A 57,671-nucleotide genomic window follows, 5' to 3' on the forward strand; every position below is an offset into this window, starting at 1 on the left:
GGAGCGGGAGACCGGATTCGAACCGGCGACAGCCTGCTTGGAAGGCAGGGACTCTACCGCTGAGCTACTCCCGCTCACTGCATATTAGGATACGTACGCTGACACGCGGGGTCAATCTCGCAAGGCATAGGTGACATATGTATTGCATGAGTTGCGTCGAATGAAGACCGCCCAACCCCATCCTATCAGCAGTCCTGAAGGACTGAAGTAAGAGGAGTTGGGCGGCCCCAGGAGGTGTGCCGCAGACGTTTGGTCTTCAGGTCTACTTGATACGTGCCTCAGACTTCACGCTGCGGCGCTGGCCGAAGATAGTGCCAAAGCCTGCGAGAGCCGTCAGCACTCCAATCAGTCCTACTATGAGGAGCGGCGTGCCGGACGCTGCGAAGTCTCCCGTAGCAGGCGGTTCGGCCATCTCAGGTTCTGGAGTTGGAGTCGGCATTGGTGCAGCCTCCGCCTCTTCCAGAACGGGACCGTGAATGAACAGCAGCGCGGTCGTGTCGCTGGTCCATCCGTGGGTCTCCTGGCTCAGATCAGCTACGCCGGAGATGCCGGGATGGGCAGACCGGATGCCTTCACTCAGTCCCTCGGAATTCGCAGCAGGGCCTCCGCCGAGGCATGGCACTGTCGCAGCCAGTTCTTCATTGAATTCAGCGCCGGAATCGAACACGAGCGCTGTAGCCGGTAGCGCCGGGAACAGGTCACCGCCGATTACCGTCAGAGCCTGTGAGGCTCTTACATAGCCATCGTTGGTGCAGGCAAACATGCCGACGGCAGTTACGTTCGCGCCCTCGATGCCGTGTAGCATCGGCTCAGTGTAGGACGCCCCTGGGAGAATCGGGCCGCCACTGTCCAGCCCGTACGCGCGTACCACTCCCGGTACCACGCTGAGCGTCGCCAACAGGTCGGTCTGAGATCCGCTCTCTGACAGGTCGTCGATACCGTCGAGTTCGGTTGGAACGGTGTAGTCGAATACGTCCACGTTCGGATCATGCACCACAACCACGGGAGGCGTTATCGGCTGACCGGCCGTCAGGTTCTCGAGAGTGAGTCCGAAATCGACCGCATCTGGCGCATCTACTCCCGCCGAGGTCACGAAGATCTCGAAAGCAGGGCCGTACCAGCCGTGATCGTCACTGCTCAGGTTGGCGTTTCCCTCGATACCCTGGTGGAGGACTGCAACTCCCTCACCATCAGCGGCGGATACTCCTTCGCCTCCGAGACATGGCACAGCTGCCTCGGCTTCGTCCTTGAGCTCGGTACCGGCGTCATAGACTGCACCAGAGGACATAAGCGGCGTTCCGCCATGCGTGGGGATGATCGCTGTCCCGAAGGCTAACGCGTCGTTGGTGCAGGCGAGCATTGTGATCACGCTTACGCGGTCTCCAGGCTCGGCGGCAGTGATGGATACAGTATGTTCCTCACCGGGAAGAATCGGAGGTGGATCGAAGGAAACGACCTCCTTCACGCCGGAAATAGCTGCCAGTGAAGCTGCCAGTGCTTCCTGCTGGCCGGCTTCGGCCAGCCCTTCGAGACCGTCGAACTACTCTGAGCTCTGAGGAAGTATTGACGTGCCGGGCTCTAGTACGACCGCAATGGGCGGAGTAAGGGGTTGCCCTCCGGTCACGTTTCGTACCGTCAGGTTCACCGCGGACTCGGCGTGGACCTCCGACGACCCCGAGGGCCAATTGGAAGGCAATCGCCAGAGCCAGGACTAAGGCGGCTGGGAATAAAAGTCTCGGAAACATTGCTGTCCTCCGTAATCTATGTGAGTTCTAATAGTTTACCAGCTCACTATAGAAAGCTTTATATATAAGTGTCACCCACATAAATTACGGACGCAAGGGCTATTCCAAGTCTCCCCAGTTATCTCCGTTCTTCAACTCGACCGCCAGCGGGACGTCCAGGGTCATGGAAGAGGGCATGAGCTCCATGACGATCTCGGACATCTGGTCCAGCTCTTCACGTGGCACCTCGAAGATTAGCTCGTCGTGTACCTGGAGGATCATCTTGGACCTCATGTTGAGATCGTCCATTCTGTCCATAATCTCGATCATGGCGATCTTGATGATGTCGGCGGCAGTGCCCTGGATTGGCATGTTGATCGCTGCGCGCTGGGCGGCCTGCCTCACGGGGAAGCTGCGAGCAATTATGTTTGGCAGGTACCGTCGTCGTCCGAGCGCGGTCTCGACGTATCCGAGACCCTTGCACCTCTCGACGGTTTCGTCTACGTACCCACGGATACCCGGGTAGCGTTCGAAGTAGACGTCGATGAACTCCTGGCCCTGGTGTGGATTCAAGTCGGTCTGTCGGGATATCCCGAAGGCGGTAAGCCCGTAGAGAACGCCGAAGTTGAGAATCTTGGCAATGCGCCGCATCTCTCCGGTAACGTCTTCGATGGCAACGTCGTACACCAGTGAAGAGGTCGCGCTGTGTATGTCTTCACCTCGGTGAAAGGCCTCAAGCAGGGAAGGGTCTTTGGAGAAGTGTGCAAGCACGCGCAGCTCTATCTGAGAGTAGTCGGCGGCTAGCAGCGTCCACTCAGGCGCGTCCTGTGCGACGAAGGCCTTTCTGACGCGGCGCCCAAGCTCTGTACGTACAGGAATGTTCTGCACGTTCGGATCGTTCGAAGACACCCGACCTGTGGCTGACCCCGTCTGGTTGTACTTGGTGTGGATTCTGCCTGTGTCCGGGTTTACCAGACCGGGCAGTGCATCGACGTACGTGGACTTGATCTTCGATAGCTGCCTGAAGTGCAGAATGTCGTCCAGCACGGCGTAAGCGCTGGGATCAACGCTGTCCAGCGCTCCCGTATCCAGTTGCGCCTTCAGTCCCTCCAGAGACGAGGCATCCGTCGAGTATCCCGTCTTGGTCTTGCGGGTTGGCGGCAGCCTCAGTTCGTCGAACAGGACGCCGCCGAGCTGCTGGGAAGAATTCAGGTTGAACTCGTGACCGACAGTCTCGTACATCGTCTGACGGATCTCGTCCAGGTCCGAAGTGAGTTCGACTGACATCTCATTCAGCAGGTCTACATCCACTGCCACACCATCGCGCTGCATCCTGACGAGCACGGGTATCAGTGGCAGCTCGTATCGATCCAGTAGCTCGCCAATCTGCTTCTGTTCGACTTCCCCCTCAAGGTCACGCCTGAGACGTTCAGTGAAGTCGGCGTCAGCGGCTGCGTAATCTGCTGCGCTTGCGATGTCGACCTGGTCCATCGTCTTCTGGTTGCGTCCGCGTCCGATCAGATCGGTGATCGGCGTCATCTCCTCGCCGAGCATGTCCAGCGCGAGGTTCTTGAGCCCGACCGACGAACGCCCTGCCGCATGTGCAGCGAGCATGGTGTCGAAAGCGAGGCCCACCACCTTGATGCCGTGGTTCTCCAGTACCATCATGTCGTAGTTGGCGTTGTGGGCCGTCTTCGGGACTTCTGGGTTGGTGAAGATAGGTCGCATCCTCCCAAGGACATCGTCGATGGGCAATTGAGTGCCTTCCTGGTGTCCGACCGGAACGTACCAGCCTGTTCTTGGCTCAGTGGAGAACGAGAGACCTACGAGCCTGGCGACCATGGGGTCCTGTGAGGTTGTCTCCGTGTCGAACGAGAAACCTTCGGACGTATTGATCTGACCCAGAAGCTCATCGAGCTTCTCTGCCGTGTCCACAATCGTGTAGTCGACAGGCGGCGCTTCAGGCTGGAGATAGAAGGAACCCTGCTCGCCCTCTGCGTCGTTATCGGACGCTGGAATCCTGGACACCATGCTGTAGAACTCCAGCGACGTCAGTAGGTCCACTACATCCGTTCGTTCGAAGTCTCCGAAGCGGGCGAGATCGAGATCGAGGTCCACGTCTACATCTCGTTTGATCGTGGTCAGGAACTTCGCCCTGTCTGCAACGTCGCGGTTTTCGGAGAGACTCTTCTTTACACTGGGCGGCTTCACCTCGTCGAGGTGTTCGTAGATGCCGTCGATGCTGCCGTAGTCCCGCAGCAGCCCAATCGCCCGCTTTCGTCCAACGCGGGGAACTCCCGGTATGTTGTCCGACGAATCTCCCTCCAGCGCCTTGATCTCGGCGACCAACTCCGGTCCGAGACCGTCATACCGCTCCTCCACCCCTGCGACGTCGTACAGAGTCCTCTGTCCGACCGCATGACTGAGCAGAATGCTCACGTGGGGAGAGACTAACTGGAATGTGTCTGTATCTCCGGTGAGGACAATTGTCTCGATGTCCTTCTCTTCTGCCTGTCTGCACAGCGTCCCCAGGACGTCGTCTGCCTCGTATCCGGCCATTTCGAAGATGGGCACCCGGAATGCCCTCATGAGTTCTCTCACGCGGTCGAACTGCGGTCGGAGTTCCGGTGGAGTAGGGGGCCGGTGCGCCTTGTACTCCTCGTACTGCTCGTGCCTGAAAGTCGGGGCTGACACGTCAAAGGCGATCGCGATGTGCGTGGGGTTCCGGTCGTTCAGTGTCTTCAGAAAGATGTTGAGGAATCCAAAGATTGCGCGCACGTCCTCCCCGGTCGCCCGAACGTTTAGGGGTTCACGGATAGCGTGCCAGGCTCTGTGAACGAGCGCGTGGCCGTCCATCAGGATCAGTAGTGGCTTACGATCAGGCAGGTTAGGGAATTCGGAAGTGGTCATCGGGCTTATCCTTTACGTGTCCAGCTTTAAGCTGGCCTCCGGGGACATAGCCCGATTATACAGCCGTATCGTCCCGGACGTTCCAGCTAGAACCCGAGTCGAATGCCGTGGGATTTGCCCTGCCTGCCGGGGAGGCTAGATTCCTGTCAGCGCCCTCGCCTCGCCAAGCATTGCGGCTACGTCACCAGTAGACGGCCCTTCGGCGTAGATCCGCAGCAAAGGTTCAGTGCCCGAGAACCTGATTAGTGCCCAGTAGCCGTCCTCGAGGAGTATCTTTATGCCGTCACGGTTGTCGATCCCCACGACGGACATACCTCCCAGGTCGAAGGGGCGCGAGGTGGTGACCCTCTGCATGATGCCCTCCCGCAGGCGTGGGTCGAACTCGACGTCCCAGCGCTCGTAGACGTGAGTGCCCACCCGCTCGAATAACTGGCCTCTCAGGTCGGCAGGGTTCTCCCCGGTCTTGACCACCATGTCGAGCATCAGCAGGCCGCTCAGTATGCCGTCTCGCTCCGGTATGTTGCCCCTGAATGCGTAACCGCCGCTCTCTTCGCCGGCGGCAAGCGCATTCACAGCCATCATCTGGGGCCCGAGATACTTGAAGCCAACCGGCGTCTCGATAACTTCGACGTCGTGAGATTCAGCCAGCTTGTCGATCATGCTGCTCATGGTGATCGACTTCACCAGCGGCCCCGACTGCTGCAGCACCTCGAGCAGGTGCATGCACAGCAGACTGAACGTCTCGGTCGTGGTCATGAACTGGCCGTCGTCGTCGATGACGCCAAGCCTGTCCGCGTCGCCGTCTGTGGCCAGCCCAATGTCGGCGGTGGTGTCTTCGACCGCATCAACAAGTGGTCCCAGGTTGGGTGCGATTGGCTCGGGCTGGGCCATGCCGGGGAAAGAGGGATTGACCTCGGACCGTACCTCGACGACGCGAGTGCTCCCCCCAGAGATCAGGTCGCTGAAGTAGCCCGCGCCTGCGCCATGCATCGAGTCCACCGCCACGTTCAGCCCGGCGTTCCGAATCCCCTCGACGTCGACGAACTGTGCCACGTGGTTCAGGTAGTCAGGCCTGGGGTCGAAACGCTCGAGCAGCCCGCGCATTTCAGCCTCTCGAATATCCATCCTGCGGACGCTGCCTGTGCGTTCTGCGTTCCCGATGTAGCGTTCGAGTTCGGCCACTATCTCGTTGGACGCGCTTCCGCCGTAGTCGGGCTTGAACTTGAAGCCGTTCCACTCGCCCGGGTTGTGACTCGCGGTGATAACCGCACCTGCCCCTGCGGTCAGCGACACCAGGGAGTGGCTGACGACCGGCGTGGGAGCAGCACGGTCGCACAGGTAGGTGGGCACTCCGTTCGCCGTCATCACCTCGGCGACAGCCTCTGCAAACTGCCCGGAGCCGAATCGGGTGTCATACCCGATCACAAAGCCCCTTGGGGCAACTCCGGCGGCGTTAACGTAATCAGCAGTCCCCTGCGCGCAGATGCGGACGTTTTCGAACGTGAAGTCCTCGGCGATGATCGCCCGCCAGCCGTCCGTACCGAACCGTATGCTTGCCATCCAGACCTCCGCCGCTGCTGTCTAGGACGCGGCGTCTCCCGCGTTCTTCATGAAAGCCTCCCGCCTCAGGACGTTGGCCCTATCCGTTCTCTCCCAGGGGAAGTCCTCTTCCGGCCTTCCGAAGTGACCGTAAGCGGCAGTCTTGGTATAGATCGGCCTGCGCAGGTCGAGGTCGCGAATGATCGCACCTGGCCGCAGGTCGAAGTGCTTGTCGATAAGCTCGTTGATCTTACTGTCGGGGACCTTGTTCGTACCGAATGTCTCAGCCGAAACCGAGATTGGATGCGCGACGCCGATTGCGTAGGAGACCTGGATCTCGGCGCGGTCGGCGAGCCCCGCAGCAACCACGTTCTTCGCCACATAGCGAGCCGCGTATGCTGCTGACCGGTCGACCTTGGTCGGGTCCTTGCCAGAGAACGCTCCGCCACCGTGGCGGGCCATGCCTCCATAGGTGTCGACGAGTATCTTCCTGCCCGTCAATCCCGAGTCTCCAACCGGGCCACCGGTCACAAATCGTCCGGACGGGTTCACAACCCACCGCGTGTTGCGGTCGAGCAGGTCGCCGGGAATTACGTTCTTGCCGACCGCCTCGATGAGGTCTCGCTCGATTACCGACTGGCTGACTTCCGGGTTGTGCTGAGCGCTAAGTACAACCGTGTGTATACGCTTTGGCACTCCGTATTCGTACTCGACGGTCACCTGGGACTTCCCATCCGGCCTGAGGTAAGGAAGAGTGCCCTCCCTGCGGACTTCCGCCATTCGCTGGCAAAGTCGGTGAGACAGGGCTATTGGCATAGGCATAAGCTCGGGCGTGTCGTTGCACGCGTAGCCAACCATCATGCCCTGGTCACCTGCTCCGAGGGTCTCGACGTCCTGGTATTCGTCTGGAAGTTCGTTCCGCGTCTCGAGCGAGTGCGTGACACCGTGGGAGATGTCCGATGACTGCTCGTGCACCGCGACCGCGATCCCGCATGACTGGAAGTCGAACCCGAAGGTTGAGTCCTGGTATCCGGCGTCACGGATCGTGTGCCTGACAATGGTCGGGATGTCCACATAGGTCGATGTCGAAATCTCACCCATCACGAGTACAAGTCCCGTCGTGGTGCAAGTCTCGCACGCTACACGCCCCTGGGGATCGTCCGAGAGTATGGCGTCCAGGACCGCATCGGATATCTGGTCGCATAGCTTGTCCGGGTGCCCTTCCGTAACCGATTCCGACGTGAAAAGGTACGACGGACTTTCCATGAAGCTGTTTGCCATCAAATTCCTCCTGCTGTCTCAGCTCGAGGTTCGGATTCAATTCCAAGTCTTCGTCGCTGCTGAGGGGAGAGTTCAACGAGCGATGCCGTTCCCTCCGCAATTGTTCTATTGACCACTGACAGACGTCCGGCCACCGAAAGCTCGCGTCCGTCCCGATCGTTGAGCCAGGACACCGCTCTGATAGGCTCGCCTATCCTGGCGGGGGCCTTCAGTTCCGTGTCCATGCTTCTCATCATCGATGTGATGCCGTTTAGGTACGCCCAGTTTTCCATGACCTCGTAGAGGATCGCAGCGATAACTCCGCCGTGGACTATCCCCGGCCAGCCTTCGTGCTGGCGCTCAGGAATGAACTCAGTGGTCAGTTGGTCTCCTTCCAACTTCAGCCTGAGGCGCAGCCCAGAATGGTTGTTTGCGCCACAGCCGAAGCAATTCGGATAGTTGCTGCCCTTCGACTGATCCGATTCCCGATCATTGGGGGCCACTTGCGAGCGCTTTCCCTGGTACCGGGTTGGATGAGTGGTGAGAGCTGTGCGGGATGTCGATGTCACTGGACTGGTCTATGTCCCAATGTCCCAGCTCGACAGGTAGTGCTCCTGCTCTGCTGTGAGCGAGTCGATCTCTATTCCCATTGACTGCAGCTTGAGTCTGCCGACCTCTTCGTCGATGTCCCGTGGTACGTCGTGCACCTCTGGCGAAAGAGTGTGAGAAGTCTGGGCGAGGTATTCGAGAGACAGGGCCTGATTCGCAAAGCTCATGTCCATCACTGCCGACGGGTGTCCCTCGGCCGCAGCGAGGTTTATGAGCCTGCCTTCTCCGAGCAGGTAGAGCTTTCGCCCGTCACCCATCAGGTATTCCTCTACGAAGGGTCGTATAGTCTGCTTCCCGTCGGACATGTCCTCCAGGGCCTCTATGTCGATCTCGACGTCGAAGTGCCCGCTGTTGGCGAACATTGCTCCGTCTTTCATGACGGCCAGGTGTGATCGTCCGACTGCGCTCATACCGCCGGTTAGCGTGATGAAGATGTCGCCAACTTCAGCAGCTTTCGACATCGGCAAAACCTGGTGCCCGTCCATGGCCGCTTCAAGTGCGCGAATCGGGTTGACCTCGGTAACTATCGTGTGTGCGCCCATGCCGCGAGCTCGGAGTGCGACGCCACGACCGCACCAGCCGTATCCGCAAATGACGACATTCTTGCCCGCCCAGAGTACGTTCGTTGCCCGGGTAATCCCGTCCAGTGTGCTCTGACCTGTGCCGTACCTGTTGTCGAAGAAGTGCTTGGTGTCGGCGTCGTTTATCGCGATGACCGGGTACTTGAGGTCGCCTGCCGCTGCCAGGCTGTTTAGGCGGATCACGCCGGTCGTCGTCTCCTCGGTACCCCCGACTACGTCGCCCAGCTTGTCGGTCCTGGCGGTGTGCAGGACTGCTACCAGGTCGGCGCCGTCGTCCATCGTGATATTCGGCCCGTGGTCCAGCGCCGACTGGATGTGGCCGTAGTAAGTGTCCCTGTCTTCGCCCTTGATGGCAAAGGTCGGGATGCCATACTCGGCGACCAGCGCAGCCGCGACGTCATCCTGTGTGCTCAGCGGATTGCTCGCGCACAGGGCTACGTCGGCGCCACCGTCTTTCAGCGTCAGCATCAGGTTGGCAGTCTCGGTTGTCACGTGTAGGCAGGCTGACACTCGCAGACCGTTCAGCGGCTTCTCTTCACCGAAGCGCTCCCTGATCTGCCGGACGACCGGCATCTCCCTGGCGGCCCACTCGATCCTGCGCACGCCCGCTGACGCCAGCGAACTGTCCAGGATGTGGCCCTGCTGTGTACTGGATGCGGTCACAATGTCCTCCTGTAAATCAAGCTGGGCCTCTGTTGGCTTCCAGCTTCGTAAGTTGTTCAAATTCAGACCAGTCTTCGAAGCCGTCAAATGAGGTCAGGCCCTGGAACTGCTCGAAGCGGTGCTGTATGTCGGAAGTCGTTAGCGACTCCAGCTTCTCTGTGCTGAAGTCTTGGACTGTAAACGAGCCCATGACCGAACCGACCACTGCGGCCCGGCGCAGGCCTCTATTGGTTGTATCTCCGGTGGCGGCGAGCGTGCCCATGAACCCGCCTGCAAACGAGTCTCCAGCCCCCGTAGGATCGACGACGCGCGCTAGCGGGTATGCGGGGGCGCTGAAGACGTCCTCACCGTCTACCATCAGAACTCCGTGCTCGCCTCGCTTGACTACGACGGAACGCGGGCCCTGCTCCTGGATCTTCTTCGCCGCCCTTACGAGGTTGAACTCACCTGACAGGGCCCTCGCCTCTCCCTCGTCAAGAAACAGCAGATCGACCCTTGAGACAACCCGCTCCAGGTCGTCGCGACTTCCGTCTATCCAGAAGTCCATCGAGTCAAGGGCTGCGAACTTGGGACTGGCGTCCAGTTGTTCCAGCACGTCAAGTTGAAGAACGGGATCGATGTTTGCCAGGAAAACGATATCAGCGGCCCTGTGGGCCTCACTGAGGTATGGGCTGAACTCAGCAAACACGTTTAGCTGGGTATCAAGAGTATCCCTCTGGTTTACGTCCTCAGTTGAGTAAACGCCGGACCAGTGGAATGTCCTGCCTTTCACCCTCTCAAGACCGGACAGATCGACATCGTGTGCCTCTAGAAGCTCAACGTCACCGTCGTCAAAGTCCTCACCAACTACGCCGACCAGACTCACGTTAGTCAGATAACTGGCTGCTAGGGAGAAGTACACTGCCGAGCCCCCCAGCGCCCTTTCGCGGCTGCCGGCGGGAGTCTGGACCGAGTCGTACGCGACCGATCCCACTACCAGGAGGGACAACTTACTTGTCCAGCCCGTAGCTGGTGGGATAGTTCTTCTCGATCCAAGGGGGGGTGCCGTCCTCTATGTTGTACAGCTTGTCTGTGTCGTAACCCATCGCCGCTGCCATCTCGCAGGCAAGGCCACTCCTCACGCCTGCGGCGCAAATGAACAGCAGGTTCTTGTCCTGCGGCAGCTCGTCGATTCGACCCAATAGATCGTCCACGGTGATGAAGATCGCGTCCGTGACGTGGCCGTCGACGTACTCGTCCATCCGGCGGACATCTACGAACACGTTGTCCTCTGTACCATGAAGCTCTGCTGCCTCATCGGTCGTTATCCTGGTGTATGGCTCTCCCGGTATCTGCCTGGGCATATGCCCACCTTCCCTTTCCCCTCTCCTGGATTCCGGCCTTCGCCGGAATGACGGTTGGGTAGTGTTTCAACTTCTGCTAGTCAAGGTACTTGTCCACCAGCAGACCGAGTTTCATTCTGGTCGTAGGCGGTATCAAATCTCGACTTGTGATTATTGCGTTTTCGAGTGCCCTGTCGCAACCGCACGAGGTCGTTTCGCTTACCGTCGACGCCATTCGCCTCACGATGGTCTGGGCGGTCTGTACGTTCTGCATCAGGTTCTGGACGACGAGTTCGACTGACACGTCCTCTTCAGCCTCGTGCCACACGTCGTAGTCGGTGACGAACGCGAGCGTGGCGTAGCACATCTCTGCTTCCCGGGCCAGCTTGGCCTCTGGAAGTGCCGTCATCCCTATGACGCTTGCTCCCCATGAGCGGTGCATTTCAGACTCGGCCCTTGTCGAGAATTGAGGACCCTCTATCACGATGTACGTCCCACCGTCATGAACATCCGTGTTTCCCACGGCGGCCTCGACTGCCTGCTGGCGCAGGGCAGGGCAGAAGGGGTCGGCGAACCCTACATGAGCCACCAGTCCGTCACCGAAGAACGTGGACGGACGCTCACGGGTCCGGTCGATGATCTGGTCCGGTACGACTAGGTCGAGAGGCTTTAACTCCTCCTTCAGGCTCCCAACAGCGCTGATGGAAACAAGGCGCTGCACGCCTATCTGTTTCATAGCGTAGATGTTGGCCATCACCGGCAGCTCGCTTGGTGAGATTCGGTGCCCACGGCCATGGCGGGGCAGGAATGCGACTTCGACGCCGTCAAGCTCGCCCGTGATGATCGAGTCACTTGGTTCACCGAAAGGAGTCTCAATCTCGATCTCACGCCTGCTCGAGAGGCCCTCCATGTCGTAGAGACCTGAGCCACCTATAAAGCCGAGCGTGGGTTCAGGCATTGGACTCATCCAAAAGCGCCGGAATGCTTCGCCTGTACGGCGGACGGCCCACGCCTGCCTCACTGACGATTCCGGTTATGTACCTGTTAGGTGTCACGTCGAAAGCGGGATTGAATCCTGAGATTCCTTCAGGTGCGACCTGCGAACCGGCGTAACCGAGTACTTCGCCTTCGTCCCTCTCCTCGATGACGATCTCGTCACCGGTAGAAGTTCCGGGGTCGAACGTGGAAGTTGGCGCCGCTACGTAGAATGGAATCCCGTTCTCCTTGGCGAGAACCGCGAGGTTGTAAGTGCCGATCTTGTTGGCAACGTCGCCGTTGAGGGCAATCCGATCTGCACCAACCACGACGCTCTGCACCATGCCGCGCCGCATCAGGAGTCCGGTTGCCGAGTCGGCCACCAAGCTTGCGTCGATTCCCTCGCGACGAAGCTCCCACGCGGTCAGTCGCGCGCCCTGTAGCAGCGGCCTCGTCTCGCTTGCGTATACATGGTCGAGCCTGCCGTCGGACCAGGCGCTCCGGATGACTCCGAGCGCCGTACCATAGCCTCCGGTTGCGAGGGCCCCCGTATTGCAGTGGGTGAGCACGTTGCTGCCCCACGGCATGAGCTTTGCTCCGATTCGACCGATTGCCAGGTTGCTCTCCACGTCCTCGCGATGGATCCGCGTGGCCTCTTCGACGAGATCGGACACGACCTCTTCCGTCGACTGCGCCGAGGCCGACGCCGACAGGAGCCTGTCGACAGCCCATCCCAGGTTCGCGCCAGTTGGTCGGGCCAGCCTGATCTCGCGTGCCGCTTCGAGCAGCCGGTCGGTGAAGTCGCCGTTCGCCGTCTGGGAAAGCTCCATGGCAGCCAAGGCCAGTGCGTACGCCCCGGCTATCCCGATTGCGGGAGCGCCCCGCACCGACATGTTGGATATGGCAACGACAACGTCCCTGAAGTCTGACGTCTCGATCCAAGTCTCTACAGCAGGCAGCTGACGCTGGTCGAGAATGCTGAGCGAATTGCCTCGCCACTCTACCGGTGTGAATTCAGACAATGTCCCTGTCAATTCGCCACCACCGTTTCACTTCGGCACTATTTCAACAACAAAAAGGCTTCTCGAATGAGAGAAGCCCTACAGGTAGTTGGTCTACCACTCTCATCTCTCGAACGTACATGCGCTCGCCGGAATTGGCACCTTTGCCTGTCGCCGAAGCGCTCAGACCGGTTGCCGGGCATCAAGGGGCCGGTCCCTCCGCCACTCTGGATAAGAGCCACGAGTATTCAACGAGGCCGTCAGGGCTGTCAAATACTGGAACTACCTGGAGACAGTCGACGTAAAAGAGAGAGGGCAGGTCAAACGACCTGCCCTCTAATACTAGCTACTTATTCGACTGTTCGATCGACCTAGTAGTCCATCGGCGGCATTGCCGGAGCGCCCGCTGGCGCGGGGTCCGGAACGTCGGTGATGAGCGACTCGGTCGTGAGCACCATCGCTGCTACCGAAGCAGCATTCTCGATGGCCGCACGGGTGACCTTGGCCGGGTCCATGATGCCCTTCTCGAGCAGGTGGCAGAACTCGCCATCCTCCGCATCGTAGCCCCAGTCGCCTTCGCTCTTGAGGCTGTCAGCCAGGATTACCTCACCGGATACGCCGGTGTTCTCGGAGATCAGCTTGATCGGCCGCTGGAGGGCGGTCTTCAGGATCGAAGCTCCGGTGTCCTCGTCGCCGGAGAGCCCAAGGCCCTCGAGGGCGGTGCTGGCGCGCAGGACTGCGAGTCCTCCACCAGGAACGATGCCCTCTTCTACGGCTGCGCGGGTCGCGGACAGTGCGTCCTCGACGCGGTTCTTCTTCTCCTTGAGCTCGACCTCGGTCGCTGCGCCAACCTTGATGATGGCGACGCCGCCGGACAGCTTGGCCAGGCGCTCCTGGAGCTTCTCGCGGTCGAAGTCGGATGTGGTCTCGTCCACCTGGGCCTTGATCTGGAGCCTGCGCCGTCAACGAACGTGGTCTCTTCCTTGGAAGCGACGATTCGGCGGGCGCGGCCCAGGTCTTCAACTGTGACCGAGTCCAGCTTGCGTCCGACTTCCTCGCTGATGACCTGGCCGCCGGTCAGGATGGCCATGTCTTCGAGCATTGCCTTGCGGCGGTCGCCGAAGCCGGGAGCCTTGACGGCGACGCAGTTGAGCGTGCCGCGCAGCTTGTTGACTACGAGCGTGGCCAGAGCCTCGCCCTCGATGTCCTCGGCTACGACCACGACGTTCTTGCCAACCTGGAGGATCTTCTCAAGGGCGGGAAGCACGTCCGCAACCGCGGAGATCTTCTTGTCGGTGATCAGGATGTAGGGATCGTCGATGGAGGCTTCCATCCGGTCCTGGTCGGTGATGAAGTAGGGGGAGATGTAGCCGCGGTCGATCTGCATTCCCTCTACGAACTCCTGCTCGTAGGAGAGGCCCTTCGACTCTTCGACCGTGATGACTCCGTCCTTGCCGACCTTCTCCATGACGTCGGCGATGAGCTCGCCCATCTCATCGTCATGGGCCGAGAGTGACGCGACCTGCGCGATCTGCGTACGTCCCTCGACAGGGGTGGACATGTCCCCGATGGCGTCGCGCATGGCAACAACGCTGCGCTCGATGCCGCGCTTGAGAGCCATTGGGTTGGCCCCGGCGGCGATGTTCTTGAATCCCTCGTGGATGATCGCCTGTGCGAGAACCGTGGCCGTGGTCGTGCCGTCGCCCGCCACGTCGTTGGTCTTGCTTGCGGCTTCTTTGAGGAGCTGTGCGCCCATGTTCTCGAATGGGTCCTCGAGCTCGATCTCCTTGGCGATCGTGACGCCGTCGGAGCAGACCTGGGGCGGGCCGAACTTCTTGTCAAGGACTACGTTTCGTCCGCGTGGGCCCAGGGTTACGCCGACAGTGTCGGCCATAATGTCAATACCGCGCTTCATCGCGGCTCTTGCTTCTTCGCTGAACTGAAGCTGTTTCGCCATTCTGGTTCAGACCTCCTTAAATGCTCAGGTAAATGGGGCTACTTCTTGAAGAGAATGTCGTCCTCGCGAAGGACCAGGTACTCGACCTCGCCCTCTTTGTACTCGGTGCCCGCGTACTTCGAGTAGATGACGGTGTCGCCGACTTCTACTTCCATGGGGACGCGGGAGCCGTCGTCAGACAGCCGACCGGGTCCGATCGCCACGACGACGCCCTCCTGGGGCTTCTCCTTGGCTGTGTCCGGGATGTAGATGCCGCCGGCGGTCATCTGCTCCTCACCCTCCTGGGGCTCCACGACTACGCGGTTGCCCAGGGGCTTGAAGGTAACCTGTGTTTCAGTCGCCATTCTTGCTTCAACCTCCTGAATTGCTCAGATTCTGTCGTTTGCCGATTTCACTCTTAGCAGTCTCGCAAAGAGACTGCTAACTCGAATGATAGCGAAGAATTTCTGAGAGTGTCAACGCTGGGATTGCCGACGTAGCACCACGTCTAACATCTCGACTCTGTACGTTGACGCCCCTCGACAATCGACCATATCATCGACTTGTGAATGGACTGTCGGACAACAGGCAGCAGGTGGATTTTGTAAGCGTTCTTCGCGCGTTTATCGCGGCGACACGCCCGCTCCAGTGGAGTAAGAACCTGCTGGTATTTCTACCCCTGTTCTTTTCTGCCAACCAGGCGTGGAGTCTGGACGACGTCTCGGGCGCGATGTCGCTTGGACTGCGTGCCGTCGCAGCTTTTGCCATCTTTATCGGCCTGAGCGCGTCCGTCTACCTCCTCAATGACTGCCTGGATGTTGAGCGCGACCGCGCACATCCGCGAAAGAGGCTACGGCCAGTTGCTTCTGGCCGGCTCCCAGTGGGAGTGGCGATAGCCTCAGCGGCGACTCTGACTGTCGTGGGCCTCGGTGCGGCCTTCGTACTGGAGCCATTGTTCGGGGCGATATGCTTGGTCTACGTCCTGGTCCAGGACGCCTATACGGTGCGTCTGAAGAGGATCGTGCTGATCGACGTGTTCTGCGTGGCATCCGGCTTCGTCCTTCGCGTTGTTGCAGGTGCAGCAGTGATCGAGGTGCCCATGTCCGAGTGGCTGTACATCTGCTCCGGACTTGGTGCGCTGTTTATCGCTCTCTCCAAAAGAAGAAGCGAGCTCTCCGCCGCGGGGGAGTCGGCACACCGCCAGCGTGAAGCGCTTGAAGGGTACACTCTGCCGATGCTCGACCAGATGATCGCCGTAGTAGCTGCATCAGCGCTTGTGACCTATGCGCTCTACACCTTCATTGCAGAGAGCCTGCCCGACAATCGCGCCATGCTCTTGACGCTGCCGTTCGTGGCGTTTGGGCTTCTCAGGTATATGTACCTCGTACACACACGCGACTCTGGTGAAAACCCAGAGGAGATGCTCGTCAGGGACATACCCCTGGCGGCTGCGGTGGTCCTGTGGATCGGCGTCTCTGCCGCCATACTGCTGGTGGCCGGATAGCGGCGTGAAGCCTGACGGCGCGATCCACGACACGATATGCTAAACTCCGCCCAGCTTTGACACCCCGCCTGATTACGCGCATCTATAGGAGTGAATGAATGGTCCCACCAGATAGCGTCTTTGGTGTCATCCCGACGTGGATCGCCGTCTACGTCCTTGCCTTGGGCATCTTCGCGGCGGCTGGATTCGTTCTCTATCAGCGTGTCTTCAGGCTGATCCTGCTGGGCAAGGACCCGGGCAGATTCGATCAGCCAGTGCGCCGCCTGGTTGGCGCTCTCCCATACATATTTGGGCAGCGCAAGGTGCTCCAGAGCGTCTCGCTCCGAGACCGCGCGGGCCTGGCACACTTCATCATCTTCTGGGGATTCCTGTCGTTTACGACCAGCTACATCCTGTACATCTTCGGCGACGTGATCTGGCACGACTTTTCCGCGACTATTCTGACAGATACCGGCGTTCGCATTTTCACGGCGTACCTGGACATCCTGGCGCTCGTGTTCTTCGTGGTCCTAGTCTGGGCCGCCGTCCGCAGGTGGGCCGTCAAGCCCAACAGGCTTAGCTTCGATCTAACTCAGAAGCTCGAATCGGCGATCATCCTGCTCCTGATCGCGTCGCTCATGTTATTCACGTTGCTGACCGAGGCGTTCTTCGTGGCCGCAGGCGGTACAGGACCTCACGCCGACGCTCTGATCGGGCGTCCGCTCGGCGAGGCCTTCGCCAACGCCGGCATAGACGGTGACCTCGCCAACGGTCTCCACGGCGTCTTCTGGTGGCTCCATCTTGGAATCATTCTTGGATTCTCCCTGTACATCCCTCTGTCCAAGCACATGCACCTTGTGGCTGCTCCAATCAGCTTCTTCTCCCGCAAGCTGGAGGAGCGTGGCACGCTCCCGACTCCTGACCTGGAGGCGGCGCTCGACAACGAAGAGGCCCTCGGGGCCAGCCGTATCCAGGACTTCACCTGGAAGGAGATTCTGGACGGCTACGCGTGTGCCGTTTGCGGACGATGCACCGACAGCTGCCCGGCCAATCTCACGGGCAAGATCCTGTCACCCATGCACATCGTCGAGAACATGAAGGAGCACGTCATCGAGTTCGGCTCCGGAGTCGCGTCTGGAGAGGACAATCAGGATTCCAAGCCCCTGATCGGCAACTGGATTGAGGAAGAGGCGTTGTGGGACTGCCTGACCTGCGGCGCGTGCATCCAGGAGTGCCCCGTGGGTGTCGAACACGTCGACTCGATCGTCGACATGCGCCGCTTCCTCGTCCTGGAGCAGGCGTCGATGCCTGAGACTGCGATGGGCGCGCTCCTGAGCATGGAGCAGCGCGGACACCCGTGGCGCGGTACTACGTACGCGCGCACCGACTGGGCTGAGGGCCTGGATGTCCCAACACTGGCGGACAACCCAGACGCCGATGTCCTGTTCTGGGTGGGATGCACTGCAGCGCTGGAGCAGCGCAGCCAGAGCATCGCAAGAGCAATGGCATCGATTCTCAAGCGTGCCGGAGTGGACTTCGCGATCCTCGGCGACGAGGAGACCTGCACTGGCGATCCTGCGCGTCGCATGGGCAACGAGTATCTGTACCAGGTGCTCGCACAGCAGAACATCGAGACGATGAAGTCATACAACGTCAAGACCGTGGTGTCGATCTGCCCGCACTGCTTCAACACCATCAAGAACGAGTACCCGCACCTCGGTGGCGACTTCGACGTCATCCACTACACCGAGTTCGTGAATGGACTAATTCAGGATGGACGTATCAGGCCCGTCGCCGAGATCAACGAGACAATTGCCTACCACGACTCCTGCTACCTCGGCCGTCACAACGGGATTTACGATGCGCCCAGGGAGATCGCCTCAGCCATCCCAGGCCTTGAGCTTGTCGAGATGACGCGCTGCCGCGAGAAGGGCTTCTGCTGCGGCGCGGGCGGCGGTCACATGTGGATCGAAGAATCGAGGGGTCAGCGCGTCAACCACGCGCGAACGGAGCAGTTCTTCGAGACCGAAGCTGAAACAGTCGGCGTATCCTGCCCGTTCTGCCTACAGATGTTCGAAGAGGGCATAGGTTCTCTCGATGGGGGCAACGCCAAGCAGGCAAAGGATCTGCTGGAAGTCCTCGACGAGAGCATTTCGGCGGGCGACTAGCCAAGTGGGCAGAACCTACAGCACGCTCGCCTCGCGCAGGCGCGATGTCTCTGCCCCTGTGAAACCAAGCAGTTCGCCGAGGACGCTCTCCGTATGCTGACCCAGCAGTGGGGGAGCTGTAACCTCAACCGGCGAGTCCTCCAACTGCACCGGGCAGCCGGGCATGGTGAACTGGCCACGTTCCGGGTGGTCGTAGCTGACGATCATCCCGCGCTCCTTGAGGTGCGGGTCGTTGTAGATGTCGTCGGCGTTGAAGCATGCGCTGCACGGCACCCCGGCCTCGCCCAGGATGCTCATTGCCTCCTGCTTCGTGTGCTGCATAGTCCAGGACTCGATGTTGTCGTTGATCTCCTCGGCCGCCTCGGGATGGTTGGTCGGGTCCGAATAGATCGGGTCTTCGATCAGGTCTTCCCTGCCGATGGTTGTCAGGAGCGCGTGCCACATCCTCAGGCGACGTACGTTGGCAGTCATGAACACGTAGTCGTCCGGACCACCTGGGGCGCATTTGAACAGCCCGGAACCTGGCCTGCCGACCCAACGCGAACCGCCTCGTCGGGGAGGCGACTCGCCTGTATCGGCGTAAGAGTTCATCCAAATTCGAGCGATGTTCACCACGGCGTCCTGCATGGACACCTCAACCTGCTGGCCCTTGCCCGTTGCCTGTCGCTGCCATAGCGCAGCAAGGATACCGATCACGGCATGCATGCCCGTTCCGGTGTCTCCAATGGTGATACCGGGCCTGACCGGAGGAGTTTCTGGCGATCCTGTGGCCGCAACCGCACCACCTGCTGCCTGCGCAACGGGATCGAAGCTCTTGTACTCGCTGTATGGGCCGTAGGTGCCGAACCCCTTGATGCGAGCCAGGATGATGCGCGGGTTGACCTCTTTGAGCCTGTCCCAGCCGATGCCGAGCCGCTCTATCGCGCCAGGAGCCATGTTCTCCGCGACTATGTCGCCCTGCTTGACCAGCTCGAACAGGATGTTGCGACCCTCTTCGGTCTTCAGGTTGAGCGTCACGCTCCTCTTGTTGGAGTTCAGGTTCATGAAGTATGAGGAGTCGTGGCCAGCGCCATTCGAGCCCATTACGTTCCTACCAGGGTCGCCGCGTGTGGGCTCCTCGACCTTGATGACATCGGCTCCGAGCCATGCCAGCATCTGAGTGCACGACGTTCCAGCCTCGAACTGCGTTAGATCGATCACCCGTACCCCGTTCAGCGCCTTGTCCATCAGCAGCCTCCCTCTAATCCCGGTTCGAGCGCGTCTGTTAGCCACTCGCGCAGTTCTCCTGCTACATCGTCCCGTCGCAGTCCGGCGGCAACCGACGCCTTCAGCATTCCGAGCGGAGTGCCGACGTCGAAGTGCTCCCCGCTGAATTCGTGCCCGTACACGCCGGGGCTGTCCATGTGCGCCGCGATCGCGTCCGTAAGCTGGATCTCATTGAGCGCGCCCGGCGTGACATTCTCCAGCGTATCGAATATCTCGGGTCCCAACACGTACCGGCCAATAATCGCAAGGTTTGACGGCGCCTCCTCCAGCGGAGGCTTCTCCACCATCCCGGCCACCTTGTGGTTGGTCTCCGATTCTCCCTCGGGCGACACGATTCCGAGGTTCGGAATTGCCTCGTCTGGCACGCGTTTCACGGCGATCACAAATGATCCTGTGGAGTCCCTCAGATCGATCATCTCGCCAATCGTCGGACGATCAGCCCAGATAATATCGTCAGGCAGAAATACTGCGAACGGCTCGTTACCAACGGCGTCTCGCGTCATCAACACGGCGTGACCGAGCCCCTTCTGCTCGGTCTGCGTGACGCAGGTGATCTTCGCGAGCGACGAGATGTTCTTGATCTCATCCAGCACCTTCGTGTTGCCTCGCCCCGACAGCGCGGCCTCAAGCTCAGGCCACTCCTCAAAGTACCTGGGGATAGCCTCCTGCTTGCGAGATACGACCAGGATGATCTCCTCGATACCCGCCCCGGCGGCTTCCTCGATGCAGAAGTGTATGGACGGCTTGTCGAACACCGGGAGAACGTTCTTGGGGACTGCCTTGGTCGCGGGCAAGAACCTGGTCCCGAACCCTGCTACCGGTATTACTGCCTTGCGGATCGACATGCTACTCCTCTTTGCTTACTGTCGGTTAAGCCGCGACCGCCTGCCCCGTTCTGTAGACCCGCCTCAGGTCAGGCAGGCTCGCGTTGGCGCTGAAGATGAACACCAGGAATATCGCGCCTGTCGCGTAGAGTATGGGAGGGGACGAGTAGAGGTCCGCGATGAACCCGTACCCCAAGTTGGCGAATGCCATGATCCCCCCCGCATGGAGGATGTACAGGCTCGATATGCGACCTCTAAGTCTGTCTGGCGCGAGTGTCTGCACATAAGTAGTCGTCAACGCCATGAATGCAGACTGGGCTCCGCCCATTACCGTAGCGACTACTATTGCAGGAATGGTGCTGGGACTGAACGCCAGCAGGATCGGAATTACCCCGCTGACGATTCCGGTCCATAACAGCCACCGGCCCTTGTTTCGTTCAGTCCTCACGCCTGCCATGAGCACCGTAACGATCAGCGACCCGATGCCGAATCCCATCACCATGTACCCGAGTATCGAGCCGTCCACGGCCCCTAACGCGTTCCTGGTAAAGACGGGCATGACCGAGTCGTACGACATTACGAGCGCACAGTGGAATGCCACGAGCAGGATGAAAATCGATATCATCCGGTCCGTGTAGATGTACACAAGCCCATCGATCATGCTTCGGAAAAGACCGTGCTGTGGTGCGGACTCGCCGGTAGAGCGAGTTTTCGCCATTGAAATCAAAACAGTTCCGGCAAGTTGGAACAGTGTGCTCAATATGAGCACTCCCGGGGCGCCTATGACATCTATTGCCAGCAGCGGAGACGCGACAAGTAGGCCGAAGAATCGCGCGCCATGTCGTGTTGCCGCGTTAAGCGTAATCGCGTTGAGCAGGTCTCTCTGCGGTACCTGGTTCGGAATTAACGATGCAATCGCCGGTTCCTGTGTGGATCGCATGGTGCCTGAGGCAAAGGTCAGGATGCCCAGGAGCATAAGCTCGACCGCGTCGAGTGACATCACCGGCGAAATCAGTCCATGCACCATCGATTCAAACGCATCGGTGTAGGCGAGCACAGCGACCAGTGCAGTTACAACGGCGCTTGCGAGGAATGTGAACCTCACTATGGAGCGCCGGTCAAGACGGTCGGCTATGAGACCTGCAATCGGCGAAACTACCAGGAAAGGCAGCATCGACGCGAAAGTCAGGATCCCAACGTCGCCTGACTTACCCGACTTTTCGAGAATGAGCCAAGTGATTGCGACAATGAAGGTCCACATGGCCGCGCCGGAGCACATGTTGGCCAGCCACGTGTACCGGTAGTCCCGATACCTGAATGCTGCCAGGTGGGGAAGCTCGATGGCGCGCTGAGCGAATTGAAGCTTTTTAGGGAACATTCAGAATTCCAGACGGTGAGCGCGATTATATCAGCGCGCTCCGGTGTCAAACAGTAGGGCAGGGGCCCGATCAGTCTCTAAAGTCCCCACGGACGTTGACAATTAGTGGATAGAATGCCGCGTGGCGAGAGAATCAGAAGCGTTGACAGACTAGCTCATGAACTTCGGTGGGGGCTGTCTACCTGGCAGTGATTAAGTGAGGGGGTGGTGGAGATAGGGGGGCTCGAACCCCCAACCTCGGCATTGCGAACGCCGCGCTCTCCCAATTGAGCTATATCCCCACTACCACGCGGTTCGCAAACCGCGCCAAGCAGTTGACCCTCTTCCAGTTACTCCGTACCGGCGAACTGCGCCGCTACGTTACGCCTCTGAATCTTGCCCGTAGCAGTCCGGGGCAGGGACTCGACCAGATACACCTTGTCAGGCACCTTGAAGTCCGCGAGGTGGTCGCCGCAGAACCTGAGGATGTCATCCTCAGAGGTGGAACCGGTCAACACGACTGCGGCCTGGACTGCCTCCCCGTACTTGACGTCGGGTACGCCGAAGCATACTGCCTCGGCTACCGTGGGATGCTGCAACAGTATTGCGTCTACCTCCAGAGGCGAGATCTTCTCGCCAGCGCGGTTGATTAGCTCTTTGATCCTGCCCGTGAGGGTCAGGACGCCGCTGGAATCTAGTATTCCCTGGTCGCCGGTCCGGAACCATCCGTTGGTGAAAGACTCGGCATTTGCCGTCGGGTTGTTGTGGTACCCGAGAGTTACGTTGGGCCCTCTGATAACGACCTCACCCATGCTGCCTACCGAGAGAAGTCCGCCCTCGTCGTCCATGATTCCAATATCCACCCCAGTGCCACTGCCAACAGTGCCGGGCGCCCTATCTCCCGGAGGGAGCGGGTTCGAAGCCATCTGGTGCGATGCTTCGGTCATACCATATGCCTCCAGAACGGGCGCCCCGAAACGCTGTTCAAGATCGTGGAACACCGACGGAGCCAGAGCCGCCGAGCAGGACCGGATGAATCTGAAGCTCTCGCGCGGGGCCTCGTCGTCGTCCGCTCGCATAAGCAGTATCTGGTGGATGGTCGGAACAGCCGAATACCATGTAGCGCCGGTCGACCGCTGCTGGTCCCAGAACCTGCTGGCGCTGAACTTGTCTGGTACGACAATGCTTCCGCCCGTTCGCAGCGTGGACAGTGCGGCACCTATCAGGCCATGCACGTGGAACAGCGGCATGACAATCATGGATATGTCGTCCGGCGTGAGCTCGTAAGTGTCCCCAATGTTCTTAAGGGATGCGAACAGGTTGCCGTGGGTCAGCGGAACTCCCTTGGGCCTGCTCGTGGTACCTGACGTGTGCAGGAACAGTGCAACGTCGTCGGGAGATGGGCCCGCCACGTCAACACGTGCAGTCAGCGCCTGTCCGTCCCGTTCTAGTACAGTTCGACCGCTGGGGTCCAGGGAAGCGTCCATGGTCGGGATTCCCAGACCCTCGGCTGCCTCTCGTCCGGCGTGGGCGCCGGGCGGCAGAATCGCATAAAGAACCTGAATTCGTCCACGGTGTACGCGGAGTTCAGGGGCGCAGCGATCGCACCGGCGCGTGCAACCGCCATGAACGTGACGAGGAAGTCCAGGCCATTCGGTAGAACGATCGAGACCGCTCTGCCTCTCCCGACTCCCGCTGCTGCAAGCGTCTCTGCCGTGCGCTCGACCTCGTCCGTGAGATCTGCGTAACTTGCAGTCGGCCCGTCCGGCACTACTACTGCATTGCTGCCATCCGGATGGCCATTCAATATCTCGGCAAGTGTGGACACGGTTGCCCCCTTTGTTGTGGTTTCTGACTGTTCGGATAATCTCGCACCCTGCATCGTCTGTGTCAACCACAGACCCTGCCGTTAGGGCAAAGGAGACATTGACACCCCATATGGCCAAACGTAAGATTCACGCACGTTCCGCTTACAAGTCAACGTGAGGCCCCAACATGCTCCAAGAAGAAGTCAAAGCCCTGGTGTTCGACGTCTTTGGCACCGTAGTCGACTGGCGCTCCAGCATCACCCGTGAGGGTGAGAAGCTTGGAAAGCGCAAGGGGGTCACTAACGTGGACTGGGAGGAGTTCGCGGACGCATGGCGAGGCGGCTACGGCCCTTCGATGAACCTGGTGCGTACCGGAGAACTCCCGTGGACCAGGATCGATGATCTTCACCGTATGGTGCTTGATGAACTCCTGGAGAAGTTCGGTATCGAGGGCCTGACCGAAAAGGAAAAGGTCGACTTCAACAAGGCGTGGCACCGGCTCGACGGCTGGCCCGACTCCGCCGCCGGATTGACCCGCCTGAAGACCAAATACGTTATCGGCACGCTTTCAAACGGCAATGTCGCCCTCCTGACCAACATGGCCAAGCACGCAGGTCTGCCGTGGGACTGCATTCTGTCTGCGGAACTTGCCAAGCACTACAAGCCCGATCCTGAGGCGTACCTGATGGCCGCCGATATTCTCGGACTGGAGCCCTCGCAGGTGATGATGTCCGCTGCACACAAGGGTGACCTCAAAGCTGCACGCGCGCAGGGACTCAAGACTGCGTTCATCCCGCGTCCTGGGGAGCACGGGCCACGGCGTGAAATCGATACCTCCTCTGAGGACTGGATCGACGTAGTGGCGACCGACTTCAACGACCTCGCTGCCAAGATGGGCACGTAGCAGCGCGTCCGTCTCGTCGACCCTACGACTCATGGCATCCCGTCGCCGGAACGCCCTAGTAATGCAGTCCGGCGGCTGCACGAACGTCCTCAACAGGAGCCTGTACGGCCTCGCGTCGGAATTTACCCGAACTGGCGAGGGCACCCTATACGGCGTTCCCCATGGCTTCGAGGGTCTCCTGGAAGGCAGGAGCGTCAACCTTTCGTCGGTGTCCGAGTCTCAGTGGGCGACTGTGGCAAACGCGCCTGGTGCAGCCATCGGCTCAACCCGCCGCAAGCTGCGTGACGAAGATGTAGATTCCGTCTTCGACTTCATGGACAGGGTCGACATCGGCTTCTGGTTCATCATCGGTGGCAACGACTCGGCTGAAACGGGACATACCCTTCAGACACTGTCCGGCGAGCGTGGATACGACCTCTGCGTCGTGAACGTGCCCAAGACCATCGACAACGACCTTGTACTTACTGACCACTGCCCCGGCTACGGCAGTGCCGCCAGGTTCATCGCGCTTGCCGTGATGGGATCAGGCCGCGACGCCGAGGCCATGCAGGGTGCATCCCCGATCACGATCATGGAGGTCATGGGCCGCGACGCCGGCTGGCTTGCTGCCGCGTCTGCTCTGGCAAAACGCGATGAGCGTGATGCGCCGCACGTCATCTGTGTACCGGAGGTCCCGCAAACTGAGGACGATTTCATCTCCCGCGTCGAACACGCATACGCGAAGCATGGCTTCTGCGTAGCTGTCATCTCGGAGAATACGAGAACTCCCGGCGGCAATCCAATCGGAGGACAGGACGAGCCCTGGTTCACGGATGACTTCGGCCACCAGTACTATGACGGTCCTGCGAGATACCTGGCCGGACTCGCCAGCCGTACCCTTGGCGTGAGGGCGCGATACGAGAAGCCGGGCACGATACAGCGTTCGTTCATCGAGGCGGCTTCCGAACCTGACTTGCAGGAGGCCGAGATGGCGGGAAGGGCTGCAGTCACTGCTGCACTCAATGGCAACCGCGGGGTCATGATCACTCTGGAACGTGACGAAACCCACGGTTACAATTGTTTTACAGGTGTTGCGCTACTCGAACAGGTCGGAGGCTTGGTCAGGCCCATGCCTGATTCATTCCTTTCGAGGGACGAGGGGTTCGTGACCCAGGACTTTATCAACTACCTGAAGCCCCTTGTGGGACCTCTACCCACCATGGGCCGCCTGATTTAAGTCTCCCAATGGGAATCGGAGGTATATCGTGAGCCTTCTAACCAGGAAATCGGTTCTCATCATCTTGGTGGTCGTGGCAATTCCGGTACTTGCCTTTGCGTGGTGGCTCCTTTCTCCGCTCTTCCTGAACACCACTGTCAACGAGGAGTTCCCTCTCTCGGCTACCGCCGATATGCCTGAAGGTGTCTCCCAGGAAGAGGCAGAGGACATCATGGAGGGCATGGCCAAGATAAACATGGAAGCCGCCGAGCCTATGCCGGACACGATGACCGAGGCGCGGGTCCTGGCCTCGGGTAAGTTCAGAGATGCCGATAGCTTCCACAAGGGCAGCGGCGACGTAAATCTGTATCGGCTGCCAAGTGGAGATGCAGTGCTGAGGTTCGAGGACTTGTCCGTAACCAATGGCCCTGATCTGCACGTGTTGGTCTCGACTCATCCCGACCCTATGACTAAGGGTGAGCTCAGGGACGCCGGCTACTCAACACTGGGACAGCTCAAGGGGAACCGTGGCGATCAGAACTACGAAATCCCGTCCAGTGTCGATCCTGACACCATCAGTTCGGTGATCATCTACTGCATGCCGTTCCACGTGATTTTCAGCGTCGCTCCTCTCTTTGATCAGGGCTAGGAATCCGGCTCTTCACATTCGACCGAAACGTCTCTGATCGGTCGAATTTAGCCCCGTAAGGTGACGAATTCCGGGACTCTTGGGTGCTACAATGCCGCTCGACGGACTGACAATCTTGGCTCCGTCCCGGCTGGTATATTAGCTGACCCATTGAGAGTCCGCCCGTATGTTCACCCACCTCCACACGCACACTGAATACTCCCTGCTCGACGGACTCAGCCGTCTCGAACCATTGGTCCATCGCACTAAAGAGTTGGGCATGGAGAGCCTCGCCATCACCGATCATGGCGGCATGTACGGAGCGATCGATTTCTATCAGCTTGCCAAGTCTGAAGGCATTCGCCCGATCATTGGCTGCGAGATGTACGTCGCTCCTGGCAGCCGGCACGAGCGCAACCCTGACGAGCGCAGCCCATACCACATGACTGTACTGGCGCGGGACTACAAGGGATACCAGAACCTGGTCAAGCTAGTCACGACTTCTCACCTCGAGGGCTTCTACTATCGTCCACGCGTGGACCGGGAGATCCTGGAACGCTACCACGAGGGGCTGATCGTGATGTCCGGGTGCGCAAGCGGCGAGGTGCCGCTTCTGATCACCCAGGGGCGACTAGATGAGGCTCGCGCAACTGCGTCCTGGTATCGAGAGGTCTTCGGGGACTACTACCTGGAGATCATGCGTCATGGCGACGTGCCAGAGCTCCCGGCGATCAACAGTGGCCTGCTAGACATTCACCGGGACCTTGGCATCCCTATCGTCGCCACGAACGATTCACACTACATTCTCCAGGAGCATGCCCGGTTCCAGGACATCCTGATCTGCATTCATACAAACACTAACGTTGAAGACAGCAAGCGTCTTCGCATGGAGGAGGCGTCCTACTACCTCAAGAGTCCTCAGGAGATGGAAGACCTGTTCCACGATCTTCCTGAAGCCATAGAGAACACCCAGCTAATTGCCGACAAGTGCGACCTGGATATCGACTTCAGCCAGCTCAGGCTGCCCCAGTACCAGGTTCCTGAGGGCACAACTCCTTTCGAATACCTGTCCAACATATGCTGGGAGGGCCTGAGCGAACGCATGCCCAATGCCAGTGATTCAGAAAAGGAGCGTTTGAAGTACGAACTCGAAGTTATCAGGCAGACCAACTTCGACAACTACTTCCTGGTCGTCTGGGACATCGCCAGATTCGTCCGCGAACGCGATATATTCTTCGCCGTGAGGGGCAGCGCGGCTGCCAGCCTCGTCCTGTACTGCCTGGGTGTAACTAACGTAAATCCGTTGCCCTACAGACTGGTCTTCGAGCGCTTCCTGAACCTGGAACGCAAGGAGATGCCTGACATCGACATGGACTTCCAGGACGACCGCCGCGAGGAAGTCATCAACTACGTTGTTGACAAGTATGGACGTGAGCACGTCGCCCACATCATAACTTTCGGCACGCTTGGCGCTCGCGCAGCGATTCGCGACGTCGGGCGTGCGCTCGCCATGCCGTACGCAGACGTGGACCGTGTGGCCCGGATGATCCCGATGCGCCTTGGAATCACACTCAAGGACGCAAAGTCCGAAGCTGGATCAGAGCTGGGCGAGGCAATAGAGGCTGACGAGTCAATTCGCGAGCTTATCCAGACTGCTGAAGGCCTCGAAGGCGTAACCCGCCATTCCAGCACACATGCTGCAGGTGTCGTCATCTCGCAGCAGCCGCTGGACGAAGTCGTGCCGCTCCAGCGACCCCAGAAGTCCGACGGCAGCGGTTCGGTCGCAACAACGACCCAGTACGCAATGGACCCTGTTGCGGCCCTCGGGCTGCTGAAGATGGACTTCCTGGGACTGGTCAATCTGACGGTGCTTGCGAAGGCCCGGGATCTCATCTCAGAGCATAGGGGAATTCACTTCGATCTGACCGAGATCCCCCTCGACGACACCAGTGCTTTCGACCTTCTCTCTCGGGGCGAGACCGTCGGCGTGTTCCAGCTTGAGGGTAGCGGGATGACCCGCTACATCAAGGAACTGAAGCCCAATACCCTTAGCGATGTTGCCGCGATGATAGCCCTCTATCGTCCCGGCCCAATGGAGCACATCTCGACTTTCATCGACGCTAAGCACGGACGTGTGCCGGTGTCGTACCTGCACCCCGATCTCGAGGACATTCTCGAAGAGACGTACGGCGTAATCGTCTATCAGGACCAGGTGCTCCACATTGCGCAGACATTCGCCGGCTACACGCTCGGCGAAGCGGACATCGTCCGCAAAGCTATGGGGAAGAAGATCCCCGCGATTATGGCCGAGGAGAGGGACAAGTTCCTTGAAGGTGCAAAAGGGCAGGGTTTCACCTCGCAGCTTTCCGAGCAGGTCTTCTCACTAGTTGAGCCGTTCGCTGGTTATGCGTTCAACAAGGCCCACTCTGTCAGCTATGGACTCATCTCCTACTGGACCGCCTATCTCAAGGCCAACTACACGCCAGAGTACATGGTCGCCCTGCTTAACTCATACGTGGGACACACCGACCGTATTACTACCGCAATAGCCGAATGCCAACGCCTGAAGATACAGGTGCTGCCTCCCAGCTTCACCAAGGGCTACACGGACTTCACGCTGGAGAGTCAGCAGGATGGGAGTATCGCCATCCGGTACGGAATGGGCGCCGTCAAGAACGTGGGGACCGCGTCAGTGGACGCTGTCGTGGAGTCCAGGGAGCGTCTCGGCGGCTTCGAGTCAATCGAAGAAATGTGTCGCGAGTCCGAGGAGATGGCGGGTGTCAACCGTAAGACACTAGAGTGTCTCATCAAGGTGGGAGCCTTGGACGACTTTGGTGACCGAGCCGCCGTTCTCGAGTCCATGGACAGGATTATCTCACTGGCTCAGAGTGAAGCGAGACTGAGGGACTCCAACCAGTCTACGATGTTCGATCTGTTTGGCGAGTCGGTCTCAGCGCCACTCACGACTATCTCGCTACCCGACGTTCGATCGTCAGATCGGGAGCGTGAGGAGTGGGAGAGAGAACTGATCGGAGTGTCACTGTCGAGCATCAGCGTACTCTCGTCGATTCTTACAATGGCGGACTCGGAGCATATCGTGTTCAGGAGCGACATCGACCAGAATCTGGCAGGTCAGAAGGTATCGGTAGTCGGCCAGGTCGCCTCTGTTACTCAGCGATTCACGAGGAACAACAAACCATTCATAATCGCCGGACTTGGACTGATGGACGGGCAGATTGAAGTCTTCGTCTGGGAAGAGCAGATGCAGGAGTCCGAGGGTCTCTGGGAAGTTGGGCAGACCGTGGCCGTTGCCGGAACGGTGCGGGTGAGGGAAGACCAGATAAGCATCAGCTGCACTAATGCCGGACTGTTCAGTCCTGATGAACCCGAAAAACAATCAGAAGAGCCATCTGTGACCAAGTCGCCCGCTGCGGTGGTCTCAGAGGTGCGCGATTCCGCGGCGAGGTACGACGAAGACTTGGAACAGAAACGAGACTACAGCGAAACTTCTGCCAACGGCACGGCTAATGGTGCGTCTGACAAGAATGGCGACGTCAACGGCGAGATTCCCAGCCTCGCCCACTCAAGGCCTGTCGTGCCCAACCAGCTCAGTTTGATGATCAGGGAAACAGATAGCCCCGTCGATGACCAGATGATGCTGGATGACGTGAAGAGATTGCTCCTGGAGTACTCGGGGTCCGACCAGGTTATGCTCGAGATAGCTGCGCAGGGCCAGATCCACAGGTTGGAGTGGACTACTATCCAGGTCAACGCCTGTGATGAGTTGAGAGACCGCCTTGAGGAAGTGTTGGCCGACTCCGGTTCGGTGAGCTTACAGCCCGCTCTAACGTGACCTAACCCGTCTTAGAGCAGTCGACGTGACCCGCTCTCCATGTCCAGCAGCCACCGCTTGAGGTCAAGCCTTTCGCTGCCGCTTCCGAAGCCGCGCAGACTGCCGTCGCTTCCGACAACCCTGTGGCAGGGTACGATCAGAGGTACCCTGTTTCTCGCCATAGTCTGGCCGGCCGCGCGTGAGGCGTTCGGATTACCGGCGCGCCTGGCGAGCCACCCATAAGTACGTGTCTCCCCCCTCGGAATAGACCGGCAGGCGTTCCACGCATTGATGTAGAACTCCGTCGCATCGTCAATGTCGAGCTTGACGCTGTAGAGGTCGACATCTTCTCCCGACAGGTACGCTGTCAACAGGTCCGGAACATCGCCCAGTTCCGTTCTGGCTTGATTTGCACCGTCGATCTCAGGACCCAGAGAGGCAACGCTCTCGTCCGGAGTTTCGCAGGGCAGGGTACTGCGACGAATGCCTGATCTCGATGCGAGAAGGCCAACCCAGCCCTGATCGGTCTGAAATACGTGGTAGAACCTGTCGCTCATTCCGTCTCCGGTTGCGCGCGGGCACTGCTGCCGAACTGTCCGAAGACTCGACGGAACAGGCCTAACTTTATCGAGTTCCATGCCTCTTCTGCGGCTTCCTGCCTCTCCTCATCTTCGTCGACAGAGCCGTAACGAACAGCCGCATAGGCCCATGCGATTAGTGACGCTCCGTCACTTACGCTCGGGACTAGCCTGCCCATGTGGGCGGCATACTCCAGGGGGGTCTGGTCCGCCTTCCTGCCGATTCCGCCAAGCCATCCGAGCCTGGTCATCTTCGCGTACAGCCTGGCCTCAGGTCCCAGCGATCCCAGCCCGTAGTTCCACGCGAAGTGTCCAAGGAGCCAGGCGGCGGCCACAGACGCGATCGCGATCAGCGCCCACAAACCATATTCGCCGTAACGCTGCAACATCTGGCTGCCTGGATTGACAGTAATGTCGGTGTCGTCAAATATCCCCTCTACGAACGGGTCCGATTCCATATCACCGAACATCGAGTCAGGATCATCCTCGATCGGGTCCGTCGATCCGGTAGCGAATCGAGGCGCTCGGAGACTCCTGTCGTGAGCTGGCCAGTTCGGCGTCGGCTCGAAATCGATCCAGCCGTATCCTGGGAAGTACACTTGGACCCAGCCATGGCTGTCGGAGTCCCTGATTACTCTCAGACTGTCTTCGTTCAGCTCGCCTGGAGCGTATCCTGCAGCAATTCTTGCTGGGACCCCAACCGATCGGAGCATCACAGCCATTGAGGAACTGAAGTAGTCTGAGTATCCGACCTTCGACTCGAACAGGAACCAGTCTACGCCGTCGGAGCCAATAGGCGGCGGTTCGATGTCCAGGGAGTAGGTGAACTCAGGCCCACGCATGTACCTCTGAATGGCTAGTGACTTGTCCAGCGGATTGTCGGCTTGGGAGGTAAGGCGTTCAGCGAGGTCCCTTACCCTGTCTGGCAGCGATGCCGGAAGCTGCAGGTAGTGGTCGGTAAGGAAGTTACCGTACTCGGTACTTGCACCTCGAAGATCGTCATCGCTTGCTATCGAGACAAGCGATGTCATGCGGTACGCTTCGTTCTCCTCAGTACTCTCCTTGAAGTGCCACGCAACCAGGTCAGGAGTCGTAGGCGCCTTTCGCTGGAAGACAACCCACTCCGGGTCTCCGGCGCCGTCTCTGAGTACCTCGATGAATATAAGGTCGTCCGGGACTAACTGAGAGGCCAAACTATGGATGCCTCCGGGCGTCATGCCAACCGACTCGAGCCTCATCGTCTCCGCCAGTTCCCTGATGTCAGATGGCATAGTCTCATCCAGCGAGGTGTCCTCAAGGTGGACGTAGAACTTCATCGGCTCCAGAGAGTCGGCAATTCCTTCCCGGCTTACCCAGTCGTATGGCCCACCCGTCAGGAATTTGTCTGTTGAGAATCCGAGTTGGAGGATTTGTGACCTTGGAACCCGCTTCAGAGTATCGCTTTGCGGCGGGGGCAGCGTGTCGGGCCCAATCTCGAGTGGTTCTGAGGCAGTTGCCACCCACCCCTTCGACGTGTACTGGTTGTACGTCTGTGAGAGCCAGTAGGAGGGGTAATCGGTCGTCGCCCAACCGACTGCTTCACCACCGAACGAGATCTTTCCTATGAAGGGAAGCCACCTGCCGAACAGACGGCCGGGCTGATCTTTCCTGGAGGGAAGCGCGGCGAAGAGCCTGGCGAAGAAGTCCTCAGCGGTCGCGATAGGAGTACGTCCGACGTTCCAGACCTGTGCGGCCGTACTGTTCGTGTACGCGTTCATGGGAAGGATGACAGCCAGAATCAGGACCGCGATGCTGAACCACACCGTTGCGTGAAGAGTCAGCCATCCGGCGCTTGGCGTGAACTGCACATTCAGTCTCCGCCACACCTCGTGACGCTGAATTATGCTCATCCTGACGACCAGCACCATGGCGATGAACGCAAATATAAAGAAACGGGATGCGAACGTGTCCGGGAGAAAGCTCAGGTTGGTGAGAATCGCTATTCCCAGGAGGACTACTGCTATCCACACGTTGCTCCATCTGAAAATGAACCAGGAGCTGAGGAACCCAGCAATCCAGGCTAGAGCAAGGAGCATTATCAGGAATGGGAGCAGGTCGGTGCTAATTCCGTCGCTCGTCGCAGCTTCCCACCAAACGTCCAGACGCTGGAAGGTCTCGACGAAGCGGCCGAAAGTAGAGTCGCCCTCAACCGTGCGGGAAGCCTGCCACAATATCGCCAGCACGCCAATCAGCAGGCCCGCTGGAATGAGGATGAACCAGGGAAGTCTGACCTTGGACAGTGCCAGACCGACGATAGCGGACCACAACAACACCGCAGTGAGTCCCGCAGACTCAACCCATCCCGCCGAGTTGATTGAATCGGCGACAATGAGGAGTGCGAGGATGAGGATGGCCAGTGTTGCCCATCCCTGGCTGGGCGAGTAGCGAGACAACCAGACCAGCGCAGGATGTCCTCGCTGTTCCTCTGGGACGCCTCTTCTGCCCAGCAGTGCACCTATGCTGGGAGTGCTCAATCTGCGGCCTCTGTGAGTTCTTCCATGCGGTCTGCAGTGTAGGCGTGAGACAGGGCGACGGGGATGTTGTCACCCATCTTGACCAGGAATGGCGCAATTCCAGAGTCGTAGAGCGCCGGGATTGCCTCCCTGGTCTGGAACAGCCCACCAAATGACTGCCCGTCGATGAGTACGACAGCTATTCTCAGACGTCGCCGGACAAGTTCCCTCAGGGCAATCGTCCAGTCTTCGCGATGTGATGACGTCAAGATGATGACCTGGCTGTGAGTTCCCCAGAGCTGCTCCTCAATGGACAGCACTTCCGCGAGAGAAACATTGCCTTCAGCCTTGGTCATGGCAAGGTGTTCCATGATCCGCTCGAACTGCGCCGACCCGGTGTCCGCCGGGATGAGATAACGTTCGTCGCCATAAGCGAGCAGGCCTACCGGAAGCTGCGACTGAATATACTTTTGCGCCATCGAGGCTGCGATTGAGACTGCATATTCGTCGGTGCTCTCATCAAGGTCGCCAGCCTGCACTTCGCGATGCAGGTCTACGAGAATCCACACGTCGCTGGCCATTCCGAGTTCAAACTCCTTGGACATGAGCCGGCCAGTTCGCGCGGTGGTCTGCCAGTGGATTCTGCTGAGGCTGTCACCGAACGAGTACTCCCTTACGGTGGCGGCATGAGGGGTAAGATCGTGAGACCTGCGCCGTGCCGAACTCTCGCCTGTCAGATAGCCTGGAGGCATTTCGAAGTCCGCGAGATCGTAGACCCTGGGATAGACAACCAGATCGTCCTGCCCGCCGAAGTCCCTGGCACGCCTGAAGAGTCCAAACGGATCGCTGTTAGAAACTCGGACTGGGCCCAGCTTATAAACCCCTCGCTTGCGGGCAGGGGCGAGTGTTCGCCAGGATCTGAACCCCTTTGTGGGAAGACTCAGCACTCGTCCATTCGAATAGCCCGGCATGTCGGTTACGTCTTCGACTTCGAGAGTTGACTTTGGCCACGAGCTCCTGTTGCGGACGGTAATCCGCTCCTCTATGTCGTCGCCTACTCTGGCGCGCCTTGTACGTCTGTCGACGCTGACCTCCAGTCCCACCACGCTCAACCAGTTCCATATAAACGCCAGGACCGCGGTAAGGCCAAGAATGTATACCAGCCTGTAGAAGAGTCCGAATCCGGTTGCCAGGCCGGTAAACAGGGTGACTACTATCAACCCAAGAACGAGGAACAGTCGTGTCTGAAGGGAGAACTTCACCGGTGGACCAACTAACCTGCTGCGCCGACCCGGGCCCCGCCGCCCGGAACAGCCGTCTGCTCGAGAATCTGCTCGACGATCTCCTCGCTGCCGACGCCCCTCATTCGGGCTCCTGCTGAAACGATCATGCGATGACTGAGCATTGGCGCCGCCAGCTCCTTCACGTCATCAGGAAGCACGTAGTCTCTGCCACGTATGAGGGAGACTGCCTGACCGCCTCTGAATAGCGCCAAGGATGCCCTTGGCGATGCGCCCAGCGCGATATCTGGATGAGTCCTGGTCGCCTCAACCAGGTTGACTATGTACTGCTTAACGAGGTCGTCGACGTAAATCTCACGAATCTTCCTCTGAAGGTTTATGATCTCGTCCGCATCTGCGACCGATCTCAGGGTATCGATCGGGTGTGCAGATTGCTGCCTTTCCACGATCTCCAACTCTTCCTCAATCGTCGGATAGCCAAGGCGGATAATCAGCAGAAAACGGTCCAACTGGGCCTCGGGAAGCGGGAAAGTACCTTCGTATTCGACCGGGTTCTGAGTCGCCATTACCATGAATGGACTAGGCAGCCTGTGTGTGATCCCCTCAACGGTGACCTGCCGCTCATCCATCGCTTCCAGCATCGCTGACTGCGTCTTGGGAGTTGCCCTGTTGACCTCGTCTGCGAGCACGAGCTGAGAAATGATCGGACCAGCGCGGAACTCGAACTCGCCGCTTTGCTGATTGTATATGGACACTCCGGTAACGTCTGTCGGCAGCAGGTCGGGTGTGAACTGAATTCGCTTGAACGTGCAGCCCACCGAACGGGCGACGCTGCGAGCCAGCATCGTCTTGCCAACTCCCGGAACGTCTTCGATAAGCGCGTGTCCCTGGCACATTAGTGCCACAACTCCGAGTTCGACCGCCTCGCTCTTGCCGACAATGACGCGCTCTACGTTATCAATTATCCGCTGAGCCAGGTCTCGCTCTCTATCGAATTCCTGCAAGTGATTCTCCTGCCCGATGTATTAAAGCCGCGCATGTGCCGATTATACAAGAAGACTTCGCGAAAGGTGCCGCAACTCGCTCTTGGGTTACCCAACCAGCCTAGTATAAAAACCGTTGACTTACAAAAGTGCCGAGTGTAGCATCATCCTAGCTTTCTCTGTGTGTTGTCCTTGAGCAACTCGCTTGTGGTCAGCCGGCCTTGCGCAATATTGATGACCTGGGGAGAGACAAATAATGGCGCTCAGCATTGAACGCAATGACGGAATAATGGTCGCTGTGGCAGAAGGCCGTGTGGACGGTGCAAATGCCCAGGAGTTCCAGGGGGAACTCACTGAGGCGATTGACCCTTCAGATCGCGCAGTCATCCTGGATCTGGAGGAAATCACATACATCTCCAGTGCCGGTCTGCGCGTTATCCTGCTTACCGCCAGAGCCCTCAAGAGACAGAACGCCGAACTGGCTGTGTGCTCTCTCTCAGACGCAATTCGCGAAGTGTTTGAAATCAGCGGATTTGACAAGATCATACCCGTCCGGGAATCACGCCCGGATGCAATCGCCAGTTTCCAGGCCTAACGGACACTTAACTGGCTAGTCCGGGGTGATTTCAGGCGCCCTATCGTGAGATGACGATGACTCTGCAAAAGAAATACAAGATCCTGGTGGTAGACGACGAGCCGGATCTGGAGCCTCTTCTCCTTCAGCGTATGCGGCGTGCCATCAGGGCGGGCCGTTATGAGTTTGTCTTCGCCGGCAACGGACTGGAGGCCCTTCAGAGGTTGGACCAGGACGAAGAGATCGATATGGTCCTGTCTGACATCAATATGCCTCAAATGGACGGACTCACTCTCCTCGAACAGATACCGGACGTCAACCCTAATATCCGGTCAGTAATTATCTCCGCATACGGGGATATGAAGAATATCCGGACCGCCATGAACAGGGGCGCGTTCGACTTCGTCACGAAACCGATAGATTTCAAGGACCTGCAGGTCACGATCGACCGTACGCTTATTCACGTCGAAGAGCTGAAAGAAGCTCTGATGGCGCGCGACAAGTTGGTAACTCTTCAAAACGAGTTGGACGTCGCGAGCAACATACAGCAGTCGATTCTGCCCACTGAGCTCCCAAGGGAGCTCGACTATCAGATGTTCGGCAGTATGAAGAGTGCCCGAAATGTTGGCGGTGACTTCTTCGATGTCGTGCGCCTCCCTGACAGGCGCGTAGGGCTGGCGATCGCCGATGTTTCCGACAAGGGCGTGCCGGCAGCACTTTTCATGATGTCCACCCGCACGCTCCTGAAGGGCGCTGCGATTGGGGCAATTAACCCTGGCGACGTCATGGATACGGTAAACCAGCTTCTTTGCGAAGACAATGAAGCTGCGATGTTCGTTACCCTCCTCTATGCTGTCTACGACCCTGAGACCGGGCGACTCACGTACGCCAACGGTGGTCATAACCCGCCGTTGATTATCCACCAGGACAATACCTCCACCCTGCTGCCGTCGACTGAGGGCCTTGCGCTCGGTCTGCTCCCCGACTATGAGTACCAGCAGAAAACAGTGACTGTGGAACCGGGCGAGACGCTCGTTCTCTACACTGACGGGGTCACTGAGGCAATGAATGCCAATGAGGAAGAGTTCGGAGTGGAGCGGCTGCAGGATATCTTTACAGAATCGTATCCTCGCGAGGCTCACGCCATCACGCAATTGATATTCGATGCTGTCGACGAATTTGCAGGTGATACACCTCAATCGGACGATGTTACCTGCCTGACCCTATGTAGAGGCTAACCGTTGGTCGCTAAACTAACTCTCAAGCTCAAGAACGACCGAGAAGAGCTGGAACGCATCGTCACTGCTGTTGAGGAATTCGCTGCGCAGGATGAGTGGCCGGAAGACCTGCTCTTCAAGATCAACTTGGTTCTGGAAGAGATTGGCCTGAACATCATCGACTATGCGTTCGAGAGTGGTAGTCACGAGTTTGAAATCAACCTGACGTCAGATGCAGAGGCGATTACCATCGAGGCTATCGATAGTGGACGACCTTTTGATCCGCTTAGCGAGACCCCCTTGCCGGATCTTGACGCGCCACTGGACTGCCGCCCCGTTGGTGGCCTGGGAGTCTACCTGGTACGTACACTGATGGACCAATCTGACTATCAGAGAGTTGACGGCAAGAACTGCCTCACTGTGGTCAAGTACAGAACCGAGACCCCGACTTGTCCTGAATGACCTCGTCAATCCCCCGGCGTACATCCCGGATCCTACTGTTCGGCTTGGGGGGACTGTTAATCCTGCTGGGCGCGGTTATCGCCGGTGTTATTCTCTTCATTAGTGCCCCTTGGGACGACAATATCAACGAGCCGACAGTGACGGTAGTCGCCTCCGAAGTCACGGAGGATGAAGTCGAACTGGGGACTCCTGGAGTCTTTCCAACCCAGATTCTGTTTGGGCAGTCTGCAGCACTGAGCGGTCCCGCCAGCGGCCTTGGTGTGAACATGCGCATCGGAATTGAGGCTGCATTTTACGAGGCTAACCAGAATGGTGGCGTCAATGGCCGGCAATTTGCCCTGATCTCCATGGACGATGCATATGAACCTGGCATAGCAATCACAAACACCAGCACGCTGATCGAGGAACAGCAGGTCTTCGCACTCATCGGCGCTGTTGGGACTCCTACTTCGCGCTCTGCCGCTCCCATAGCCAACGAGGCTGGCATCCCATACTTGACGCCGTTTACTGGTGCGGACTTTCTACGAGATGTCTCGAGGCTCCGCACCGTGGTGAATCTGAGGGCCAGTTACTTTCAGGAAACTGAAGAGATGGTTGAACGGCTCACTACGGATCTCGGCGTCCGGCGTATCGCCCTGATGTACCAGGACGACTCCTTTGGTCGGGCAGGGTTGAGAGGGGTCATTGCCGCATTGGACCGCAGAGACATGGACCTGGTCTCCACCGGTGTCTATCCGCGCAACACAACGGCTGTTAAGACTGCTCTCCTGGATGTCTGGGAGGGCAGGCCTGAGGCCGTGATACTCATCGGAGCCTACGAACCAATCGCTAACATGATTTCGTGGGCCAAGAGAACCGGTATGGAGAGTATCTATATGACACTGTCCTTCTCCGGAGGACTCGCACTTGCGCAGGAACTGGGTTCATTCGGGAAAGGCGTGTACGTTACACAGGTTGTCCCCTTCCCTCGGGACAGGTCACATCCCGTTGTGTCGGCATACCTGGAGGCCCTGTCTGTATACGATCCCAGCGCGCAGCCTGACTTCGTGTCTCTCGAAGGATACCTGGCAGGCCGGCTGGCCATAGAGGCCGTACGAAATTGTGGTGAGCAGGTGGACCACGATTGCTTCTTTACAGGCATTCAAGAGTCTGATGAAATTGACATCGATGGTTTCAGGCTCAGTTTCGGACCTGATGATAATCAGGGTTCCGATGCCGTCTTTCTGAGCGTTATCGGAAGTGACGGCCAATTCCACTCCGTTAATTCTCTAGAGGACGAAGTGCCTTGAGTGAGCGATCAGACAATCCACTCCGCAGTGAAGAACCAGAAGTCCGTACTGATGCCCCTGAAGTTCATGGGTTAGAATCCGAAGTCGATTCAGACGGTTCTGCGAATCGCGAAAGAACCTCTGCAGGTGATCGGTCTCGGTCTGGTATGGGCCCCGCGGCTGAGTTTCAACGACTATTCAAACTCCTTCTGGAAAGCCGACATCGGATCTCAACACAGATCTACCTTGCCTTTGGCGGCGCGGTACTCCTGACGATTGCCGCTAGCCTTGTCGGCTGGTTTTCCTTTGACAGAGTGGGTATCCAGCAGGCACGCGTTAACGAGGGCAGCGTTCCTGAGATGACTGCCGCGTTCGGGATCGCTCAGTTAGCCAATGAACTAGTAGACGCCGGCCCACGACTCGCAGCAACTACCAACACGACAGACTTTCAGGCTGTTGCGGCCGACATCTCCGCTGCAAACGTTGCGCTTGTAGGTCAGCTTGCCCTGCTGCAGGGTCAGCACACCAGTGAAGCACGCTTTAACCGTATGAGGTCGTACCTGGACGAACTGACGTCCAATAACTACGAAATCCAAACGGGCATGGTCGAATCTTTCTTGAGAGACGTTCTGCTGGAGCAACTCAGGGCCGATATTGCTGATGTGGACCGTCAACTCAGGTCAATTCTGGCTCCGGCCGCTGACGACCAGTGGTTCTACATGATGACGGGGTATCGCGACCCCGATGAACCGCCAGTGGCTGCGGTAGGCCGCCTCAATGAGAGCGAACTGTCTCAGTACCGGCACCTGGCTGCCCTGGTTGCCGACACTGACTATGCCCGGCAGACTCTGGAAAGTGGATTTGGCGTATCAGACCCGTCAACGCTCGAACCACTGCGCGAGAGTTTTGAGTCAGCCATAAGCCGCATGAACCATAACCTTGAGGCTATCCGAGGACTGGACCTGGGAGAGGAGATTGAACCGCTCATTGGCGAGTTGTCTGAACTTGGCTTGGGATCGCAAGGGTCCCTCGAACTGCTGGACCGCCACTTTCGAGTACTGGAACGCCGCGGTGAGTTGCTGGCCCAAAACCGAAGTATAGCGGTCGAGCTCCTTAAAGAAGTAGACGGCTTTGTTGGCCTAGCTAACGCAAGCGTTGAGGATGCTGCAGTTGCATCTGATCAGGCCGTCTTCGCAGGCAAGATAATCCTCGCCGCACTCAGCGTTGTCAGCGTAGGTGGAGCCGCCCTGATTGCCTGGCTTTTCATTGGGAGAATCCTGTTGAGCCGGCTTCAGATCCTGCTCGGCTCCATGCGGCAGATGGCCGATGGAGACCTTGATGTTGAGGTGGACACGAGTGGACGTGACGAGGTGTCTGAGATGGCAAACGCTCTCGAGGTGTTCCGTAAGGCCTCTCTCGATGCCATTGAACTCGACGAAGTCAGAAGGCTCAACGACCAGTTGGAGCAGACTAACGAAGAACTGACGGAGACCGTCGGGCAGCGCGACAGCGCTCTGGATGACCTCCAGAGAGCCCAGAATCAGATAGTGGAGCGCGACAAGCTGGCGGCAATCGGTGAGTTGACCGCAGGCGTAGCCCACGAAATTAGAAATCCGTTGAACTTCATTAAGAACTTCGCTGAGGGATCTGAAGAGATTCTCGAAGAGTTGACGGAAGTCATCGATGAGGCGGCAGAGGAGATGGAGGAAACCCAGCGAGACCTCGTAATGGAGATCTCAGGGGAGTTGAAAGACAGCCTCAACCGAATCCAGAGCAACACGAATCGCGCTGAGCGAATTGTCCGGGACATGCTCCTGATGAGCAGGGGCGCTTCTGAGCCTCAGCTTACTGATATCAATAGTCTTGTTGAAGAGAACGCACGGCTCTCGTTCCACAGTGCAAGGGCAACAAATTCCGATTTCCAACTCGATCTGGTCACAGACTTCGACCCTGAAGCTGGACGGGTTGAAGTCATTCCCCAGGATATGGGCCGAGTCATCATCAACATGGTCACCAATGCTGGCTTTGCTACAAACGAGAGGCGTATGGAAATCGGAGACGAGTCCTTCGATGCAGAGTCCTACATGCCGACCGTATATCTTGCGACCAAGAGGCTCGATGAAGAGGTCGAGATTCGTGTTAAAGACAACGGGACTGGCATTCCCTCCGAAGTGATCGACAGCATTTTCAACCCGTTCTTCACGACGAAAGATCCCAATCAGGGTACAGGTCTCGGCCTCGCGCTCTGCGCCGACATAATTCGACAGCACGGTGGGTCGATCAGCGTAGAAACTGAGCCCGGGGAGTTTACTGAGATGACCATTTTGATCCCGATCACGCAGCCGGTGATCGAGGAGGCTGAGTCAGACTTGGTCGGAGTCTAATAGCAGCTAGCGATCGGTATCAAACCGCCCGACAATCTCGGAGTTGACGCGGTACTCCAGGGGAATGCGCCCCAGTGAGATTGAGTCTGGTGGTACGATACCTCCGGAGAACACCAGCTTCATCGCGTCCTCCACGGTGATGTCAGTTTCGAACAACTCGTCCTCAGAGACCACTGCCATGTTTCCGGACGTTGGGTTGGGGACTGTTGGTATGTAGACGATTGCGAGAGATAGCTCCGAATCGGCCTTTAGGATCCGGGCGGTTACGAATCCCAATGCAATCATTCCCTCCCTGGGCCACTCGAGGAAAACGACGCGGCTGAAATTGAACTGGGAGGTCATTACCGTGGTTGCCTGGCGTGTCACCCCGAGTATCCCTTTGACAACAGGGATGCTGCCCATCACGTCCGTCACAAATCCCATAACTGCCTTACCGGCCCTCGTGGATGTCATGAGACCTACGAGATAGAAGAGCACGATCGCAACTATCAGCCCTGTACCCCAAAAGTTGGGAAAGTCTCTTGTCCCGCCTGACAGCTCCCTTGTTATCGTGTTCAGCATCGGTATGATCGCGGAGTCAGCCAGATTCACGACATACACGATGACCACGATTGGGACTAGGATCGGCAGGAGTTCCAGCAACCCGGAAACTGTCTTTCCTTGAAAGTGTCCGCCAGCTCGCTGCAACAGGTTCGATCCCTGGTTCTGGGTACCATCGCCCTGAACTCCGTTAGGTTCAGCCATGGTTGCTACTCCTGAAATGGCGGTATCTGCCGAGTCGGCCTCTAGGGAGATCTAAAGAGAGTCCGACCCCCATAACTCGAAGCAATTCTGAGCGACACGCTCGCTTTATGCGAGTATTATCTGCAATTATCTTAGCCTGTGGCCTACTCGTCTGGGGAGAACCAAGGCCTTTCTGCGGCCTCGTCTGGCCAAAGAAACTCGAACCCTGCCCGGAGAGCATTCTGCCTGTCGAGGTCTTCTCGATCACCGATGTGAAAGTACCTCTCCGCATCGAATTTCGCTTTGACGTCTGCCAGCATGTGCTTGGGGATGACGAAGTCTGCAGCGATGTTCGCCTGTTCCCAGATTGCCCTCTGGGCACTTGGTGGCCGATCTGAACAGCTCCCAATGAGGAATCCTTTATTCTGGGCGATTCGCGCCATTTCCATAGTCAAGGGTCCGGGAGGGTCGCCTACCTCCATGGTCCCGTCGATGTCAAAGCTGATCAGTATCGCCAAATGTGTTCCTCTTCTTACCCACAGTGCGTAGCGCCACTGAGAACCTGTTGGTTCGCGGTGTGGGACTTCGCATCACTTGTCAAGGCTCGGTACTTGTTGAACTAAACTGAAAGATGTTTCTTAGCTAGTCAGGAGTAGCGCTCCAGACGGTGAAGTTGCCTCCGAGTGGCATGGGGCCTCCGGAGACTGTCACCTCTGGCTTGACACCCGTGACCTGCCGCGCTCCGGCGCGTCCCTGCAGCTGCTGGATGGAGTCTGTGTGCATCCAGAACCGGCTGCGTCCGCTGCCTATGTTGCCTCCGCTGGGCAGAATCGGATTTGGCCCCTCGATCGATATGTCGGTCTGGTAGAAGTCCAGGGCGTCTCCGAATCCCATTCCTCGGTAACCAAGACCTTCAACGTGGAACTGGTGGAACTGGGCAAAGCCGTCGTACATGTTCTCGAAGGAGAGATCGTCGGCGGTGATTCCCGCGCTCTCGTAAATCTTCCGACCCGTGCTGGCGGTTTCCGCTTCGACCTCTTCCAGGGTCGGCGTGAGACTTCTCGGCCTGCCGCGGCTGGAGGCGTGTCCAAGTATGTACACGGGCTTCTGCTTCATGTCCTGGGCCCGTTCTGCCGTCGTGAACAGGTAGGCAGCCGTGCACATGATGGGAATGTCGTTGTCGAACAGGTTCGCAGGCTTCGCTATCCAGCGCGAAGTCAGGTAGTCCTCCGCAGGAAGTTCCTCTGGCCTGTGCTGGGCCCAGTATCCCTCGGGGAACATCAGCCCGTTGCGCCTGGAATTCTCCATGAAGGGGGCCATCATGTCATGATGTTTACCATACTTCGTGCAGTACTGGGCGAACTGCAGGGCAGTGCCGTAGCAGCCAGGAGGTCCCCACAGGGACCGGCCAACGCCAAGAGCATAGTTGCCGGGTACTTCGTCGGCCGCACTGATGCCGCCGTGGTTATATCGGCCCTCGTAGTTATGCCAGCCCTTCACCACCAGGCACGTGTTGGCGAGGCCGTCACCGATTGCCTGAGCGGCCACAGTGATGGCAGCCGACATACAGCCCGGCGCGTGCATTTTGAACTTGACGTTAGTCAGTTCCGGCATGTTCTCCTCAAGCCAGTCGGCGCTGAGCTGACCGATGCCGTCTAGCGGGTCGTCCGTCTGGTTAAAGGCGTTGACCACATCCATGGGCAAGGGCGTACCTTCCGGCCAGGGAGCTCCAGTCGTAGTGACAGGGACTATAACGAGTCCATCTACCTGGTCAGGGCTGACACCGGCGTCTTCAATAGCCTGGCGCATCGACTGGATGCTGCCCGCGCCAACGGTTGTTTCTGGCCTGCCGTCCCAACGGCGGGCGGTTGGCGAGTGGCCGACGCCGACTGCCGCAACCTTTCCTCGGTGTTCCCACACGCCGAGTCCCTCGACTGATCTGTACATAGATTCAGGGGCATCTATCGTGGTCATCTCATTACTCCCTTGCGGTTTCGAGTGTCAGCTTGATTGTGTTGTGGGACAGATGGCTTCAGTGACGCTTAGATGCTCGCGTTCAGCCTACAACCTGCCACTCGGGCACCTTCTGGCCGTTGGCGGTCGCTTCGAAGATGACCTTCACGGCACCACCAACGGGCACTTCGTCGATTGGTGTGCCTGGCAGTGAGGAATACATCTGGACGCCAGGATCTTCCTCCAGCGTGATGACAGCCAGGTTGTACGGCTGGTCCTCCTGAAGAAGCCTGATCGGACAGTCATACACGACACAGTAATTGTATATCGTGCCCCGACCGCTCATCTGCTTCCACTCGAGATTGTCACCCGAGCCGCATCCACCGCAGTCCGGCAGTGGAGGGTTTTGGAGCCGGTCGCAGGCGGTGCAATTCTGTATTACCAGTCTGCCTTCGTTCGCAGCTTCCCAGAATGGTCCAGTCAGCTCATCTGGAACCACACCCTGCTTAACCATGTTCTCCTCCCAATGCAAATTGTCGAATACCGAAAGTCGGTCTTGCGACCCTCACAGATAATAATGCAGTCAGGCGGAGATGCCAACCGCACCCCCCAGCCGAAGTCTCATGCCCTAATCTTCGGTTAGAGGATCTCAAGGGCCACTGGGGCCACTGACTGCTTACTCTTCAAATGTGAACTGGGCTGTACGCCGCCAGAGGTCCACGCCATGCAGGCGAAGTGTGACCTCGGAACCTGCCGACACAGAGCCCGGAAGCGCGGCAAGGGTACGGAAGGGCCACTCTGAAAGTTCCAGGAGAGCGGAGCGACGGCCAGCGTTCTCCAGGACGAAGGCCTGGTGGACAGCATCTCCGTTCTCTGCCACCGTGTTCATCCTGCGGCTGTCCAGCCACTTAAGGAAGAAGTAACTGCGCCGGTTGTTCTCAATCCGGGAGATCTGCCTGATCTGCATGTCGGCCCGGTGCGCCACGGAGGTAACCGCCTCCTCATCGTAGAGTGTTCCTGACTCTCGCAGGTGATGTGAGATCTGACGCTGGACCAGCAGGTCCGGATAACGTCTCAGAGGAGACGTCGCCTGTGTGTACGCGTCGACGCCCAGCCCTCCGTGTCGTCCGGGCTTCACGCTGACGGTGGCTGCTGTCAGTCGTCTGGTCATCAGGAATGCCCGAAGTGGCCCCTCTGGAACCTGAGAGATTATGTCGGACATATCCGGCAGCGCCTGAGACCGAAACGGTGCGGGCAGCTCGTTTTCGACGCAATACCGTGCGAGCAGTGAGTTGCACAGGACCATGCACTCCTCGATCAGGCCGCGAGCGGGCGCGAGCCGGGGCACCACTCGTACGCTGATTGTACCGCAACTATTCACCTTCACCGATAGCTCGTCTCTGTCCAGGCTCAACGCACCGCCGGCGTCTCGCGCAGCCCTCAGTGATCTCGCCAGCCGGTGCAGGGTGTGCAGTTCAGCGTGAAGCGGGTGAGATGAGTCTTGAATAGCGGAGTCGGCTTCCTGGTATGACAGCGCATGGTCGCTGCGAATGACTGATTTCACAACATTCCAGGTGTTCACGTCCCCGTCTTCAGTCATGTCGACCAGAACACTGACCGCGGCTCTTGACTCTCCGGGGTTTAGACTTCCCGAGCCTGCGGACACTGCAGCGGGCAGCATGCTGATGGTCTGCTCGGGTAGGTACAGCGACGACATCCTGCGATCTGCCTCGACATCGAGGGCTGACCCCGCATCGATAAGGGCGCCCGCGTCCGTGATGTGAATGCCGATTCGGTACAGGCCTGTTTCAATAGTCTCAACAGAGAGAGCGTCGTCCCTGTCTCGCGTGTCTGCGTCGTCAATCGTGATCGTCAGCAGGCCCGTTAAGTCGCTCCGGTCACGGTCTGCCAGCAGCTGGGCCTGGTCAGTACGTCCTGCCTCCTCGAGTGCCTGTTCAGCAAACTCGGTTGGGATGTCGTTCCGACCCAGGTCCAGGTGCTCGTCGGCATCCACGACCTCAAGTGCAACAAGCTTATCGAATGCCGCGCGCTGAAGGTCGCGACCGCGCACTCCTGCGTTCTCAAGGAATCGCTTAACGAAACCAGCCCTCGAGTAGTCGTCCCCGTGCAGAACGAAGTCCCTGATCTGTCCGAGGACTTGGGACTGAAATTCAGTCAGTGACTCCGGTAAGTGACCGTCCCGGAACGCGCCTGTCAACTCGTCAGCGTCTGCCGTACGTTGCTGCTGCCGCTGCCTTCGATCGGTCATTGCCTCGACGGTTTCTCGGTCCCTGGGAATGAAGTGAGTGCCGTCACGGACGAACAGCAGGTCGTCGTCGAGAACGTAGAGAAGAATCGCGACCGACTGCTGCGCTGAAGGCTCTTGGCCGAGGTAGAGCTCTCCGATATCGGAAAGCGTCAGGGCATCGCCGTCGTCGCAGACAACGTCCCAGACTTCCCCCAGGTCAAGGTCACTGAGTGCCGACTCCGACTGAAGTCCGAAGTCCTCTACTGCCTCAAACCCAGCCGCCGTTACCCCTGTCTCGTAGATTACTCGCGACTGACTAAGTCTGGCCTCCCGGTTGCGGCCAATGGCAAGTCGGAGGCGATTTCCAACCGGTTCGATAACCCGGACCAGGCGCGGACCGGCGTCTAGCTGGACTAGGATGATTTCCCCTGGCTGCATAGGAGCTATTCCCTGGGCGGCTGACTGGTTCCGAGGCGCTCGCCGGAGTGCATTAGTGGCGAAACGGAACTTGACTCGACGTTATGCCGGGGTCGGCAGCCTGGGAACTACCTCCTTGACCAGGAGCTCCATGGAGCGCACCCAGCTATCGTATGGCTGCCATTCGTGGCCCATCGCAAGCAGTACGCCGAAACCTCCCACGTCGTCGTAGAGCGTGCCCAATTTCTCAGTCACTTCGTCTGGGCTTCCAACGACGAACACATTGTCTATGAGGTATTCTGCGTCGACGTCCGAGTCAGGCATGTCAGGATCGACCTTGAACAGGTCCGTCATCCCCAATTTAGGCATGAGCTTCAGGAAGTACTGCTCGAAGTCGCGCCTGAGCACACCGTTCAATGCCTCCTCACGGGCTTGTTCGGACGTCTCGGCCACGTAGATCTCTCTCGCGATCCGCCAGTCTGCCCGGTTAGGAGTCTGCCCCGTGTTTTCGGCCCCCTTTTCAACCGCGTCCCAGTGGGTACTGAGAATTCGCGACGGCACGAGGTTGATGCTCATGGGAATCCATCCCCGTTCGCCAGCCAGTATCAGCGTATCCGAGTTGGGTGACACGCCGGCGACTCCGATAGGAGGGTGAGGCTTCTGGTAGGGAGTAACGTGAAAACGTAGACCGAAGTCATCCACAGGTTCCGGGATGGTGAACTTCCAGAACTCGTTCTCATAGGTGCCGGGCTTTGGGTCATTCCAGATTTCCAGGATTAAGTCGATGGAGTCGCGCGTCATCCTCCTGTGCCCATCACCGCGAGGGTCGAAACCGAACACCTCGAAGTCACCAGGGAATCCACCGGACCCGACTCCCCACTGGAACCGCCCCTTGGCCATGTGGTCTAGCTGGGCAATCCGGTGTGCAATCATGAACGGGTTGTGGTTGGGCATACAGGTCACGCCGGTCCCGAGCTTGATGTTACTCGTGCGCGCCAGCGCATTGGCGATGAACATGTCAGGGGCCGGGATGTTCTCCCACACTGTCGTGAAGTGCTCGCCAATCCACGCCTCTGAATAGCCCAGGCTGTCGAGGACCTCGATCTGGTGGAGGTCGTCCTCAAGGGTCTGCGTGATGTCAGACCCCGGAGGGTGCAGCGGCATAGTGAAGAATCCGACCTGCATCTCGCATCTCCATGTCGTGACTGCGGTTTCTCGGTGAGAGTCGCCCTGCGCTGACCAACTCTCCCGAATTGCTGCCTGAATGTTATCAGATGCCTTGCTTCTAAACGATCCGGTGTAGACTCTAGCGGATTGAAAATCACAGTGGAGTAATCAATGAACAGCAAAGACCAGAGCGCCCTGGATATTCTGAAAGACCTCGGAGAACGTCCTGCTGCGCCATTTCACGAGGAGCCAGTCGCGACATACATCTTTAGTCGGCTAGCAGATCTCGGCTTGTCCCCACTCAGGGACGAGTTCGGCAACGTCATCGTCCACTACTCTAACTCCGATGCAGATGACCCTCCGATCGCCTTCGTCGCACACATGGACCATCCGGGTTTCGAAGTTGACGGGGTGGACGAAGTTGGCCCGGTCGGTGTCGCGCTAGGTGGAGTCCCGGAGGTCTCCCTTTCAAACCCGGCAGAGGTACTTGCGCTGATGCCGGATGGCCGGAGAGTACGAGGACGAACGGCTGAACTAGACGTAGAGTCCAGGAGAGTCCGTTTCGACCTCGACGAGGCCGTTGAGATCGTTCCCCCGGTTCCAGTGGTCTTCGATCTGCCGGACTTCGAATTGGACGGCAACTTCATCAGGATGCGGGCCGCTGACGACCTCGCCGGATGTGCCGCGGCGCTTTCCGCGATCGAACGACTTGTCGCGGTCGGCGCCGAGGCCAGCGTGTATGGCGTATTCACCCGAGCAGAAGAAGGTGGACTGTTCGGCGCGCGGTTGATGGCAGAGGCGCGGACTCTCCCAATGGAGACCTTTGTGGTATCCATTGAGTCCAGCCCGCTGATCCCAGGAATAGAGCAGGGCGGAGGTCCTGTTATTCGCACGGGTGATGCACTCTTCACGTTCGACGCGGATGCAGAGCAGGTGATGATTGTCGCCCGCGAGTCTATCCGCGCCAGGAATCCCGACTTCAAGTCCCAGCGCCAGCTTATGAGTGGTGGAGTGTGTGAAGGGACCGCCTTCGCGGTCTGGGGCTACCGGGCTACGGGGATGGCGTTCCCGCTTGGAAACTACCACAACGCTACAACGGGAATTCGAGATCCCAACTCAGGCATAGGTGCTGAGTTCATTCGCGTGGAGGACTTCCTTGGTGGCGTCGAGTTGCTTGCTGAGGCCGCGGTCAGCGTCTCGAAACGCCACGACTCGCCTGCGCGGGAGAGAGTGCGGGAAGTCCCAGCCGATGTGCGTGCTCGTATGACGCGCCCTACGACTTGAGTGTCTGGACGGAGTTAGTCCGCCTCGCTGACGTCCCAGCCGTCGAGTACCCAGTAACCCACCCTGGGCAGATCAGAAACAGTCGACAGTCCCTGGGCCCTCTTGAGTCGCTGGATATTGAACAGGTGGGTGATCTCCTCGAAGTAGACGTGACGAATCGATCCTTCCATCTGCATGTTCACCGTGCTGGGATCCTCCGTGGGAGTGACGGCAGTTGGATGAGCCTTGATCATCAGCCCCCAACTTTCGTTGAGTGTCACAGTGACTGAGTGTGCCCTGAGGAAGCCGACGTTGCGCTCGCTGAGCACCCGGCGAGTCAGGTCGATTCCCTCTTGCAGCTTGCTGAGGATGACCGGCAGGTCGTAATACTTCGTTTCGTCCATACGCCGGTCGAAAGGAGAAGCTGCCAGCCCGTCGACGTCCTCGACTCCGTGTTCGCCATCAGGGAAAGTCACGTCTCCCCAGCGAAGAATCAGCCACCGGTATATCAGGGATGCCATGTGACTTAGCTGTACACGGATGCTCCACTCTGCCCAGCCGTAGTCGTCGGATGTCCAGTTGAGCTGCTCATCGGTCAGACTTTCGACCTCGTTTGCGATCAGCTCGTAGAGAGCGTCGTACTCGGGAAAGAGCGCAGATGCTGGTGACTCGTCTGTGATCGGCTGGTTGGTCATGACTAGATTCCCTTCAGGGCGATCTTGAGATGTTCCATTGAGAGGTTTCCTCCGCTCAGGACAATCGCGACCTTCTTGCCCTCGAGGCGGTCCTTTATCTTGATCGCTCCCGCGAGTGACGCGGCGCCAGCATGTTCCACCAGGTTGTGAGTCTGCTCGAGGTGCGTGACGATCGCCTGGTTCATCTCGTCTTCTGTCACAAGGATGAAGTCGTCCAGATGTTCACGCAGAATGCTGAGGGGGAGTTCGTACCCGGTACCCGTGGCCAGTCCCTCGGCTGATGACCTCATGGGAGCTTCGACTATGTGCCCCTCTCTCCACGACAGGTACACGGCGGGCGCCTGCTCGGCCTGAACGCCGATTACCTGTATGTCAGGATTTATCGACTTCGCAACGATGCAAACGCCGCTCGCACCACTGCCACCGCCAACCGGGACGACGATGACGTCCACGTCTGGCAGGTCTTCCAGGATCTCCAGGCTATACGTGCCCACACCAGCGATCAGGTTTGGCTCATTGACGGCGTGGACGTAGCGGTATCCCTCTTCTTTCGACAGACGCTCGATGTACTCCCGTGATTCGTCGAAGTATTCACCATGATGGATCACCTTGGCGCCTAGATTGCGCATCGAGGCGACCTTTCCGGGGTTGGCGTTCATTGGGACGGCTACGTACGCCTTCGAACCGAACACGCTCGCAGCATATGCGATTGACTGGCCGTGGTTGCCGCTGGATGCCGTCGCGACCCCGCGTTCCAACTCGGACTCAGAGAGCTGAGACAGCAGGTTGATCCCGCCTCGCATCTTGAATGCGCCCAGACGCTGGTGGTTCTCATGCTTGACATGGACCTCCTCCGCGCCGATCAGCTTCTCAAGTCCGATATAGCGGTGGAGCGGAGTCCGGGTTACGTAACCTTCTATGCGCCCTTTGGCCTGGATAACGTCATGAAGTGTGGGTGCGTTCAACTGATACCTCTGGTTCATCGACCAGCTTAAGGCTGGCTTGGTTACAGGAGGCAGACTGTGAGGTTCTGCCCCGTTCAATTTCTGATGAGTCCAGCTTCAAACTGGACCGAAATCAGCATAAGGGTTTGCACTTACTCAATGGAAGTTTAGTAACCCATTGAGTGATTCTCTCTGTGATAGGATTGGCCCAGGCTCGAATCCGGTTCAGGGGAGGCGAATGTGGCTACTGCAGCACCATCAAGACCACAGATCGATACTGGCAGAAGCACGGTGTATTCCAGCGGTGGCGTGGTGGTTTCGATTTCGCCGTTCGCAGCCTCAGCCGGAGCAAAGGTCTTGGCAGATGGCGGAAACGCATTCGACGCCGCCGTGGCCGTGGCCGCTGTAGAAGCGGTCACCGTACCACCGGCATGTGGAGTGGGCGGCGAGCCGTTCGTCATCATGCATGATGCGAAAACGGGCAAGGTCCACGGTCTGACAGGGAGCGGACGCGCACCCCTGGCGGCCAATCGCGACTTCTTCGTCGAACGCGGTCACAACTTCATGCCTCTTCAAGGTCCTCTTGCGGCAGCGATCCCGGGGGAAGTTCTCGCATGGGAGGAGATCGTCGAGCGTCATGGCTCACGATCACTGGCACAGTTGCTGGGACCAGCCATCGGTTATGCCGAGGAGGGCTTTCCCATCAGTGACCAGCTTGGCGGTGGCTTCGACGTCCTGAACGCCAAGCTGGCTCAGTTCCCAGACTCAAGGGACATCTTCACGAATGACGGCAGCCCCCTGCTGGCAGGTCAGTTACTCGTGCAGAAGAACCTCGCCAAGACCCTGCGTACCGTCGCTTCTGGCGGTGCTGAGGCTTTCTACAAGGGCGATATCGGTAGAGAAATGGCGCGCGCCATCCAGGCCGCCGGTGGACTGTACACCGCCGAGGAGATAGCCGATCACCAGAATATCTGGTACGAGCCGCCTATCTCCACGACATATCGCGGCAACACTGTTTACGAGACGGCCCCGCCATCTCAGGGCCTCGTGCTGCTGGAAATGCTCAACATCCTGGAGGGTTACGACGTCTCAAGTCTCGGTTTCTATAACGCCGAGGCGGTGCACACTATGGTCGAGGCGAAAAAGCTGGCCTTCGCTGACCGCAATCGCTACGCGGGCGATCCAGAGTTCGTATCAACGCCCGTGGACGAACTCATCTCGAAGAGGTTCGCCACCCAGCGCAGGCAGCTGATAACTTCACAATCAGGCTCGTACGAAGCTGGCCCAATCGCCACGCCGATACCTGGCGACGGCAATACCAGCTACTTCTGCGTCGTGGACGCAGAGGGCAACGCTCTCTCATTCATTCACAGCCTGTCTATGGGATTCGGAAGCGGCTTCGTCGCAGGTAACACCGGCGTCCTGCTGAACAACCGAATTGGTCGTGGTTTCAGCCTTGTGGATGGACACCCCAACGTCATCGAAGGCGGCAAGCGCACCATGCACACGCTGAACGCGTACATGGTCATGCGCGACGACAGGCCCTACCTCGTGGGAGGGACGCCTGGTGGCGACAGGCAGATTGCGTGGAATGCGCAGGTCATCACCAATGTGCTCGACCATGGCATGTCGGCGCAGGAAGCTGTGGAGGCCCCCAGGTGGGCCTCATTCCCCAGCACCGACCCTCACGACGTAGACAAGCCGTTCGTGATCGAGCTGGAAGAGGGAATGGAGCAGGCCGACATCGACGAGTTGGAGGCCAGGGGCCACACTGTTGAGGTCAATCAGGGCCGCGCCTTCGGCGGTTCCGCGAAGCTGATAGTAATCGACCCCGCCACCGGCATCCGGACCGCAGGCTCCGACCCCAGAACCGACGGCCACGCCGCACCTGTGTAAAGCTCAAGAGGGCATTCCAGTAGGCTTCAGTTCACGGCTCTCTTTATGCACCGGTCAGATGTTTCATGAAACATTTGACAGACCCAAGGAATGTTCATATAGTTCGGCAACATAAGACAAACCCCGGAGGATTTCGCAACACCAAGAAGTAACGTAAGCCGATACTCATTGAGATCTCCAGCAGAGAGGTAGCCGATGCAGTCAGCCCGACTATGCTTGAAGACCTTGGCACTTTTGGGAGTGACAGCCGCGATAATGCTGTCGGTCGCCGCCTGTGGAGCAGCGGAATCACCTTCGGCTCCTCAGCAGCCAGCGCAGCCCGCGGCCGCAGCACCAGCACAGCCTGCAGCCGCAGGTGCTCAGACTTCACCTGCCTCCCCAGTGCAGCCAGCGCAGCCAGCCGCTGCCATGCCCGCCGCGACAGCTGCCCCTGCAGCGACTCCGGAATTTATCCAACCAGGTGCGATCCCAAAGAGAGCCGTCCCCACCCCTGCGGCTGCCATGGCTACCATGGGACCCGAGGGCTCCCTCGTCTTTGCGGACGAGGATATCGACTTCCCAGCGAGGGTCCCCAAGAAGACCGGCTGCACGGACCACGACAATAACATCCGTTGGGGCGTAGACGAAGGCGCCATATTCTGGAGCGCTGAAGAGGTCGCTTACGAGCCTGGCCTCGCGACTGGTTGGGAGTTCAGCGACGACCTCCTCCAGTTGACCTTCGACATCAGAAGAGGTGTCCAGTACCATGACGGCTGGGGAGAGGTGACAGGCCACGACTGGAAGTGGGCCTGGGAGACCACAATGGAGCAGGACTCCGTATTCCCAATCTTCCTGGGTCGAGACCACATAGACCGGATTGAAGTCCCTGATGACTACACCGTGTCCATGCACTTGACTAAGCCCAACATCTTCTTCCTGGACACCAACATACCCAGCGCAGGTTGTGGCAGCGTCCCATTCGCTAGCAAGAGGCGTGTGGACGAACTGGGTGAAGAGGAAGCCCACACCAACCTCACCGGAGGGACCGGACCCTTCAAGTACACGAGATTCGATTCGGGCGACCGCGCGGAGCTTGAAGCTGTGCCCGGTCACTGGAGGAACGACTCCAACTACGCGAATGTGACGATGGTGGAGATTCAGGAGTCAGCTACACAGGTAGCCGCGCTGCTTGTTGGAGAGATTGATGCAGCCATTGTTCCAGTAACGCAGGCGGAGCGCTTCGAAGGCTCGAAAGTGGAACTGCGGCGGCAGCGAGGTGGCGGCTACCAGCGCCTCTATGCACAGGGCCGCTTCTGCATGAAGGTGTCTCTCGACGGTACTGTGCCGGTCGACCCGTATCCGAGGCCCGGCTATGATCCCACCAAACCCTGGGTCGGTGATTGCGAGAGCCCCGAGGAGCAGGAGAACGCCAGGAAGGTACGCTGGGCCGTTTCGATGTCAATCGACCGGCAGGGAATCGTTGACAACATCCTGGGCGGGTTCGGACGGCAGCCTGGACCAGCCGAAATGGTGGGTGTGACCTATGACAAGTACTACCTGGACAAGTGGGCCGTCCCATACGACCCCGACATGGCCAGGCAGTATCTGGTTGAAGCGGGTTACCCTGACGGGTTCGAAATGGAGATGCGCTGCACGACCGGTCACCCGCTCATGGTTGAGATGTGCGAGGCGATCGCGAAGGGGATTACCGACATCGGGATCGATGTCAACGTCGTGACGATGGCCTACTCGGCGAACCGACCGTGTGTCGTCGCTCGTGAGTGCGGCAACTGGTGGTTCCGCACCGGGGGCGAGGGTCTAGGTCTGAACCCCGAGATCGCGTTGCTGCGCCGCAACTCTGTTCGCACGTTCAACCCCGGTTTCGAAATCCGCGAGCAGCTTGAGATCCTGGCCAAGATCGACGCTTGCAAGAACACCGAGTGCCTGGACGAGTTCCGAGACGTCCACTGGGACTGGTGGCACCACAACCAGCAGATTATCGGGGTTGTCGAGACATTCGGACTCATCGGTGTTAACACTGAGAAGATCGGAGAGTGGGAGATCCCGTTCGGTATGGGTGGACTTGCCGCCTTTGACAGGATCCAGAAGCCCTAGGACCCCTCAATGAAAGCCTTCCTGGTTAGAAGGGCAGGGATGTCCCTGGTCACCCTGCTGGCGGTCAGCATGTTGGTATTCATGCTGGCGCGCCTGCAGGGTGACCCTCGAGCTGTGATGCTCTCGGACTACACCACGAACGAGCAGTACGAGGCTTGGGGTCGCGAGATGGGCCTCGATAAGCCTATTGCGGTCCAGTATGTGGTCTATATCGGAAAGGTAATGAAGGGTGACCTCGGGGATTCACTGCTGCAGGACGGTACCTCCGTGGCCACTCTTCTCTGGCGCAGGATTCCCAACACCGTTCAACTTGCAATGGCCGCCTTTGCAGTCGCCCTCATCCTGGGCATCCCCCTGGGTGTGCTAGCGGCGGTCACGAGGGGTAGCGTGTGGGACTACGGAGCCCGCAGCTTTGCGATATTCGGACACTCCGCCCCGTCGTTCTGGGTAGGACTTATTTTCATTGTTGTATTCGCCGTCGAGTTAGGTTGGTTTCCGACGTCTCGCAAGGTGGACTGGGACAGCATTGTGCTCCCGGCTATGGCGCTCGGATGGGGTGCGGCCGGAGGCATTTTGCGCTTGATGCGCTCTTCCATGTTGGAAGTTCTCGACTCAGAGTACGTGAAGTTGGCCAAAGCAAAGGGAATGTCATCGGTGCAGGTAGTTTGGAAGCATGCCTTCCGCAACGCACTGATCGCGCCCATCACTGCCGCCGGTCTCCTTTTTGCGGGTCTGATAACGGGTACAGTAGTGACTGAATCTGTGTTCGCATGGCCGGGACTTGGCCTGCTCGCCATACAGGCTGTCAACAAGTCCGACTATCCAGTGCTGCAGGGAGTGATCCTGCTGGTGACGTTCATCTATGTGCTCACTGCGCTCGCTGTCGACCTCCTGTACGCATACATAGACCCGAGAATCAAGTACAACTAGACCGAAATGTTTAGCAGAAGCGCACAGACACTCACTCCGGAACAGGCGCTCACCAGGCGCTCTGGTCCGCGTCTGTTTGGATTACCGATGCCTGAACTGCGTAGGTGGCCGGTGTCCTCGATCATCATCCTCGGACTGTTCGTTATCGCTGCAGGTGGCGCGGACTGGATATCTCCATACGAACTCAATGAAGGGGAACTGGGAGACCGGCACATTCCACCAATGTTCTTCGGCGGCACCGCCGAGCATGTCCTGGGCACGGACTATCTGGGTCGGGACATTCTGACCCGCACGATTTACGGCGCTCGAATATCGCTGATGGTGGCTGCCGTGGTATTAGGAGTAGGGGGGCTATTCGGAACCGTAGTAGGAATGATCTCCGGCTACTTCGGAGGCTGGGTGGACGAGATCATCATGCGCGTCGTGGACATCAAGTTCTCACTGCCGTTCATCCTCATTGCGCTGGCCCTTGCGCTCATCTTAGGCCCGAGTCTGCCTCTACTTCTCGGACTTCTGGCCTTCCTGATATGGGGAGGATTCGCGCGTCAGGTTCGCGGCGAGGTGCTTGTGCTGAAAGAGATGGACTATGTCGCCTTGGCCAAGGTCACCGGCGCATCTACCCCGCGCATACTCTACAAGCACATACTCCCCGGCGTGCTTAACACGATCGTCGTTGTGGCGACGATCCAGGTTGGCAACATCATCCTAGCTGAGGCGTCGCTGAGCTTCCTCGGCGCCGGAGTGCCTCCACCGACACCAGCGTGGGGCTCTATGGTCGCTCTTGGCCGGCTGTACGTCGTAGATGCATGGTGGGACAGCCTCGCGCCCGGCATGGTCATCGCCCTGGTCGTCATCGCCTTCACTCTGCTCGGCGACTGGGTTCGCGACAGGATGGACCCCCGTCTCAGGCAGACGTAGTCCTGTCAACCTGACCCATTGCACGCTGTCCTATGCACTAGTAGGATTGCCCTGTCGAGGGTTGCGTACACCAGATGAAGTGCATCCCCCAGGAGAGACGCTATGAACTTCGGTCTGCTATTTGAGATGCAGCGCCCGTACGAGGGCACCGAGATCGACTGGAACACCCTGTACAAGGAGACTCTTGACCAGTGTGAGCTTGCCGACAACGTCGGCTTCGACAGGGTATGGTTCGTTGAGCACCACTTCCTGCTTGGATTCTCAGGCTCCCCGTGCCCCGAGGTGATCTTCGGCGCTCTCAGCCAGCGCACCAAAAACATCAGGATTGGGTTCGGAGTGTCGATACTACCTCACGCGCATCCAGTGCGGATAGCTGAGCGTGTGGCGATGGTTGACCAGCTCACCGATGGACGAGTCGAGTTTGGTACCGGCCGCTCCAACGCCTATGAGCAGATGGGCCTCGGCGTGGATCCTCGGGACACCCGCGAAATGTGGAACGAGTCCATCTCCATGCTGCCACAGATCTGGCAGTCCGATGAGTTTGAGTGGGATGGTAAGTTCTGGAATGTGCCGTCTCGCCGCGTGCTGCCCAAGCTGGTACAGAAACCTCATCCGAACATGTACCTGGCCTGCACTCAGTCATCCAGCTTCGACCTGGCGGCAGAAAAGGGCATAGGCGTGCTTTCATCCGCCTCGTACGCGACGTCTGTCCTGGAGTCGCACGTCAAGACATACAAAGAGAAGATCAAGAATGCCAATTCCGTTGGCGCGTTCACGACCAACTACTGGGCTAACAACGTCCACGCCTTCTGCGGTCCTGACAACCAGGCGGCTCGTGAGCTCGCCGCGGATTCTATGAAGACCTTCTTCGGGCCTGACAAGCCGTACATTGCCGGTCGGGTCGGCGCCTACGAAGAGCTGCTGGAGGCATGGGGCGGCGTTCCCGAGCACCTTGAAGCCGACTTCGGACGCTGGCTACGTCAGTCTGATGAGGCTCACAAGCAGCAGGCCGAAGAGGTGGGAATCTCGCTGGACTCAGGGCCGGGTGCTGCACGTGCAGCCATAGCCGAGCTTGACCCGAACACGCTTGCCGACCGTGCCGTCACCATCGCCGGAGATCCCGATAGCTGCATCCGAGCCATCCAGCAATACCAGGAGATCGGCGTCGACGAAGTCATGATGATTATCCAGACTGAGACCATTCCGCACGAGAAGGTCATGAGCTCCATCGAACTATTC

General features: G+C 58.6%; 42 protein-coding genes, 2 tRNA genes, 3 pseudogenes and 1 riboswitch (1 of these 48 running past the window's edge). Of the genes and pseudogenes, 17 read left to right on the forward strand and 30 right to left on the reverse strand.

Annotation, left to right across the window (positions count from 1 at the left end; all coding sequences use genetic code 11):
* Positions 1 to 2 precede the first annotated feature (2 nt).
* The 13 genes and pseudogenes from J4G14_02535 to J4G14_02595 all read right to left on the reverse strand — a co-directional run bounded on the left by J4G14_02535 (position 3) and on the right by J4G14_02595 (position 14,885).
* Positions 3 to 74 (reverse strand) — tRNA-Gly (locus J4G14_02535).
* 188 nt (positions 75 to 262) lie between these two features.
* Entirely contained in the window at positions 263 to 1,369 is a 1,107-nt protein-coding gene (locus J4G14_02540) for a spondin domain-containing protein (GenBank protein MCE2456681.1), read from the reverse strand.
* Between the two features lie 475 nt (positions 1,370 to 1,844).
* Positions 1,845 to 4,634, reverse strand: coding sequence for a DNA polymerase I (polA, locus tag J4G14_02545; GenBank protein MCE2456682.1), 2,790 nt, complete (start codon positions 4,632 to 4,634; stop codon positions 1,845 to 1,847).
* Between the two features lie 135 nt (positions 4,635 to 4,769).
* Positions 4,770 to 6,194, reverse strand: coding sequence for a phosphoglucomutase/phosphomannomutase family protein (locus J4G14_02550; protein MCE2456683.1), 1,425 nt, complete (start codon positions 6,192 to 6,194; stop codon positions 4,770 to 4,772).
* Positions 6,195 to 6,215: 21 nt separating this feature from the next.
* Complete coding sequence (gene metK, locus J4G14_02555; protein ID MCE2456684.1) at positions 6,216 to 7,454, reverse strand: methionine adenosyltransferase; 1,239 nt, start codon at positions 7,452 to 7,454, stop codon at positions 6,216 to 6,218.
* Positions 7,454 to 7,831: a hypothetical protein gene (locus J4G14_02560; protein MCE2456685.1), complete on the reverse strand. Its 378-nt coding sequence runs from the start codon at positions 7,829 to 7,831 to the stop codon at positions 7,454 to 7,456. Before J4G14_02560 ends, metK begins: the two co-directional genes overlap by 1 nt.
* 180 nt (positions 7,832 to 8,011) lie before the next feature.
* Entirely contained in the window at positions 8,012 to 9,286 is a 1,275-nt protein-coding gene (locus J4G14_02565) for an adenosylhomocysteinase (protein ID MCE2456686.1), read from the reverse strand.
* A gap of 16 nt (positions 9,287 to 9,302) precedes the next feature.
* A complete protein-coding gene (locus tag J4G14_02570) occupies positions 9,303 to 10,274 on the reverse strand; it encodes a sugar kinase (GenBank protein ID MCE2456687.1) in 972 nt (323 codons plus the stop codon).
* A gap of 1 nt (position 10,275) precedes the next feature.
* Positions 10,276 to 10,629, reverse strand: a complete 354-nt coding sequence (locus J4G14_02575) for a rhodanese-like domain-containing protein (protein MCE2456688.1) — start codon at positions 10,627 to 10,629, stop codon at positions 10,276 to 10,278.
* A 76-nt stretch (positions 10,630 to 10,705) separates the two neighbouring features.
* Complete coding sequence (gene mtnP, locus J4G14_02580; GenBank protein ID MCE2456689.1) at positions 10,706 to 11,566, reverse strand: S-methyl-5'-thioadenosine phosphorylase; 861 nt, start codon at positions 11,564 to 11,566, stop codon at positions 10,706 to 10,708.
* Entirely contained in the window at positions 11,559 to 12,605 is a 1,047-nt protein-coding gene (gene mtnA / locus J4G14_02585; GenBank protein MCE2456690.1) for an S-methyl-5-thioribose-1-phosphate isomerase, read from the reverse strand. Before mtnA ends, mtnP begins: the two co-directional genes overlap by 8 nt.
* A gap of 99 nt (positions 12,606 to 12,704) precedes the next feature.
* Positions 12,705 to 12,822, reverse strand: a riboswitch (SAM riboswitch).
* Between the two features lie 133 nt (positions 12,823 to 12,955).
* Positions 12,956 to 14,541, reverse strand: a pseudogene (gene groL, locus J4G14_02590) (chaperonin GroEL).
* A gap of 38 nt (positions 14,542 to 14,579) precedes the next feature.
* Positions 14,580 to 14,885, reverse strand: coding sequence for a co-chaperone GroES (locus J4G14_02595; GenBank protein ID MCE2456691.1), 306 nt, complete (start codon positions 14,883 to 14,885; stop codon positions 14,580 to 14,582).
* Positions 14,886 to 15,115: 230 nt separating this feature from the next.
* Between J4G14_02595 and J4G14_02600 the strand changes: the two genes are divergently transcribed.
* The gene (locus J4G14_02600) at positions 15,116 to 16,024 is read left to right on the forward strand and encodes a decaprenyl-phosphate phosphoribosyltransferase (protein MCE2456692.1); all 909 of its coding nucleotides are present in this window, start codon (positions 15,116 to 15,118) and stop codon (positions 16,022 to 16,024) included.
* Between the two features lie 98 nt (positions 16,025 to 16,122).
* Entirely contained in the window at positions 16,123 to 18,171 is a 2,049-nt protein-coding gene (locus tag J4G14_02605) for a (Fe-S)-binding protein (GenBank protein ID MCE2456693.1), read from the forward strand.
* Positions 18,172 to 18,186: 15 nt separating this feature from the next.
* Here J4G14_02605 and J4G14_02610 read toward each other — a convergent pair whose 3' ends face one another.
* The 5 genes and pseudogenes from J4G14_02610 to J4G14_02630 form a co-directional block, all read right to left on the reverse strand.
* A complete protein-coding gene (locus J4G14_02610) occupies positions 18,187 to 19,443 on the reverse strand; it encodes a CoA transferase (GenBank protein ID MCE2456694.1) in 1,257 nt (418 codons plus the stop codon).
* Positions 19,398 to 20,282, reverse strand: coding sequence for a UTP--glucose-1-phosphate uridylyltransferase (locus J4G14_02615; protein ID MCE2456695.1), 885 nt, complete (start codon positions 20,280 to 20,282; stop codon positions 19,398 to 19,400). The genes J4G14_02610 and J4G14_02615 overlap by 46 nt, the downstream gene beginning before the upstream one ends.
* A gap of 25 nt (positions 20,283 to 20,307) precedes the next feature.
* A complete protein-coding gene (locus J4G14_02620) occupies positions 20,308 to 21,639 on the reverse strand; it encodes an MFS transporter (protein MCE2456696.1) in 1,332 nt (443 codons plus the stop codon).
* Between the two features lie 205 nt (positions 21,640 to 21,844).
* Positions 21,845 to 21,920, reverse strand: a tRNA-Ala gene (locus J4G14_02625).
* Positions 21,921 to 21,968: 48 nt separating this feature from the next.
* Positions 21,969 to 23,500, reverse strand: a pseudogene (locus tag J4G14_02630) (AMP-binding protein).
* A 113-nt stretch (positions 23,501 to 23,613) separates the two neighbouring features.
* Between J4G14_02630 and J4G14_02635 the strand changes: the two are divergent.
* The 4 genes from J4G14_02635 to dnaE all read left to right on the forward strand — a co-directional run bounded on the left by J4G14_02635 (position 23,614) and on the right by dnaE (position 30,006).
* A complete protein-coding gene (locus J4G14_02635) occupies positions 23,614 to 24,330 on the forward strand; it encodes a haloacid dehalogenase type II (GenBank protein MCE2456697.1) in 717 nt (238 codons plus the stop codon).
* Positions 24,331 to 24,391: 61 nt separating this feature from the next.
* Positions 24,392 to 25,546: a diphosphate--fructose-6-phosphate 1-phosphotransferase gene (locus tag J4G14_02640; GenBank protein ID MCE2456698.1), complete on the forward strand. Its 1,155-nt coding sequence runs from the start codon at positions 24,392 to 24,394 to the stop codon at positions 25,544 to 25,546.
* A gap of 28 nt (positions 25,547 to 25,574) precedes the next feature.
* The gene (locus J4G14_02645; protein MCE2456699.1) at positions 25,575 to 26,174 is read left to right on the forward strand and encodes a DM13 domain-containing protein; all 600 of its coding nucleotides are present in this window, start codon (positions 25,575 to 25,577) and stop codon (positions 26,172 to 26,174) included.
* 166 nt (positions 26,175 to 26,340) lie between these two features.
* On the forward strand, positions 26,341 to 30,006 hold the full coding sequence (gene dnaE / locus J4G14_02650; protein MCE2456700.1) for a DNA polymerase III subunit alpha: 3,666 nt from the start codon (positions 26,341 to 26,343) through the stop codon (positions 30,004 to 30,006).
* Positions 30,007 to 30,017: 11 nt separating this feature from the next.
* On the opposite strand, the gene J4G14_02655 is transcribed toward dnaE, so the two are convergent.
* The 4 genes and pseudogenes from J4G14_02655 to J4G14_02670 form a co-directional block, all read right to left on the reverse strand.
* A complete protein-coding gene (locus J4G14_02655) occupies positions 30,018 to 30,542 on the reverse strand; it encodes a methylated-DNA--[protein]-cysteine S-methyltransferase (GenBank protein MCE2456701.1) in 525 nt (174 codons plus the stop codon).
* Positions 30,539 to 33,076, reverse strand: coding sequence for a transglutaminase domain-containing protein (locus J4G14_02660; protein MCE2456702.1), 2,538 nt, complete (start codon positions 33,074 to 33,076; stop codon positions 30,539 to 30,541). Before J4G14_02660 ends, J4G14_02655 begins: the two co-directional genes overlap by 4 nt.
* Positions 33,073 to 34,317 (reverse strand): DUF58 domain-containing protein, encoded by a 1,245-nt coding sequence (locus tag J4G14_02665; protein MCE2456703.1) that lies wholly within the window; start codon positions 34,315 to 34,317, stop codon positions 33,073 to 33,075. The genes J4G14_02660 and J4G14_02665 overlap by 4 nt, the downstream gene beginning before the upstream one ends.
* A gap of 11 nt (positions 34,318 to 34,328) precedes the next feature.
* Positions 34,329 to 35,279: pseudogene (locus tag J4G14_02670) on the reverse strand (MoxR family ATPase).
* 256 nt (positions 35,280 to 35,535) lie between these two features.
* Between J4G14_02670 and J4G14_02675 the strand changes: the two are divergent.
* From J4G14_02675 to J4G14_02695, 5 genes are all read left to right on the forward strand, one after another.
* A complete protein-coding gene (locus J4G14_02675; GenBank protein ID MCE2456704.1) occupies positions 35,536 to 35,874 on the forward strand; it encodes an STAS domain-containing protein in 339 nt (112 codons plus the stop codon).
* 56 nt (positions 35,875 to 35,930) lie between these two features.
* Complete coding sequence (locus tag J4G14_02680) at positions 35,931 to 37,091, forward strand: SpoIIE family protein phosphatase (GenBank protein MCE2456705.1); 1,161 nt, start codon at positions 35,931 to 35,933, stop codon at positions 37,089 to 37,091.
* Between the two features lie 3 nt (positions 37,092 to 37,094).
* A complete protein-coding gene (locus J4G14_02685; GenBank protein ID MCE2456706.1) occupies positions 37,095 to 37,532 on the forward strand; it encodes an ATP-binding protein in 438 nt (145 codons plus the stop codon).
* Between the two features lie 44 nt (positions 37,533 to 37,576).
* Positions 37,577 to 38,821 (forward strand): ABC transporter substrate-binding protein, encoded by a 1,245-nt coding sequence (locus J4G14_02690; protein ID MCE2456707.1) that lies wholly within the window; start codon positions 37,577 to 37,579, stop codon positions 38,819 to 38,821.
* A gap of 146 nt (positions 38,822 to 38,967) precedes the next feature.
* Positions 38,968 to 41,184 (forward strand): HAMP domain-containing protein, encoded by a 2,217-nt coding sequence (locus J4G14_02695; GenBank protein MCE2456708.1) that lies wholly within the window; start codon positions 38,968 to 38,970, stop codon positions 41,182 to 41,184.
* A 6-nt stretch (positions 41,185 to 41,190) separates the two neighbouring features.
* Here the strand turns inward: J4G14_02695 and J4G14_02700 are convergent, their stop codons facing one another.
* The 6 genes from J4G14_02700 to J4G14_02725 form a co-directional block, all read right to left on the reverse strand.
* Positions 41,191 to 41,928 (reverse strand): DUF502 domain-containing protein, encoded by a 738-nt coding sequence (locus tag J4G14_02700; GenBank protein ID MCE2456709.1) that lies wholly within the window; start codon positions 41,926 to 41,928, stop codon positions 41,191 to 41,193.
* 143 nt (positions 41,929 to 42,071) lie between these two features.
* Positions 42,072 to 42,425: an HAD family hydrolase gene (locus J4G14_02705; protein ID MCE2456710.1), complete on the reverse strand. Its 354-nt coding sequence runs from the start codon at positions 42,423 to 42,425 to the stop codon at positions 42,072 to 42,074.
* 124 nt (positions 42,426 to 42,549) lie between these two features.
* The gene (locus tag J4G14_02710; protein ID MCE2456711.1) at positions 42,550 to 43,881 is read right to left on the reverse strand and encodes a hypothetical protein; all 1,332 of its coding nucleotides are present in this window, start codon (positions 43,879 to 43,881) and stop codon (positions 42,550 to 42,552) included.
* 82 nt (positions 43,882 to 43,963) lie between these two features.
* On the reverse strand, positions 43,964 to 44,374 hold the full coding sequence (locus tag J4G14_02715) for an OB-fold domain-containing protein (GenBank protein MCE2456712.1): 411 nt from the start codon (positions 44,372 to 44,374) through the stop codon (positions 43,964 to 43,966).
* A 162-nt stretch (positions 44,375 to 44,536) separates the two neighbouring features.
* The gene (locus J4G14_02720; GenBank protein MCE2456713.1) at positions 44,537 to 46,546 is read right to left on the reverse strand and encodes an RNB domain-containing ribonuclease; all 2,010 of its coding nucleotides are present in this window, start codon (positions 46,544 to 46,546) and stop codon (positions 44,537 to 44,539) included.
* Between the two features lie 81 nt (positions 46,547 to 46,627).
* Complete coding sequence (locus tag J4G14_02725) at positions 46,628 to 47,710, reverse strand: LLM class flavin-dependent oxidoreductase (GenBank protein MCE2456714.1); 1,083 nt, start codon at positions 47,708 to 47,710, stop codon at positions 46,628 to 46,630.
* Between the two features lie 153 nt (positions 47,711 to 47,863).
* Here J4G14_02725 and J4G14_02730 point away from each other — a divergent pair, with 153 nt between their 5' ends.
* Entirely contained in the window at positions 47,864 to 48,976 is a 1,113-nt protein-coding gene (locus tag J4G14_02730; protein MCE2456715.1) for a M20/M25/M40 family metallo-hydrolase, read from the forward strand.
* Positions 48,977 to 48,990: 14 nt separating this feature from the next.
* Here J4G14_02730 and J4G14_02735 read toward each other — a convergent pair whose 3' ends face one another.
* Both J4G14_02735 and J4G14_02740 read right to left on the reverse strand, forming a co-directional pair.
* Positions 48,991 to 49,650, reverse strand: coding sequence for a hypothetical protein (locus J4G14_02735; GenBank protein ID MCE2456716.1), 660 nt, complete (start codon positions 49,648 to 49,650; stop codon positions 48,991 to 48,993).
* A 2-nt stretch (positions 49,651 to 49,652) separates the two neighbouring features.
* Positions 49,653 to 50,633 carry a threonine/serine dehydratase gene (locus J4G14_02740; protein ID MCE2456717.1) on the reverse strand — a complete coding sequence of 327 codons (981 nt, stop codon included), beginning with the start codon at positions 50,631 to 50,633 and terminating at the stop codon, positions 49,653 to 49,655.
* Positions 50,634 to 50,834: 201 nt separating this feature from the next.
* Here J4G14_02740 and ggt point away from each other — a divergent pair, with 201 nt between their 5' ends.
* The 5 genes from ggt to J4G14_02765 form a co-directional block, all read left to right on the forward strand.
* Positions 50,835 to 52,490 carry a gamma-glutamyltransferase gene (ggt, locus tag J4G14_02745; protein ID MCE2456718.1) on the forward strand — a complete coding sequence of 552 codons (1,656 nt, stop codon included), beginning with the start codon at positions 50,835 to 50,837 and terminating at the stop codon, positions 52,488 to 52,490.
* A 501-nt stretch (positions 52,491 to 52,991) separates the two neighbouring features.
* A complete protein-coding gene (locus tag J4G14_02750) occupies positions 52,992 to 54,584 on the forward strand; it encodes an ABC transporter substrate-binding protein (protein MCE2456719.1) in 1,593 nt (530 codons plus the stop codon).
* Between the two features lie 9 nt (positions 54,585 to 54,593).
* Positions 54,594 to 55,514, forward strand: a complete 921-nt coding sequence (locus J4G14_02755; GenBank protein MCE2456720.1) for an ABC transporter permease — start codon at positions 54,594 to 54,596, stop codon at positions 55,512 to 55,514.
* Positions 55,515 to 55,601: 87 nt separating this feature from the next.
* On the forward strand, positions 55,602 to 56,432 hold the full coding sequence (locus tag J4G14_02760; protein MCE2456721.1) for an ABC transporter permease: 831 nt from the start codon (positions 55,602 to 55,604) through the stop codon (positions 56,430 to 56,432).
* A gap of 102 nt (positions 56,433 to 56,534) precedes the next feature.
* A protein-coding gene (locus J4G14_02765) for an LLM class flavin-dependent oxidoreductase (protein ID MCE2456722.1) crosses the window boundary here: on the forward strand, positions 56,535 to 57,671 show its 5' portion. 66 nt of this gene lie beyond the right edge of the window; 1,137 of the gene's 1,203 nt are visible here — the first part of the coding sequence; it begins with the start codon at positions 56,535 to 56,537; its stop codon lies off the right edge, out of view.

The organism is Dehalococcoidia bacterium (assembly GCA_021295915.1).
GTDB lineage: Bacteria > Chloroflexota > Dehalococcoidia > Lucifugimonadales > UBA1123 > VXRN01.

Excerpts from the sequence above, each read along its gene's own strand:
- polA (MCE2456682.1), bottom strand. The coding sequence starts at position 4,634 with ATGACCACTTCCGAATTCCCTAACCTGCCTGATCGTAAGCCACTACTG.
- J4G14_02550 (MCE2456683.1), bottom strand. The coding sequence starts at position 6,194 with ATGGCAAGCATACGGTTCGGTACGGACGGCTGGCGGGCGATCATCGCC.
- metK (MCE2456684.1), bottom strand. The coding sequence starts at position 7,454 with ATGGCAAACAGCTTCATGGAAAGTCCGTCGTACCTTTTCACGTCGGAA.
- J4G14_02575 (MCE2456688.1), bottom strand. The coding sequence starts at position 10,629 with ATGCCCAGGCAGATACCGGGAGAGCCATACACCAGGATAACGACCGAT.
- mtnP (MCE2456689.1), bottom strand. The coding sequence starts at position 11,566 with ATGCCTGAACCCACGCTCGGCTTTATAGGTGGCTCAGGTCTCTACGAC.
- J4G14_02595 (MCE2456691.1), bottom strand. The coding sequence starts at position 14,885 with ATGGCGACTGAAACACAGGTTACCTTCAAGCCCCTGGGCAACCGCGTA.
- J4G14_02605 (MCE2456693.1), top strand. The coding sequence starts at position 16,123 with ATGGTCCCACCAGATAGCGTCTTTGGTGTCATCCCGACGTGGATCGCC.
- J4G14_02615 (MCE2456695.1), bottom strand. The coding sequence starts at position 20,282 with ATGTCGATCCGCAAGGCAGTAATACCGGTAGCAGGGTTCGGGACCAGG.
- J4G14_02620 (MCE2456696.1), bottom strand. The coding sequence starts at position 21,639 with ATGTTCCCTAAAAAGCTTCAATTCGCTCAGCGCGCCATCGAGCTTCCC.
- J4G14_02635 (MCE2456697.1), top strand. The coding sequence starts at position 23,614 with ATGCTCCAAGAAGAAGTCAAAGCCCTGGTGTTCGACGTCTTTGGCACC.
- J4G14_02640 (MCE2456698.1), top strand. The coding sequence starts at position 24,392 with ATGCAGTCCGGCGGCTGCACGAACGTCCTCAACAGGAGCCTGTACGGC.
- dnaE (MCE2456700.1), top strand. The coding sequence starts at position 26,341 with ATGTTCACCCACCTCCACACGCACACTGAATACTCCCTGCTCGACGGA.
- J4G14_02655 (MCE2456701.1), bottom strand. The coding sequence starts at position 30,542 with ATGAGCGACAGGTTCTACCACGTATTTCAGACCGATCAGGGCTGGGTT.
- J4G14_02675 (MCE2456704.1), top strand. The coding sequence starts at position 35,536 with ATGGCGCTCAGCATTGAACGCAATGACGGAATAATGGTCGCTGTGGCA.
- J4G14_02680 (MCE2456705.1), top strand. The coding sequence starts at position 35,931 with ATGACTCTGCAAAAGAAATACAAGATCCTGGTGGTAGACGACGAGCCG.
- J4G14_02695 (MCE2456708.1), top strand. The coding sequence starts at position 38,968 with ATGGGCCCCGCGGCTGAGTTTCAACGACTATTCAAACTCCTTCTGGAA.
- J4G14_02700 (MCE2456709.1), bottom strand. The coding sequence starts at position 41,928 with ATGGCTGAACCTAACGGAGTTCAGGGCGATGGTACCCAGAACCAGGGA.
- J4G14_02710 (MCE2456711.1), bottom strand. The coding sequence starts at position 43,881 with ATGACCACGATAGATGCCCCTGAATCTATGTACAGATCAGTCGAGGGA.
- J4G14_02715 (MCE2456712.1), bottom strand. The coding sequence starts at position 44,374 with ATGGTTAAGCAGGGTGTGGTTCCAGATGAGCTGACTGGACCATTCTGG.
- J4G14_02720 (MCE2456713.1), bottom strand. The coding sequence starts at position 46,546 with ATGCAGCCAGGGGAAATCATCCTAGTCCAGCTAGACGCCGGTCCGCGC.
- J4G14_02725 (MCE2456714.1), bottom strand. The coding sequence starts at position 47,710 with ATGCAGGTCGGATTCTTCACTATGCCGCTGCACCCTCCGGGGTCTGAC.
- J4G14_02730 (MCE2456715.1), top strand. The coding sequence starts at position 47,864 with ATGAACAGCAAAGACCAGAGCGCCCTGGATATTCTGAAAGACCTCGGA.
- J4G14_02735 (MCE2456716.1), bottom strand. The coding sequence starts at position 49,650 with ATGACCAACCAGCCGATCACAGACGAGTCACCAGCATCTGCGCTCTTT.
- J4G14_02740 (MCE2456717.1), bottom strand. The coding sequence starts at position 50,633 with ATGAACCAGAGGTATCAGTTGAACGCACCCACACTTCATGACGTTATC.
- J4G14_02750 (MCE2456719.1), top strand. The coding sequence starts at position 52,992 with ATGGCTACCATGGGACCCGAGGGCTCCCTCGTCTTTGCGGACGAGGAT.
- J4G14_02755 (MCE2456720.1), top strand. The coding sequence starts at position 54,594 with ATGAAAGCCTTCCTGGTTAGAAGGGCAGGGATGTCCCTGGTCACCCTG.
- J4G14_02760 (MCE2456721.1), top strand. The coding sequence starts at position 55,602 with ATGCCTGAACTGCGTAGGTGGCCGGTGTCCTCGATCATCATCCTCGGA.